We start from the raw sequence: 57671 nt of genomic DNA on the forward strand, positions 1-57671 counted from the left end.
CCAGCAGCTGGGCAAACAGCGGCAGCACGAAGCGCTGGAAGCAGGCGATCAGCGCCCTGTGCTGCTCCTGACGGGCCGACAACTCCCCCCGGGGCAGCAAGTCCAGATCGGCGCTCTGCTGGCGGCTCAGCCCCTGATGCAGGCAGCGCTGCCAGGAACGCTGGATCGGACCGGGACCGGGTTGAAGTGACTCACTCATCACGCCTCCTGTTCACAAACAGCACGACTGTCTCGGCCACTGTCCAGAAACGGTACAGTTTTATCGCAATAGCCGTGGTCATTGGTTAACCAAGATACGCTGCCACACCCCATTTTATAACGTTTTTGTAACCTTCTATCTGCTGGTCAGACCCTTTGGCACGCCCCTTGCGATATCAGCTGGCAACCGGTCTGTCAGCCAGCCCGGTCAGGATCACACACTTAAAGGATGATGAGATGATTTATACCGCTCCCGGTCAGGCAGGTGCCCTGGTCAGCTTCAAGTCCCGTTACGACAACTTCATCGGTGGTGAGTGGGTGGCACCTCGCGCCGGCCGCTACTTTGAAAACATCTCGCCAGTGGATGGCAAAGTATTCTGCGAGGTCGCCCGCTCCGACGCCGCCGATATCGAGCTGGCGCTGGATGCCGCCCACAAGGCGTTCTCCAGCTGGAGCAAGACCAGCGTCACCGAGCGCAGCAATCTGCTGCTGCGCATCGCCAATCGCATCGAGCAGAACATCGAGCGACTCGCCATCGCCGAAACCTGGGAGAACGGCAAGGCGGTGCGCGAAACTCTAGCCGCCGACCTGCCGCTGGTGGTGGATCACTTCCGCTACTTCGCTGGCTGCATTCGTGCTCAGGAGGGCTCGGCCGCCGAGCTGGATCAGAACACCGTCAGCTACCACTTCAAGGAGCCCATCGGCGTGGTCGGCCAGATCATCCCGTGGAACTTCCCGCTGCTGATGGCTGCCTGGAAGCTTGCCCCGGTGCTGGCGGCGGGTTGCTGCAGCGTGCTCAAGCCCGCCGAGCAGACCCCGGTCACCATCATGCTGATGATGGATCTCATCAAGGACATCCTGCCCCCCGGCGTAGTCAACGTGGTCAACGGCTTCGGCGCCGAGGCAGGTCAGGCGCTGGCCACCAGCAACCGGATCCAGAAACTGGCCTTTACCGGTTCGACCGAAGTGGGCGCCCATATCCTTCGCTGCGCAGCCGACAAGCTGATCCCCTCCACCGTGGAGCTGGGGGGCAAGTCCCCCAATATCTACTTCGCCGACGTTATGCAGCACGAGAGCAGCTACATCGACAAGGCGGTAGAAGGGATGCTGATGACCTTCTTCAACCAGGGGGAAGTGTGTACCTGCCCCTCCCGCGCGCTGGTGCAGGCCAGCATCTATGACGACTTCATGGACAGGGTGCTGGCCCGTGCCCGCACCATAGTGCAGGGCAACCCCCTCGATACCGCCACTCAGGTGGGAGCGCAGGCGTCTCGCGAGCAGTTCGACAAGATCCTGGGCTACATGGAGATCGGCCGCGGCGAAGGGGCCAAGATGCTGATCGGCAGCGGCCCGGCCAAGGTGAGCGGACTGGAGGGGGGATTCTACATCCAGCCCACCATCTTCTCCGGTCAGAACAAGATGCGGGTGTTCCAGGAGGAGATCTTCGGGCCGGCTCTCGGGGTCACCACCTTCAAGGACGAGGCGGATGCTCTGGCGATTGCCAACGACACCCAGTACGGGTTGGGGGCAGGCCTGTGGACCCGCGACAGCAATCTGGCCTGGCGCATGGGGCGTGGCATTCAGTCTGGCCGGGTCTGGGTCAACTGCTACCACGCCTACCCGGCACACGCCGCCTTTGGCGGTTACAAAAAGTCGGGGATCGGCCGCGAGACCCACAAGATGATGCTGGACCACTACCAGAACACCAAGAACCTGTTGGTGAGTCACGACATCAACCCGCTCGGCTTCTTCTAGCGCAAGCAGATGTCATCAGAAAGGGCGCCTGCGGGCGCCCTTCTTGTTTTGCTTCATCAGATGACATGTCCGGCGATTTGTTATCGGCCTGACTGTAGGCGATAACGCTGGGGGGAGCAGCCCAGCTCCCGGTTGAACATGGCGATAAAGGCCGAGGTGGAGCCGTAACCGAGCCGCCAGCTGATCTCCTGAATGGGCATGTCGCCCTTGAGCCAGGCCAGCGCCTTGAGCAGCCGCAGCCGCGCCCGCCACTGACCGAAACTCATCCCCAGCTCCCGCAGGCAGCGCCGCGCCAGGGTGCGCTCTGTGGTGTGCAGTTGTCCGGCCCACTGAGCCAGAGTACGGGGATCGGCAGGATCGCTGTGTAACGCCGCCAGCATGGGAGCCAACAGCTTGTCCTGACTCATCGGCAGGTAGCTCTCCTGACAGCGGGTGCGCGCCAGTCGCTCCACCAGCAACTCGGCCTGACGCTGATCCCACTCATCCGCCATATGGCTCACCCGCCGTTCGCAAAAGTCGCTCAGCAGGGCGCGGATCAGCGGGGTGAGCAGCAGCAATCTGGGCTCTGGCGGCAGCTTGGCCGCCAGCTCGTGGCTGACGTAGATGGAGGTGTAGTCGAGGGTCTGCTCGTTGTAGGAGGTGTGCTCGAGATCCGCCGGCACCCAGATAAGATAGTCGGCAGGGGCCACCAGTCGCTGATCCCCCAGCTCTATCTCCATGATCCCCAGACTGATCATGTTGAGCTGGCCCCAGGGGTGGGAGTGCAGCACGGTCGCGCTGTCGGCCAGCATCTGCTGGTAACTGAAAAAGAGCGGATTGGGAGCGGGCAGAACGACATCTACCGGCTGAAACTGGTGAGTGGCCATTAGCGCCCCTTGTCAGCGAGAGATAGGAGCAGGCGTGATGCAACGCCCTGTTGGCTCGGTCTCCGGCACAGGCCAAAAGCAGCCATCAGTTGCGAGCAAACGCAGCCCGTGTGGGCCGGAATAAGGTACATCAGAAAGAGTTGTCTTTTCTGCTGGGTCATCTGTCTGTTTTACGCTACTTAATAATATAAAGACAAGGGTAGACTTGGCCCCCTGTTAATAAGGAGCCTCTGATGCGAATCTTTTCCCCTCTTCTCTTTCCGCTGATGGCGGTGCTGATCTGGGCTACCAATATCGTGGTTTCCAAGGCGGCTGCCAGCGTGCTCGACCCCGCGGCTATCTCCTTCTATCGCTGGGTGATTGCCGCCCTGGCGCTGACCCCTTTCTGCCTGCCCGCCCTTTGGCGGCGACGCAGTGAGGTTCGCCCCTGGCTCGGCAAGCTGCTGGTGCTGGCGGCGCTCGGTATGGTGCTCTACCAGTGTCTGGCCTATTACGCCGCCCACAGCACCTCGGCTACCAATATGGGGGTGATCGGCTCCCTCATTCCGCTGCTTACTCTGCTGCAAGGGGCGCTCTTCTTCGGCCAGCGTCCCGGCAAACAGGCACTGCTCGGCATGAGTCTCTCCCTGTTCGGGGTGCTCTGGCTGCTTGGCAAAGGCGAACCGCTTGCCCTGCTCCACAACGGCATCAACCCGGGGGATGCCATGATGCTGCTGGGCTCCGCCAGCTACGCCCTTTACGGCCTCTTGATCCGCCGCTGGCACCTGCCGTTTGGCCCCTGGCTCAACCTCTACATGCAGATCCTGCTGGCGGTACTGCTGCTGGTGCCACTCGCCCTCAGCGCCGACTCGATGGCGGTGCCAGCCGAAGGGTGGGGACTGGTGCTCTTCGCCGGGCTTGCCTCCTCCCTGCTAGCGGCTTACTGCTGGATGCGCGGCCTCGCCTGCATGGGCGCCGAGCGCACGTCGGTCTTTATGAACCTGATGCCACTCTGTACGGCGCTTATCGCCGTCGTCGGTCTGGGCGAGCCGATCCACGGCTACCACCTGCTGGGCGGCGGCCTCATTCTGGGGGGCGTGATGATCTCCCAGCTGAAGGGGCGTGCGCCGGTAGCCGAACGGGAAGCTGCCTGAGTACCAACATCGTCCGGAAACAACAAGGGAGCCCATGGCTCCCTTGTTGTTTCTGCAATGCACACCAGTGCGCATCTCAACCGGCCCGGCGCCAGCGGTAACGCCGCTCCGGTCGCCCCCGCTGACCGTAGTTGAGATCCACATCCACCCTGTCTTCCGACTCCAGATACTCCAGATAGCGGCGCGCCGTGGTGCGGCTGAGGGAGAGTCGCAGCGCCACGGTGTCGGTGGAGAAGACGTTCTCCGGCTCGCCCGCCAGCAGATCCAGCACCTGACGCAGGGTGATGCTGTCGATCCCCTTGGGGGTGACGCGCATCTCCTTGATCTGGGAGCGCCCTCCCTTGCCCAGCAGCTTGTCGAGATCTTCCTGCTCCAGCCGACCTCGCTCGCACAGACGGCTGTGCAGTTGCAGGATCTCGTCCAGGCTTTGCTGAATGCGAAACAGCCGCAGCGGTTTGATGACGTAGTCATGAACCCCCAGATTGAGGGCCTGCTGGATGGTCTCCACATCCCGCGAGGCAGTCACCATGATGACGTAGGCTTCGCGGTTGTGGCTGCGCAGGCGGCTCACCCACTCAAGGCCGGAGCCATCGGGCAGGGAGACATCCACCAGCAGCAGTTGGGGCACCACACCGGCCATCATGGCATCGGCCTGGGCCAGGGTGCCAGCCCGCCCCAGCAGGGAGAAACCAGGTGTCGCCGCCACCAGTTCTGACAAGATGGCACCGATCCGATCGTCATCTTCAATAACAAGCGTGATTATTGGGTCCATGGCTCACATTAATTGGTTTTTATTCAAGTAGATACCAAACAGGGTGGTCTGCTCGGCGGTTCGCCGCCATTCTATCACACCCTCGTGTCGACCCACGGTCTCCTTGACCAGGAACAGACCCACCCCGTGATCGCCACTCTGGCGACTCACCCCGTAATCGAACAGGTGATCGGCCAGTTCCTCGTCGACCCCCTCGCCACTATCCTCCACCTCGATCACCAGCCGCCGCCCCACATCGCACAGGGAGAGCAGCACCCGCGGCGGCCGCTGCTGGCGGTTGCGCCAGGCCGCCTGCAGGCCGTTATCCAGCAGGTTGCCAATGAGGGTAATGAGATCGGCCGAGACCGAGGCCGGATACTCCGCCAGCGCCGAATCGGGATCGAGCTCCAGGGTCACCCCCAGCTCGCGAGCCCGGCTGAACTTGCCGAGAATAAGCCCCGCCACCGGCTTGTTGTCGATCAGCCGCAGCAGCTCCTGCAGCATGGTCTGGCACGCTTCGTTCTCCTGCTGGATCAGCTCCACCGCCTGATCCACATGGCCCAGCTGCAATAGGCCGGAGAGGCTGCTGAGCTTGTTGGCGAACTCGTGGCTCTGCATCCGCAGCATCTCGGCATACTGGCGCAGGTGGGTCACCTGTACCCCCAGACTGGCAGCCACCTCCGGACGGCTGAAGATCAGCAGCCGCCCCGGTGCCTTGCCCTGCACCGCCTGCCAGCGGCCGACGAAGGACTCCCCCTGAATGGTGAAGCTCACTTCCCCACCCTCCTGCTCCAGACAGGGGGCAAGGGGTGGCACCAGCTCCGCCAGCGACTGCCCCTGCAGGGCATGGCGCCCGGTAACCGGCAGCCGCAGCTGATAGCTGGCGGTGCTGTTGATCATGTTGATGTTGCCGCGGCCATCGAGGGCAATCACCCCTTCGGTGATGTGCTCCAGCACCAGATCCTGCAGGGTGAAGCGGCGCACGATCGCCTCCGGCTCCAGATCGAGCAGGGTCTTGCGCAGCAGGTATTGCACCCAGAGTGCCAACAGCAGGCCGCACCCCAGCACCGCAACGATGGCGCAGATGAGCAGGGCCACCCGCTCCATATAGATACCCTCCACCTGCTGCATCAGGTAGCCCACCACCACGGCCCCCATGACGCGCCCGTCACCACCCACCACCGGGGAGAAGCAGCGGATCGCCGGCCCCATGGTGCCCCGATCCTTGGAGCAGTAGCTGCGCCGCTCCTGCAGTGCGGGCCAGATATCCTCGCCGCGAAACTTCTGTCCCACCAGCTCGGGGTTGGGGTGGCTGAGGCGGCGACCATGCTCATCGGTCACCACCATATAGGTGGCGTCGGTGCGGTTGCAGACGGCCTCCACATAGTCGCGCAGAGTCAGATCACTGCCCTGGCGCAGAGCTTCGACCACCCGGGTGTCCGCCGCCATCACCCGTGCCAGATCGCTCCCCTTATCCTGCAGGTTGCTCTCCAGCAGATGGCGGATAAAGAGAGCCAGCAGGCTGCCCAGAATGAGGATCAGCAGCAGGGAGAGCCCAAGAGAGAGGGTGACCAACTGGTGGCGAAGTTTCATGCACATACCTTAAAACGTCAGGACGCTGCCCAATAGTGCGGATGCCACCAGGTCTGGTCAATCAAAGGAGCCGGATCGCCGACAAAATCGGCCAATCCTTCCTCGCGGGCACAGAGTGCCACCGCTCTGGCCACGGCGCGGGCCACCTCTCCCACCTGCTCGATGGGGGGCAACAGCCGACCCGCCACCAGCGGATAGGCGCCAACTGCCCGCACCGCGGCCAGCAACATGCCATCGCTGATGCGGCGCGCCTTGACGGCGCAGGCTCCGAGACCAATGCCCGGAAAGACATAGACGTTATTGCACTGGGAGACTACCCGCCGCTCCCCCGCCACCGTCACCGGCGCAAAGGGGCTGCCGGTGGCCAGCAGGGCGCGGCCATCTGTGGCAGCCCAAACCTGCTCGGGGGTAGCCTCGGCGCTGCGGGTCGGGTTGGAGAGTGGCAGGATCACCGGCTGCTCGCACACCTCCCCCATCGCCTGCAACACCTCGTCAGTAAAGAGGCCGCCCTGACCGCTCACGCCAATCAAGACCGCCGGGCGCATCTGGCGGATGGTCTCCAGCAGCGAACTGCTCCCCTCCTCCACGGCACGGGCAAATGGCTGTTGGGCACGAGTCAAATTGGGACGATCGCTGCAGACCACCCCATCCTGATCAAACAGCCAGACGCCGTCGTGACTCCCCGCCAGCTGGGCCAGCATGGCGGCGATGCCGCAACCGGCAGAGCCCGCTCCGACGATCAGCACCGGGGCATCACTGAGGGTGGTCCCCGCCTGTTGCAACCCGGCCAGCACGCAAGCGGAGGCGACCGCCGCCGTGCCCTGAATATCGTCGTTGAACATGCAGAGCTCGTCCCGATAACGGGTCAGCAGGTTGGCGGCATGCTTGCCGGCAAAGTCTTCAAACTGCAGCACCACCTGGGGCCAGCGCTTGCGAATGGCGGCCACCACCTTGTCCATGAAGTGGTAATAGCTCTCGCCGTCAATGCGCGGGGATTGCCAGCCGAGGTAGGAGCCATCCTCCAGCAGCTCGGGGTTGTTGGTGCCTACATCGACACAGAGCGGCAGGGTGCGCGCCGGATTGATGCCGCCAGCAGCGGAGTAGAGCGCTAGCTTGCCGATGCAGATCCCCATGCCGCCGATACCGAGATCGCCGAGCCCCAGCACCCGCTCACCGTCGGAGATGACTATCACGTCGACCTCCTGCTCCACCGACTCGAGGATGTCGTCGAGATCGTCCCTGTCATGCCAGGAGAGATAGAGGCCGTGGCTGCGCAGATAGAGGTCGCTGTGGCGCTGGCACGCCTCCCCCACCACCGGGGTGTAGATGATCGGCAGCAGCTCCGGCAGATGGTGGCGCACCAGATCGTAGAAGAGCACCGGGTTGTCCTCCTGCAGCTGGCGCAGCAGCAGATGCTGGTCAAACGGACTCTGCATGGCGCTGACCAATCGGTAGATCCGGCGCCGCTGCTGGGAGAGGGACTCCTCCTTATGCGGCATGCGGCCGCGTACACCCTGACGCTTGCGTTCTGCATAGGGCAGGCTGGTACCCATCATGATGTCGTTCATCTTGTTTGTTCCTCAATCCGGTATCAGGCAAGCAGGGAGATAAGAGCGGTCGCCAAAATCAGCATCACAGCGCCACCGAGACGGGAGGAGATCTGGGCAAAAGGCATCAGCTTCATGCGCTGGGCCGCCGAGAGCACGGCCACATCGCCGGTCCCGCCCATGTTGGCCATGCAGAGCCCGCCGGTGATGGCCGCCTCAATGGGATAGAAGCCGATCATCCGGCCCACCAGCGCCGCGCCGAGGGCGCCACCGATTACGGTGACCATGACCAGCACGAAGTAGCTGATGGAGAAGGCGCTGATCAGTTCCGGAATACTGGTGTAGGCGACACCGATCCCCACCAGCAGGGAGGGGGTGAGGTTGCTCACCACAAACTGATACCAGTCGGCCGCCGCCTGCTCATAACGGCGCGGCAGCAGGCCGCTCACCTTGATAAAGGCGACCGCCAAAATCATCAGGGCGAAGGGGTGCATGGGGATAAAGTTGCCAAGCAGAGAACCCAGCACAAACATGCTGGAGCTGATAAAAAGCCCCATACCCAGACTCTGCAGGGTCGGCGCTTCGGCCTGCTCATCGGCAATGCTCTGGCTACTCTCTTTAACCATCAGCTTGCCGTTGCCAGTCAGGGAGGGGTAACGGCGACCGAGCCGCGCCAGCAGGGAGCCCACCAGAATGGCCAGGGTATTGGCGATGACCACCGCCGGTACCATGCGCGACAAGAGATCCGCACTGGACATCTGCATCGGGCCGGAGAGGATCTCCACCAGGGGCACGGCACCGGCGCCCATGCCACCGCCCATGATGGGCAGGCCGATCAGCAGCACCGCATTCTTGAAGCCATACCCCATCAGGGAGCCGACCAGCCCCACGCTCAGCAGCGCCAGTGCGACGCCACCAAGAATGACCGGCAGGTAGCGCATGGCGGCATTTTTCAGCAAAGCGCCGCTCATGCCGAACACGGAGCCAGTCACCAGACTGGCGATAAAGAAGTTGAGAAAGCCTCCCTCCTTCATGAAGTTGGTGATGACCTGCCCCGCCTGCACCGGCAGCAGCTGATATTCAAACAGGGCGGCGCCGCCAAAGATGGCGAGGATGGTGCCGCCACCCAGATATTCACGGATCGGCATGATCCGCTCACCCAGCTCGGTCAGCAGGGTGCCCAGCACGAACATCAGCGCCAGCGCACCGACCATGCCCAGCGGCAACGAGCCATTCCAGCCGGAAAAGAGAACACAGGTCGCCAACCACAGAAATATAAAGAGCGGCATACCGGCAATTTGTTGGCCGCCCATAAAGGCGGCCTTTTCTTGTGTGGTTTGTAGGGGTGAGAGGTTTTTCATTGTTATGTACTCTGCGTGTGATTGTGGCCACTACTTTATTGATCCCCCTCTCCCCTGTCGGTTAGCCAGACTGCAAAGCCATATAAAAACATTAAAAACTTAAACATCATGGTGCCTCCAACGTGCGCTGCACAATAGAACACCAGACATACGATACCCGACCAAGTCAGGAAATAGGGCGATAAAACGAGCGAGCCCAATGGCGGATATTTTGGTGATCAGCAGTAATAACGATGCGATGATCTCTCCCCCTTAGGGGAAATAACAGAGCCAGATGACAAGCTCTGCGACCATTTATCGCCACAGATCCTGTGAGTGATAATCAGCGGGCAGTGTCATCGCCATGACGCGAGTGCTACGGCATGCCACATCAGGGTTTGAGTCGGCGTGCAGGAAGCACCCACGATGAAAAATGGTGAGAAGAAAGATGCAAAAAGGGGAGATTGAAATAGTGATGAGTCAAGCCAGCGAATACCAGAGCACTGGCTTGAACTCACAAGGATCACACACGGTCAGGTCTATTCTGCCAACAGCAATGGAATATTGGCGGGGTCAAAATCATGACTGATATCGGTACTTCTGATAGCGCCTTCCCGATTCACGCCATGGTGTGACTCTGCACCATATTCCCCATCACTCAACAGCACTTCAATTGCCAGATACACACATCCACTGTCATATCCATCCACAACCCGTTTCCCCCTTGTTTTATAACCCCATCAATATTAGCGGATAAAAAAAGAGCTGCTCGCTGAAGCTGAAAATTTCATGAAAATAACCACCGGATATCCTCCATTCACGGCGCAATATCCGAAGCGGCAAAAGAGTCTCGAGTGGATTAGCCCCGAAAATAATATCAGGGGCTCGAATGCTGCCAACTCGCACCAGCGAAAGATCCGACCAGAAACATGATCCGCATCACACTATTTACTTAGCCTGCTAAACAAGTATGATACTTAGCAGGCTAAGTACATTGAGGATGAGAAGATGACGGATCTGGAAAGGTTGCGCGAGCTGTCGCTCGCCGAGCAGATAGCGCGGATGCACCGGCTATGGCGTACTGCCGCCGACCTGGAGCTGGCTCCCCTTGGCCTCACCCATCCCCGCTGGACCGCGCTGTGGAAACTCTCCCGCATGGGGAACCATGTCAGCCAGAAGACCCTGGCCGAAGCCCTCGAAATAGAACTGCCATCCCTGATGCGCACCCTGGGCCAGTTGGAAGAGCAGGGACTGATTGAGCGCCACTGCTGCAGTCAGGACAAGCGAGCCCGCATCGTCTGTGTGACCCCGGCTGGCCAGACCCTGCTCGATCAGATCGCCGACCGCATCATGAATATCCGCCGGGAGCTGCTGGGGGGCATCGAAGAGCAGACCCTGCAACTGTTTGAAGCCACGGTGCAGCGGATCTCGGCCAACGCCCTCAGCAAGATTGAACAACACCACGACCGACAAGCCGGAGGCGATACAAGCCCTCCCGAGACCGACACAGAGAGAGAATAAGATGACCCCGGATCAACAATTTACCCGCTGGATCAAATGGTCCATGGCTGGCTTTGCCACCCTGTTTGCCTATTTTCTGATAGCCGACCTGCTGATGCCCCTCACACCACAGGCGATGGCGACCCGGGTGGTCACCAAGCTGGCACCCCAGGTGAGCGGCAAGGTGATCGAGGTTGCCGTTCACAACAACCAGCAGGTCAAGAAGGGGGATCTGCTGTTCAGGCTGGATCCGGCCCCTTTTGAGCTGGCAGTGGAGCAGGCCCGCCTTGCGCTGGCGCAGGCAGAGCAGCAGAACAGTGAACTGGATGCCGCCCTGACCGCCGCCGTTGCCGAGATCAACGCCAAGGAGACCCTAGCCAGCCAGAAGTGGCGCGAGGCTGAGCGGATCGATGCGCTCTACCAACGTCACATGGTTTCGCTGCAACAAAAAGATGAGGCTGACAGCGCCCTGCGCAGCGCCCAGGCCAACCTGCGCGCCAGTCAGGCCAAACTGGCCCAGATCAAGGCCAGTCGTGGCGTGACCGGTGAGGACAATCTGTTGCTGCGCCAGGCCCGCAACAAGCTGGCGCAAGCGCAGCTGGCCCTCTCTTACAGCCGGGTCCACGCGGATCAGGATGGCACCATCACCAACCTGCAGCTCAAGCCGGGCAGTATCGCCAGCGCGGGCAGCCCGCTGCTGGCGCTGGTGTCGGAACAGGTCGATGTCATAGCCGATTTTCGGGAGAAGAGCCTGCGCCATGTCGGCGAGCAAACCCGCGCACTGGTCGCCTTCGATGGCGAGCCGGGTCAGCTCTATCCTGCTCGAGTAAGCAGTCTGGATGCCGGAGTGAGCGCCGGTCAGTTTGATGCCAATGGCCGACTGGCCGCGCCGGTGGAGTCTGATCGCTGGGTACGGGATGCCCAGCGGATGCGGCTGCACCTCGAGCTGGAGCAGCTCCCCGACCATCTGCCAGCCGGGGTGCGGGCCACGGTGCAACTGCTGCCGGACAATGCCCTGACTGCCATGCTGGCACGGGGCCAGATCCACCTGCTCAGCCTGCTCCATTATGTCTACTAACCACGCCACTCACCCGTTGGCCAATACTACCCCAGCCCACCCCGTCGGTGGTGCTGCCACTCACCTCTGGTATCGGCCCCTCACCGGCAACGAGCTGCGCCAGTGCCTGCGCATCGCCTTTGGCTGCACCACGGGCTTTTTGCTCTGCAAGCTGTTTGGCTGGAATTACGGGGTCTTCTATACGGTCACACCAGTGCTGCTGCTGGGGATGGTGCCGGTGATGAATGGCCATGCCGCACGCCAGCTGATCGCGGCTGCGGTGGTCTGTGGGGTGGAGGTCGGGCTGCTGGGGGGACTGTTTGGCAGCCATCCGGCGCTGATGACCCCTATCGCCTTCATGCTGTTTCTCTACCGCTTCGCCGCCATGTCGCGGGGCAGCCTGTTTCTGTTCGGGGCCAACGGGGTGCTGAGCCTCAGCATCATGCTGCACTTTGCCAGCTATCCGCAGACCGACCTCAACGACCTGATCCTCAACAATATCTGGGCGAGCATGCTGTCGGTGCTGATCGCTTACCTGATGACCATGCTGATCCCGGATGTGGAGGCCAGACCCAAGCCAGCCTCGGCCCCCAAGGCGCCGCACCGGATGCGCCATGAAGCTCTGCTGGGGGCCACAGTGGCCACCCTGTCGTTTCTGGTCTTTCAGGTGTTTGACCTGCGCGACTCCATGTCTGCCCAGGCCACAACCCTGCTGGTGCTGTTCCCCATGCACTGGAACGGTGCGCTGAGTTATGCCCGCAAACGGGCGATGGGCACCTTGCTGGGGGTCACCTTCGGCCTGCTCGGCCAGTTGCTGCTCTATGACTGGTCAGGACAACTGCTGCTGGTCGCTCCACTATTGTGGCTCGGCGCCATGCTGTTCAGCCATGCCCATGTCAAGGAGGCAGGCGGCTCGGGGGTCGGCTTTGGCGCCCTCACTACCCTCGGCATCCTGTTTGGCCAGTACCTCACCCCGGGCAACGATCTGGTGTTCAGCGCCCTCTACCGGGTGAGCAGCATCCTGTTTGCCATCGTGGTCACCCTGCTGGCCTGCTACCTCGTCCACCGGTTGCTCAACCGCTTCGAGGCGACCCGCTTCGGTTATTGATCTCCTGTTGTAAGCACTGTTGTCAGCCCATGGATGAGCTCTCTTTCGCCCCGTCGCCTGCCGGGGCGTTTTTTTGTCTTCCGCGTTTACTCCTACCTCGCCATCCCTGTCGCAAATTAGAAGTACCTCCGAGGCAGGCAGGCCGGACAGCCAGCGACGCACCGAATGGCCGTGCGGATTGCACAATAACGGCAACCTGTTAGGCTCACGCCCGTATGACACCAATGGAGCTGTAATCATGAATAAGGTACATATGATGGCCGCTGGTGCGCTGGCCCTCGGCCTGCTCGCTGGCTGCAATCAGGGCAATACCCTCTCAGTCACCGGTGGCGAACCGGTCAGTTACCAGTGCGAGCAGGGCAAGAAGGTGCAGGTGCGCTACTTCTCTCTCTCCGACGAGAGCCTCAACTTTATCAAGCTGTCACTGCCGGACGGCAAGGATTACACCCTGCCCCAGGCCATTTCGGCCTCCGGCGCCCGCTATACGGACGAACATGAGGCCGTTTGGTGGAACAAGGGGGATGAGGGCTTTGTCGAGCTTCGGGATCAGGATGGCGAGTGGCAGACCGCCTACAACGACTGCAAACAGCAATAAACGTGACCCCGGCCTGGCCGGGGTCTCTCTTTCTCTGCCATCAGAGTGGTGGGGGATCAGTTGATCTCGATCTCGAAGCGGTTGGTTACCTCGACCGGTATGGCATCCGGGTTGCCCTCTGCCGGGCTATAGCGGATCCGCGAGAGGGTCGCCAGCGCACTCTGCTCCAGCTCGCCGGGGGGCTCGGCCGCCACCACTTCCGGCTTGACCGGCGTGCCGCTGGCGTCGATTTGATAGCGTACTTCCACATACCCCTTGACCGGTTTGGCCGGCAGGGCGGGCTCGTCATTGCCAAGCCATGACCACTGCTTCTCCTGAACCCAGTAGCTGGACAACTGCTCGAGTGGGATAGCGATCGGAGCGCGCTCGTGCGCCACCTCCTGACGGGATGAGCACCCCAGCAACAGTGTCACTGCCAGACCTGACCATACTGCGACTTTCCACTTCATGTAACGCTCCTTGTTCTCTGCCGGTGCTTGTTGCCGGACTGCGGGACGCTCAACGCGCCCCGCTTGGTCAGTCACCCATCCTAACGAAAAAGTATTCGTATGAACATGAACAAAAGGGCCAACCCCGAGAGGTTGGCCCTTTTATCGTCAATGAGCTCACTAACCAGCCGCTGGCATCAGCCGCGCTTGTCACTCACCACCAGCCAGAGCGCATGGACCATGCCCGGCAGACCGCCCATCAGGGTCAGCACTATGTTGATTAAAAAGTGCAGGCTAAAGCCCACCTGGATAAAAGCGCACACAGGGGGCAGGAAAATGGCCAGCAGGATCTTGAGCAGATTGTTCATCTCGGCTCTCCTTTTCAAAAATGTCGTCAGGATTGGAATGGGCTAACCATAAACATCCCGGACTTCAACTGCAAACCAGACAGGGAATTCGCTCACCCGCATCACGCCAGGCGTTGAGGTCGTGGATCTGCTGATTGCTGCTGCCACGCCAGAGCAGGCCCGGGTCTGCCAACTCCTTTTCAAACTTGCCATCCACCAGCACATCCAGCAAGGCCACCAGCTCACGCTGGGCCTCTGACAGTTCGCCGAGCAGATAACCGGTCCAGCACCAGATATCCTTGCCCGGACACTCGGCGCGCACCCGTTTCACCAGCGCCAGCACGTGGGGCACGTTGGCAGGGTGGAGCGGATCGCCGCCGGAAAGCGACAGACCTCGCCGTTTGATGCGGCTGTCGTTGAGGTCGCTAATGATGCGATCGCTCATCGCCTCATCGAACGGCTTGCCGCCATCGAGCCGCCAGGTGCTCTGGTTGTAGCAACCCGGGCACTGATGCTCGCAGCCCGAGACAAACAGGGTGGCACGGGTGCCGGGGCCGTTGATCACATCGACCGGGTAGTATTGGTGGTAGTGCATCGCTTGTTTCCTGCCTCGTTCACGGGACAGCGGCATAACTGCCGCCCTCCAATGAAAATGGCCCCTTGAGTCAGGGGCCAGCTCTTCATCGCCTGTGCGCTTACATATGTTTGACTCGGCGCTTCACCTCTTCCTGCTTGCCCGCATTGAAGGGGCGCGCATCGGGGCTGCCGAGGTAGCCGCAGACACGGCGGGTCACCGACACCTTGGCGGGGTCATGGTTGCCGCAGCGCGGGCAGGTAAAGCCCTTGGAGGTGCACTCGAATTCGCCGGTAAAGCCGCAGTCGTAGCACTCGTCGATGGGGGTGTTGGTACCGTAGTAAGGCACCTTGTCATAGCTGTAATCCCAGACGTTTTCGAGCGCTTCCAGGTTGTGCTGGATGTTGGGGTACTCGCCGTAGCAGATGAAGCCACCGCTGGCGATGGGCGGATAGGGCGCCTCAAAGTCCAGCTTGTCGTACGGGTTGACCTGTTTCTCCACATCGAGGTGGAAGCTGTTGGTGTAGTAACCCTTGTCGGTCACACCGGATACCACGCCAAACTCCTTGGCATCGATGCGGCAGAAACGGGTGCAAAGGTTCTCGCTCGGGGTGGAGTAGAGGCTGAAGCCGTAGCCAGTCTCCTCTTTCCACTCGTCAATGGCCGCCCTGAGACGGGCGATGATGGCGATGGCCTTCTGTTGCAGCTCGGCGCTGTCAAACAGGTGAACCTTGTCACCAAACAGGGCGTTGATGGTCTCGTGAACCCCGATATAACCGAGGGAAATGGAGGCACGACCGTTCTTGAAGATCTCGCTGACGTTGTCGTCCGCCTTGAGGCGCACGCCGCAAGCCCCTTCCATATAGAGGATCGGTGCGACCCGCGCCTTGACGCCATCCAGACGGGTGATGCGGTACATCAGCGCCTTCTTGGCGACCCGCAGGGAGGCATCGAGACGATCCCAGAAGTCCGCTTCATCACGGGATTTCAGGGCAATGCGCGGCAGGTTGAGGCTCACGACACCCAGGTTGTTGCGACCTTCGTGGATCAGCTCGCCATTCTCCTCGTAGGCACCGAGGAAGGAGCGGCAACCCATGGGGGTCTTGAAGGAGCCGGTCACTTTCACGACCTGGTCGTAGTTGAGGATGTCCGGATACATCCGCTTGGAGGCACACTCCAGCGCCAGCTGCTTGATGTCGTAGTTGGGATCGCCCTGCTTGTGGTTGAGGCCATCCTTGATGGCGAACACCAGTTTCGGGAACACGGCGGTCTTCTTGTTCTTGCCAAGGCCAGCGATACGGTTGCTGAGGATGGCGCGCTGGATCATCCGCGACTCCCAGCTGTCCCCCAAGCCAAAGCCGAAGGTAACGAACGGGGTCTGACCGTTGGCGGTGTGCAGGGTGTTGACCTCGTACTCCAGCGACTGGAAGGCGTCGTAGCACTCTTTCTCGGTGCGGGCCATGGCGTAGGCTTCCACATCGGCAATGCCCCACTCTTCGGCCACTTCACGGTGCTTCTGCCAGCTGATGGTCACATAGGGGGCCAGCACTTCGTCGATGCGGTTGATGGTGGTGCCGCCATAGATGTGGCTCGCCACCTGGGCGATGATCTGGGCGGTCACGGCCGTGGCGGTGCTGATGGATTTCGGGGTATCGATCTCCGCATTGCCCATCTTGAAGCCGTGGGTCAGCATCCCTTTCAGATCGATCAACATGCAGTTGAACATCGGGAAGAAAGGTGAGTAATCGAGATCGTGGAAGTGCAGATCACCGCTCTCATGAGCCTGAACCACATCACGGGGCAGCATGTGGCTGGTGGCATAGTGCTTGGCGACGATACCGGCCAGCAAGTCGCGCTGGGTCGGGATCACCTTGGAGTCTTTGTTGGCATTCTCGTTGAGCAGGGCGGCGTTGGTCTGCTCGACCAGACCGCGGATCTCCTGCGCCAGACGGCCGCGCGCCTCGCGAGCCTGATCCCTGTCGTGGCGATATTCGATATAGGCACGGGCGATGGCCTTGTCGTCGGAAGCCATCAGGTGGTTTTCGACCCGGTTCTGGATCTCGTGGATATCAACTTCACCACGCCCTTCCAGCTCCTGACTCACCGCATTGGCAATGCGGGAGGCGAGTGCCGGATTGGCCTGATTGACCGCTTCCGCCGCTCGGCTGACCGCCTCTGCAATCAGCTGGGCATTGAATGGTGCGCGACATCCGTCACGTTTGATCACAACCGGTTTCATGGATTTTCCCCGTTAAAAGGCCAGGCATTTGCCTCTGGCTCACCCTTGTTGGGCCCCCCTCCCGGCATCTCGTCCTGGACGCAAATAAATTCAGCCGAGGCTTGACAAGCCTGGGCTGAAGATAGGAAGGGAACAGCTTATACACAGCTTAATAACACAACATATAGGTATTAAAAACGAATGCGTCCCTATATGTGGTGTCTATTAGGCACCAAAGCGAAGCCTCATTTCTTGATCCAGAACAGGTTTTTCAGCGAGCGGGACAGTTCACGACCAACCCAAAATAGCCCCATTCAAATCCAACCTCAGGCAGGGTGCGGGCTGGCGTCCGATCCACCCACCCGAAAAAAAATCGCCCCCCCCACCGCACCGGTTTCGAGATGACAGCGCCAACCAAAACCGCCCATACTGAACAAGAACTCTCTCCCCCTCGACAAGGGACAACCCATGCGCACCTCCCTGCTATTGCTACTGCTATCCACCCTCTCTCTGCCGCTCTGGGCCGCCAACATTCTGGTGATCAGCAGCTACCATCCCGAATACCTGTGGGACCAAAGCTACAACAAAGGGCTGCTAGATGGCTTGCAGGGGGAGCACAAGATCACTCACTTCTATATGGACACCAAACGCCATCCACGGGAGAAGTTCGACGAGATCGCCCAGCAAGCCATCGCCTTTTATCTGAAGAGCAAACCGGCTCTGGTGGTACTGGGGGATGACAACGCCATCAACTATCTGGCCAACGAGATCGCCTCGCTGGGCACCCCGGTGGTATTTCTCGGCATGAACGAGAATCCGCGCCTCAAAGGCTTTGTCGGCCACCCCAAGATCACCGGCGTGCTGGAGCGCCCCCTGCTCAAGCGCAACATCAGCGAAATAAGCCAGATGATGAGGGGGCTCGACAAGGCACTGGTGCTGTTTGATTCCAGCAATGTGGCCCTCACTGCCATTGAGGATGAATTCAAGACCCAGACCGAGCTGCGGGTCGGTCAGACCAGGGTCAACAGCCAGCTGATGGGCGACTACAGCCTCTGGCAGGAGGCGGTGCTCAACGCCAAGAAGAATGGCTATCAGGCAATCTTCCTAGGCCTCTACCACACGCTGGTCGATGACAATGGCAAGCATGTGAGCGAAAAGACGGTGCTGGAGTGGACCAGCGCCAACACGCCGGTGCAGCTCTTCTGTTTCTGGGAGTTTACCGTCGGCAAGGGGATGGCCATCGGCGGGCTGGTGCTGGACGGCCACGATCAGGGGATACAGGCAGCCAGCCTCATCAACACCATACTGGCGGGCACCCTGCCCCGTACCATCTCCCCCCGCGCTGCCCTGCGCGGCGAATATGTCTTCAGCAAGAGCGAGCTGGCCCGCTGGCAGCTCACCGTGCCCGACAAATGGCGCCACAAGATCCTCTGGCGTGAGTGAGAACCTAAACATCCAAAAAAAAGAACCCGGCACTAAGGCCGGGTTCATAGACATGGATAATTTTTATCCAGCCATGACTCTTTCAAAACGAGCGGTCTTACGTTTAACGTCTTTCTTCATCTGCTCCAACTCTGCTTCACTCTCTTTCAAAGAAAGATAATGAGAACACAACTCGGAACCTAAAAAATCAGACCTGAAAACATCATTAATTTGGCCGTTCAATATACCTTCAATTATTCCTGATTTATGCTTACACTTCTTTCCATAAGAACCAGCAGCACAATCACAATATAAATTGAATACGCCATTACTTTCTTTAACAGTAACGGTGTACACATTACCTTCACTTCCATCAACAGAATACTTAAATTCCATTTTCAGACTCCAGAAGAGTACGCAATTCATCTTCATTGATGATTTTTATACCTAGCTCGGTCGCTTTTTTCAATTTGCTACCAGCCTTATCACCCATAATCAACATATCTGTATTTTTTGACACTGAAGTTTTAGATTCACCACCAAGCTCCTTTAGTTTTGAATTCAATTTATCCCTCGACATGAACGTAAAACTGCCAGTGATTACAAATGACTTACCCGCGATAAAGCTATCTGATTTTTCCGCTGGCTCAGAATCCAATAAATCGTCAACATCCAATAGTGCATGTTTATCAACATAGATCTTGACCGCATCAAGCAAGGGCTTCTTCTCTTTAATACCTTTGACAACTGCATCAATTTTTTGCTTGCTGATACTTGTGCCGGCTGTGGTTGTGATACCAACCAAATCACCATGCTGTAAACCATTGCACAACTGATCCAAAGTTATTTCTTTAGATATAGCTTCAGAGAAAGTCTTAGCAACGCCATCAATATTTAAACCTTCAATGATTTTTGCCATTGAAAATTTTCTTTTATACATTCTGGATATTGATATTCCAGTTCTTTCCACACCCATTACATCGGCTAGTTCCATAACCGAATCGCTTACTGAAACAGCACTAAAATAGTCTGATATTTCCGCATCAATATCTAAACCGATACCATTTATCTGACTAATAATTCCTCTCGGTGCTGACATTATATTATCCAAGCATCCAAGCTCAACAATCAGTCTTTCTGCAACAACTTGACCAACAGATGGAATTCCCAATCCAAATAGAAAGTCGATAGAGGATGTTGTACCAATTTTAGCCTGAATAGCATCAAATGCATTTTTTGCTGAAACTTCAGCAAAACCATCTAATTTTAAAAAATCATCAACACTCAATCTAAATAGATCTGCTGGATGTTTAACTAATCCACCATCTACTAACTGTTCAATGACTTTATCACCAACACCTTCTATATCAACCGCATTACGGCTAACGAAATGTTTGAGAGATTCTTTGACTTGAGCTAGACAATTTAACCCTCCCGTACATTTACGAGTCGCAAGTATTTTTTCGAGTGTTTTGGTTTTTTGTTGGACGATTTTTTTCTCTTGAACAATATCCGAACCACAGACTGGACACTCGGCCGGAAATAAGATCGCGCGGGCGTCGTTTGGGCGCTGCGCCTCCACCACGGCGACGATCTGCGGGATCACATCCCCCGCCCGGCGCACGATCACGGTATCGCCAATCATCACGCCGAGGCGCTCGATCTCGTCGGCGTTGTGCAAGGTGGCGTTGGAGACAGTCACGCCGCCGACAAACACCGGTTTGAGCTTGGCGACCGGGGTCACGGCGCCGGTGCGGCCGACCTGAAACTCGACGTTCTCAAGCAGAGTCATCTCCTCCTGCGCCGGGAACTTGTGGGCGGTCGCCCAGCGCGGGGCGCGGGCCACAAAGCCCAGCTCCTCTTGCAGGGCGATGGCATCCACCTTGTAGACCACGCCGTCGATCTCGTAAGGAAGCTCGCCACGGCGGGCCAGAATGTCGTCATGGAACGCCTGACAACCGGAAGCCCCCTCTTTGAGCTTCACCTCGGGACTAAGCGGCAGCCCCCACTCCTTGAGCTGATTGAGGCGACCAAAGTGAGAGTCACCGAGCAGCTCGCCACCAACACCGACACCGTAAGCGTAAAAGCTCAGGGGACGGCTGGCGGTGATGCGTGAATCAAGCTGACGCAGACTGCCGGCGGCGGCGTTACGCGGGTTGACGAACACCTTCTCGCCTGCGGCCAGCGCCTTGGCATTCATCGCCTCGAAACCAGCCTTGGGCATAAACACTTCGCCACGCACCTCAAGCCGCTCGGGCCAACCAGAGCCCCGCAATGCGAGCGGAATGGCCTTGATAGTGCGCACGTTCTCGGTGATCTCCTCACCGGTAGCGCCATCGCCCCGGGTGGCCGCCTGCACCAGCTGACCATCCACATAAAGCAGGCTCACCGCCAGGCCATCTAGCTTGGGCTCACAGCAGAAGGTGAAACGCACGTCACGCTTGAGGCGATCGCTCATACGCTGTTCGAACGCCTGCAACTCTTCGCTGCTAAAGACGTTATCCAGACTGAGCATGGGGATCTCGTGACGCACCTGACTGAACGCCGTCAGCGGCTGACCGCCGACCCGCACGCTGGGGGACGCCGGGGTTTTCAGCTCGGGGTGGTCAGCCTCCAGCGCGATCAGTTCGCGCATCAGACGGTCGTATTCGGCATCCGGCACTGTGGGGTTATCCAGCACATAGTACTGGTGACCATATTCGGTAAGCAGTTCACACAATTGACGGTGGCGGGAGAGGGTGTCGCTCATGAAAAAGTCTCGAAGTGTGATTGAACATCCGGCCGGGGTAGAAACAAAAGTGCGGTACCAGGGTACCGCACTTTTTCTTCACTCGACCCGCATGGCGTATTAGTCGCGACTGGCCTCGTAGGCAGCCAGCTCGTGACGGTAACGAGCAATGGTCTCGTCGCTCAGCGGGCTGCGATCCATATCGGTCAGCATGGCATCGAGATCGCTGGCCAGCTGATCGGCAGCCTGCAGCATATCCTCGAAGGCAAACGCGGCATTGCTGCGCAGCGGCAACTGCATGAACAGGGAGACACCCGGTGTGGTGAACTGTTCCATCCGGTACGGGTTAAAGGTGCCTGGCTTGACCATGTTGATCATGGAGAAGAGCACTTCACCCTTGCCGTTGGGATCTTCGTGACGGTGGAAAATATCCATCTCGCCAAACTTGAAGCCCAGCGCCATCAGGGATGAGAGCAGGGTTGCACCTTGCAAGTCGTGACCCGGACGGCCCATCAGGTTGATGACATAGACATCCTGCCAGATCTTCTCGACCGGCTGGGGCGCCATGCGCGGCTCTTCAACCACAGGTACAGGTGCCACATAGGCCGGCTCTTCATAAACAGGCTCGGGAGCCACATGACGGGGCTGCGGCTGATATTCCGGCTCGGGAGCACGCACCGGTTCGGCACGAACGGTGTCGGCGGTACGGACTGTCTCTGCACGGGCACCAAAAGTCGGGGCGGTCGCGTAAGCGGGCTCGACCAGCGGCTCGTCATCCAGCGACTGCATCATGGGCTCGCGCTGGGGACGGGAACGGTAGACCGGGGTACGACGATTGACCTGAGCAGGTTTGCGCACCGGCGCGGCGGGCGCTTCGTCGATCTCCTCGGGCAGCGGTTCGTCGAACGCTTCCTCCTCTTCATAGACAGGAGGCGGCGGAACCGGGCGGGCAGCAGGCTTGCGCACTACGGGCGGCGGCAAATCGTCCTCGTCATCTTCATCATCAAAGGCGGGGACGGCAGGGCGGCGACCGAGTTCCGGCTGGCGGCTCTCTTCACTGCGCAGCTTGGGCTCGGCACGACGGCCACCACTGACCACACGTACCTGGCCGATGCCATCGCTGTCGAAGGCGTCGTTATCACGATCCCGCGACTTGGAGTCCATCCGTCCAATCGGTTTCTCTTTGATCGGTGCCTGACGATTCTTTTTGTTGCTCCACAACCCGTGAATGAGCAATGCCGCAATAGCAATACCGCCCAGGGCAACCAAGATGTAACGCAATTCCTGCATTAGCTGCTTCTCTTTCTAGTTTTGCTCAGCCAAAGCGACGGCTTCACCGATATCGACCGACACAATGCGAGAAACCCCGGGCTCTTGCATCGTGACGCCAACCAGCTGCTCAGCCATCTCCATGGAGACCTTATTATGACTGATGTAAACGAACTGTACTGTGCTCGACATCTCTTTGACAAGAGAACAGAAGCGACCGACGTTCACTTCATCGAGCGGTGCATCCACCTCATCCAGCAGACAAAAAGGTGCTGGGTTGAGTCTGAAGATGGCAAAAACCAGCGCAAGCGCGGTTAACGCCTTCTCCCCCCGGAAAGCAGGGCAATGGTAGCATTCTTCTTACCCGGAGGTCTCGCCATGATGCTCACTCCGGCCTCCAAAAGATCATCGGAGGTGAGCTCAAGCCAGGCACTGCCCCCACAGAACACTTTTGGAAACAGGGATTTTAAATCTTCGTTGACCTTATCGAAAGTGTCCCGGAACCGTATTTGTGTCTCTTTATCAATTCTTTTAATGGCTTGGCTCAAGGTTTCCAGCGCTTGCTCGAGATCCTGACACTGATTTTCAAGATAGGTTGCCCGGGTTTTCGCCTCTTCGTACTCCTCCAACGCCGCCAGGTTGATGGCGCCGAGTGCCTCCACTTGCGCCTCCAGGGTCTGGATCTCCTGCCGCAGCTTGCCGCGATCAGCGGCGATCAGCACCGCCTGATCGAGATCTACCAGTCGAACACCCAGCTCTTCGAACTGCTCGTGCAACCCCTGTCGACGGGTGAGGTTGCGTTCGCGCTCAAGACGCAGGGTTGCCAGTTTCTCTTGCAGAGTCACCAACTGCTTGTGATCGGCACTTCTGGCCTGCTCCAGCTCACCGAGCTGGCGCTCCAGCTCCGCAAGCCGTTGATGGCAGGCGAGCTGCTGCGCCTCAAGATTGCGCTGCTCAGCCAGCAGGGGCGCCAGATCCGGCACGGCCTCGCTATCCGGCCCTTTCAGCCCGGCCAGCTCCAGGCCGAGCCTCGCCAACTCCTCTTCGCCCAGGGTAATGAGTTGGCGCAGATTGCCCAGCTCCAGTTGCAAACGCTGGCAGGTCGCTTGTTGCTGTTCGCGGCGCGCACGGGCCTCGTCGACCGCCCGCTCGCAGCGGGTCAGCTGCTCCTGCGCGACCTGCAACCCTTGTGTCAGCGGCTCCCCCTGCTCCTGCAACTCGGCAAGGCGCGCCTCATCGAGTTCCAGTTGTTCACGGGCGCTGGCCAGTCGCTCTGCCTCTTCGGCCTGCTCCTGATCGAGCCGGATCAGCTCTTCGCCGAGCTGACCGAGCCGCTGCAACCGCTCCTGCCGCTGACCCTGTTGCAGGCTCCAGGCTTCGCGCAGTTGTTGCCATTTCTGCTCTTGCTCGCGCAAGGTTCGCTGCGACAACTCCTGCGCACTGGCAAGCTGGGCACGCCAGGCATCGGCAGCCACAAGTTGCTCGCTCAACTGTGCCAGCCCCGCGGCAACCCTCTCCTGCTCGGTATGCAACCGCTCACGCTCACCGAGCAGTGCCATGGTGCCAAGCGCCGCGCCCTGCCCCAGATCTGCCCAGTTTGGCCCCAGCCAGTCGCCAGCAGGAGTCAGTACCGACTCACCGGCCGCAAGGCTTGGCTGGCGGGCCAATGCGGCCTCCCGGCTCTCCACCAACCAGATGGCATTGAGGAAGGCGGGAATATGCTCGCCGCCCAGTTGCGCCGCCAGCGTACCGGCAACCGCCGGTTGCGCCGGGCCAATCCAGAGCCCCTCTTGCGCCAGATTGCACTCGTCCGCCGGCGTTGCGGTGAGCCAGCGACCCAGCACCTTGTCGAGTGCCTGTGCCCACTCGGGGGCCACCTGCAACCGGTCGGCCAGAGTCGCCCCCTCCATCTGTTCGCCGAGGATCTGATCCAGGGTCGCCAGCCGCGCCTCCAACTCCCGCTGCAGGCTCAACTGCTGGCCATGCTGCTGCTTGAGTTGTTCATGGGCGTCGACCGCCTGCGCCAGCTGCTCGATCAGCTCGCCATTGGCAGCCCGCGTCAGCTCCAGCTCACCACTCAGGGCATCGAGGGCCGATTGCAGGTCATCGTTCTCAGCGCCGAGGGGGCCAGCGCGTTCATCTTCCAGCTTGAGGCGGGCCAACCGGGTCTTGGCTTGCAACTCCTGCAAGCCACCCAACCGGGTACGAGTCTGGTTGAGCTGGCCCTGCAACCCGGCCAACTGTTGCTGCCACTGCTGCTGGCGCAAGCGGGCCTGTTCCAGCTGCTCGCTGGCGTGCTGGCGGGCCTCCTGCTGCTCGGTGAGCAACTGCTCACACTGCTCCAGCCGGGCGCTCTCCTGCTCTGCGCACAATACCCCTTCGGTCAGTTGATCCTGCTGGCTGGCAAGCTGCGCCTTGCGGGTAGCGATCCGCTCGCCCAGCGCCTCTGCACGGGCTTGCCAATCGCGCCCCAGTTCACTCTGGTGCAGTTGCTGTTGCTCGAGACGGGCGATAGCCTGCCCGCCGAGAAAAATCTGTTGTTGACGGCTCGCCTGCTCGGCTTGCGCCTCTTGTCTGGCGACCGACAGGGTGACGTGGCGCCCCTCATCGGCGGTGCGCTTGGCATCGAGCGCCGCCAGCGCCTGCTCGGCCTGCGCCAGTTCGGTTTTGGCCTCGCCAAGGCGCGTCTCCAGCGCCCACAACTCGGAGCCAATCAACTCGGCACGAGCAGCGCGCGAACGACTCTTGAGCTGTTTGTAGCGCTCGGCTGTCTCAGCCTGGGCTTTGAGGTGCTCAAGGCGCGAACCCAGCTCGCCGCGAATATCGCCGAGGCGCTCCAGGTTCTCCTGAGTGTGGCGAATGCGCTGCTCGGTCTCGCGGCGCCGCTCCTTGTAGCGGGAAACCCCGGCGGCCTCTTCCATAAAGAGCTTGAGATCGGCCGGACGTGACTCCACCAGTCGGCTGACAGTGCCCTGCTCGATGATGGCGTAGCTGCGAGGGCCAAGACCGGTGCCGAGGAAGAGGTCGGTCACATCCTTGCGGCGGCACTTCTGGCCGTTGATCTGATAGTGGTTGGAGCCGTCGCGCAGCACTTCGCGGCGCACCGAGATCTCGGTAAAGCGGCCGAACTCGCCGGGCACCCGGTTATGGGGATTGTCGAACACCAGCTCGACCGAGGCGCGCCCGTGCGCACTGCGGTTGATTGAGCCGTTGAAGATGACATCGGTCATGTTCTCGCCGCGCAGATGGCGGGCGGAACTCTCCCCCAGCACCCAGCGCACCGCGTCGATGACGTTGGATTTGCCACAGCCATTGGGGCCCACCACGGCGGTCATGTCTGCCGACAGTTCGATGCGGGTCGGCTCGACGAACGACTTGAAGCCGGCGAGTTTGATCAGTTTCAGACGCATGGCGACCTGTATCAGTGGCTAAATAAAGAGGATGCGGGCAGGTGACTTTACCAAATCCAGACCCGACTTTGTTTGTAATATGCAGGCATCATCCCCATTCAATGCCCGATTTTCAGTCGCCACGGCACGAAATAAGGAATAGTCGGCGACTTTACCAAATCAAAGGCTTGTTTGTAATATGCTGGCAGTTCTCCCATGCATAGATGGAGCTCACATGAGCCAATCACCCCATATGGTCAAAGATTCAATCAGCGGTGCAGACTATTTCCTGCGCGGGTTTTCCCTCATTCGCCAGCCGGGCATCCGCACCTTTGTGCTGATCCCCCTGCTGGTCAACTTCGTGCTGTTTGCCGGGGCCTTCTATGCCCTGCTGCTGCAACTGGACGGCTTGTTCGCCTGGCTCCATCAGCAGATCCCCGCATGGCTCGACTGGCTGGACTACCTGCTGTGGCCCATCGCCCTCATCACCATACTGGTGGTCTTCTCCTTTATCTTCAGCTCGGTTGCCAACTGGGTAGCCGCCCCCTTCAACGGCCTGCTGGCGGAGAAGGTGGAGCAGATCCTCACCGGCCAGCCCGCCAATGACAGCGGCATGCTGGATATTGTCAAGGATGTGCCACGCACCTTCGGCCGCGAATGGACCAAGCTGAAGTATTACCTGCCCAAGGCCATCGGCTGCCTGATCCTGTTCCTGATCCCGGTGGTTGGCCAGACCCTGGCGCCGGTAATCTGGTTCCTGTTCAGCGCCTGGATGATGGCGATCCAGTATGTGGATTATCCGTTCGACAACCACAAGATCGACTTCATCACCATGCGCGACGCCTTGAAGCAGCGCCGCGGCAAGTGTCTGAGCTTCGGCGCTTTGGTGACCCTCTTCTCCGCCATTCCGGTGGTGAACCTCTTCGTGATGCCAGTCGCCATCTGTGGTGCCACCGCCATGTGGGTCGATCACTACCGGCAGGAGCAGTTGGGGCGCTAACCCTTGAACATTGATTAGAAAAAGGCACCCGAAACGGTGCCTTTTTCGTATTTAGCATGAATTAAATTAATGCATGCATTCGATAGCTTGTCCCATATGACACGAGTTGGTAGGATTCTGGCCTTTCTCATTCCCTGGGATATCTCATGTTACATGCACTCTTCTTGGTGGGCCTGGTGGCCGAAGGGATGACCGGCGCGCTGGCCGCGGGTCGGCGACGGATGGATCTGTTTGGTGTGGTGATCATCGCCTCGGCGACGGCCATCGGTGGTGGCACCATCCGCGATGTGCTGCTCGGCCACTATCCGCTGCTCTGGATTGAGCATCCGGAATACGTGCTACTGGTTGCGGCAGCCGCGATGGCGGGTGTGGTCTCCGCCCCCCTGATGCGCTATCTCGGCAAGCTGTTCATGGCCCTTGATGCCCTGGGACTGGTGGTCTTCTCCATCTTCGGTGCGGCCCGAGCGCTGGATATGGGCCACGGCGCCGGTATTGCCTGCATCATGGCGGTAGTGACCGGGGTCTTTGGCGGGGTGCTGCGGGATCTGCTCTGCCAGCGGATTCCACTGGTATTTCGTCGCGAGCTCTATGCAGCCATTTCGCTGATCACCGCAGCCCTCTACTGTCTGGCGCTGGATCAGGGCTTGCCGACCAACTGGGCCGCGTTCGGTTCCATCGGGATCGGCTTTGTGCTGCGGCTGCTGGCGGTACGGTTCAAGTGGGGTCTGCCTACTTTCAACTACCAGTACGCGACCCATTGAGTACGCCAGCTTCTGGCGAAGCAGGTTGGATTGCGAGCAACAAAAAAGCGCCCGAGTGGCGCTTTTTTCATGGACGTTCTGCGACTCAGTTAATCCCTTCCGAGCTGAAGAAGGTCGCCTTGTCGGCGATAAAGCGGATCTTGATGTTCTTCCCTTCCCCGCCCCAGAGGCAGCTGGTAGTGCCCAAGGCATCATCACAGCGCTCCGCCTTGCCCAGAATGGTGCTGGCCTCGGCGTAACTCATCCCCATCTTCAACTGGTCGTAATTTTCACGGTTGAGCTTGCTGCAACCGGTCAACAACAGGGCGATCAGGCCGCCAATCACTATCTTTTTCATCGCTATCTCCTCTCTGGTGGGAAGAGCTTGGCAGCTTGCCAACCCCTTTACCAGCTGCGCACCGGGCCGGTATCGAGGTGAACGAAGTTATCACGGGGATAGTAACCAACCCCACCCACCTTGAGCTGGAGCGCCGCCTTGCGCAGATGGGCCAGCTGTACGCCGGGGATCCGCACATCCACCGCCTGCCCCAGGGTGTGGTAGCTGTGCTTGGCCACGCCGCGGCTCTTGTGGCGCTTCTGACGATTGGTTGCCGGGGCGCGATAGCCGGAGATCAGCTGAATTTCACTGCGCCGACCCAGCTTGTGCTGCAACAGAAACAGTTGATCAAAAAGCTTCTTGTCGATGTTGAACACTTCATTGCGCCGGTAATCGCGGAAGATGTGGTTGAGCTCGGCCAACCCGTCGCTCAGATAGTGGCCATTTTCCCAATAGCTGGCGCGCACCCGCTCGCCGGTATTGAGATTGAAAAAACTGAGTTCACGCCCGGTGGTACTGCGGCTGGCCAGTGCAGGGAAGGAGATCAGCGAGCTGCCCAACAGGCAACCGGCTCCCAGCAACAGGCGACGTCGACTTATCTCTTGTTCCAGCATAAGGGGTTCGTCCATCGCAGATTCAAGCGAAAATAGTTGAATAAGATCACTGATTGAATGTGATACAGGCGCTTGAAACTACCCTCCGGCGGGGGGCCCTGTCAAACCTCAATCGCCCATAGAAAAGCCCGGCACAGGCCGGGCTTTTCACTCTGTGGCAGGGATCACAGCAGGCGGCTCTGGAAGCTGACCCGATCAAATCCGTAGATGTCGTTACGCAGTTGCTGGCGACCATTTTCGTCGATCCAGCTGCTCCAGTAGACGGTAAAGACCGGGATAGGCGTGGTGAGCGGCAACCATTTGGTCTGGCTCTCCTTGAGGATATTGGCCACCTTGTCCGGCTGATAGCGCGAGTCCGCCAACAACAGCTCGGCCAGATCGTCCGCATGTTCCACCCGGATGCAGCCCGAACTGAAGGCGCGCGCCCCCTGTTCGAATAACGCCTTGCGCGGGGTGGAGTGCAGATAGATGGCGTCATTGTTGGGCAGGTAGAACTTGTAGCGCCCCAGCGCATTATGATCCCCCGGCTTTTGCCGCAGGCGATAGGGGAAACCGGCGGCCAGCGCCTGATGCCACCCCTCTTCGGTGAACTGGACCGGGTTGCCCTCGCTGTCGATCACCTCGAACTGCTCGCGACTCAGGTACGCGGGATCCCGACCCAGCTTGGGCAGGATGTCCTTGCTCAGGATGGAGCGCGGCACATGCCAGGAGGGATTGAGCACGATGGAGCGAATTTCGCTGGCGAGGATGGGCGTGGCTCGCTGCTCCTTGCCGACGATGACCCGGCTGGTGAATACCTCGTTGCCGGACTCCACCACGCTCAGACGGTAGTCGGGAATATTGACCAGCACGTAGCGGCCACCGGCGAGCTGATCCACCAGATCACGACGCCACAGGTTGCGCAGCAGCAGGCTGGCGCGCACTTGCGGGCCGGTATTGAGCCAGGAGCGGGTCTGACGACCGATAATGCCGTCCGCGGTGAGACCGTGACGACGCTGGAACTGCTTGATGGCCTGCTCGGTATCACCATCGTAAATCTGATCACCATGGCTCGGGGCGCTGTCGCCCAGCTCGTTGAGCATGGCGCGGATTTGGCCAAGCTCGGCTGAGCTCTCTCCGGCACGCAGGGTCGGCATATCGAGGGTTGGCCACTTGCTGGCCATCGGCATTGCCAGCAGTTTGTGCACTTTGGCCCGCACCGCCTCGTATTCCGCCACCTGAGGGCGCAGGGATTTCACCTGGGTGAGCAGGTCATCATCGCTGGGTTGGGTCACTACAGGGCGGTTCAAATCGAGCTTGAGGGTCTTCATCTGCTCGCGCGAGACCAGATCCATCCCCCGCCAGGCGTGCTGGAAACGGCTCAGCTTGGTAAAAATGTCGTCATAGATGGCACCACGCTTGTCTGCAGGGGTGGCCTGCAGGCGCTTCCACAGCGTGAAAAAATCGGGGTGCAGCTGGGCAAGCACAGCCTCTTGCAACTGCTGCTCCAGCTCGACACGGGCCTGTTCGGCCTGACTGCCCTGATACCAGTCGTGTCCGGTTTCACTGGCCGCCACCACGACTTGTGCTTCGGTTGCATGTACCGCGCCAGCGGGCAAACATCCCAGCCACACCAGATTGGCAAGGGCCAGCCAATACTTCATCCCCATGGGTACCTCAAAACGGTTTGTTCACTCTGTCGGGCCTGACAAGCAGACCCGATGCTCAGGCCGCTCATGATGCGTGAACGGCCAATACTTTGCTAGCGCCCGGGGGCATAACGCTGCCAGATAATGTCATACGCATCTGTCTCCTTGAACCGCGCCAACGCCTGATTGAATTGTTGCAAGAATTGCGGCGAAAAGCTGCGCTTGCCCAACATAAAGAAGCTTGGCGATTCAGATACCACCATGGGGTGACTGGTGAACAGACCGCCCATCCCCTCCTTGTTAAGGGCGCTGGGGGTAGCCAGCATGTCACCAAGGAAACCGTCGATCCGCCCGCGGGCCAGCTTCTCAAAATTTTGCTGGTCGCTCACCGCACTCACCTGTTTGGCATAGCGAGCGAGCAGCGACATCACTTCCTCACCATAGAAGTACTCTTTGGTAACGCCGAGGGAGTAACCACTGGCCAGCCAGCTCGTCAGATCCTGTTCGGGATAGTGGCTGCCCTTGCGGATCCACAGCAAGGTGCGCCCCGGGTTGTAGGAGTCGGAAAACCAGGCATAACGGGCGCGCTCATCATTGATATTCGCCTCCATCGCCATGTCTATCTCGCCATGCTCCATTTCGTGCAGTACCCGCTTCCAGGGCAGCTCCACATAGTTGACCTTGCAGTGCATGGAAGTGAGCACAGCCGTCAGCACCTCGGCGGCATAACCGCGCACCTCTTGCGGTGAGTCGGCTTCGTAATAATGGTAGGGGGGCCAGTTATCGTAACCGACCTGAATGGGCTCGGGACACTGGGCCTTGGCCAATGCCATTGGCGCCCATAATCCAAGCAGCAGACAGCAAGAGAGCCACTTCATATGTCATCCTTGACGAATAGGTGAGTCATCATAAATCGCCCCCTGCAAAATGGCGATAGAGGCCAGATGACTATCGCATCCGCTAGAAAATGACGCAGCAAAGCGCGTCTATTTGCCAATTGCCCTGCCGGAGCGCCACTGGCAACCGGCGCCCCGCCAGACCTGTTTAACCGGGAAACAGCAACGTTTGGAACAGGGGTAAAAAGGGGTTAATATGTGACCAAATATTTTTTTGTGATCCACTATGCTTTTTTTGCAATTGGATTAGCATATGCGCGACATCGGCCTACCCATTCTGTCAGGCATAGAGAGTGATATGACGTACAAAAAGTTCGGTTTTTTGACTGCCATTCTGGCGTTAAGCGGTTTTTATCTTTACACCCTCTATCTGGCTGCTCACCCCAACGTGAGCCTGGCCTACAAACTCTATTATCTGGAAGGCAAGACACGCTTCTGGGAACACAACTCCAGCATGACCTATCAGCCTGGTAACGAGCTCAATCTGACCAAGCCGAGCCGCTTCCTCTCCAGCGAAGGCTGGGCCAAGAAGCCGAGCGACGAAGGTACCCTGCTCAGCGGTCAGGGCGGTCTCTACTTTGTGCTACCCAAGCAGGCGGCCAATCCGGATCAGCTTACCGTACAAGCCCGCATCAACAGCCCGGAAGCCGGTGCCCTGTTGAAAGTGGCGCTGGGTCACGACTTCACCACCACGGTGAAACTGGCCAAAGCGGGCATCAACGAAATCCGCCTCAGTCTGCCCGGTGACTCGCTCACGGCAGATCCCAAGCGCCCCAATTTTCTGGCGCTCTCGGCACCTACTCCCATCAATGTGCAGTCGGTACGTTTGACCGTAGCCCAGTGATCCTTGCCCCGAATACCATTTTATAAAAACAACTATCCCAAATAAGGACGTTCTTATGTCGCATCCAGATTTTCGACTCTCTCTGGTCGTTCCCGTTTACAACGAGGAAGAGAGCATCGATGCCTTCATCAACGCGATAGACAACGAACTGGCCCCGCTGAAAGACCAGCTTGAAATTGTATTCGTCAACGATGGCAGCCGTGACCGCACCCGTGAAGTGGTCGAGCAGGCCATCGCCCGCGATCCGCGCGTAACCCTTGTCAACCTGGCACGCAACTTCGGTAAAGAAGCGGCCCTGACCGCAGGTCTGCATCAGGCCAAAGGGGATGCCATCGTGCCAATGGACGTGGATCTGCAAGACCCGCCCGCCCTGATCCTGGAATTCGTCAAACTGTGGCAGACCGGTGACTATGACACCGTCTACGGCATCCGCGTCGATCGCAGTGCCGATACCCCGATGAAGCGCCTGACTGCCGGTGGCTTCTACCGCTTCTTCAACGCCCTCTCCACCAGCACCAAGCTGCCGGAGAACGCCGGTGACTTCCGCCTGATCGACCGTCGAGTGGTCGAGGCGATCAAGCTGCTGCCGGAGCGCAACCGTTTCATGAAGGGTCTGTTTGCCTGGGCCGGTTTCCGTGCCGTTGGCGTCCCCTACGAGCGCCCGGCCCGTCACGCCGGTGAAACCAAATTCAACTACTGGAAACTGTGGAACTTCGCGCTCGACGGTCTGCTCAGCTTCTCCAGCTGGCCGCTGCGGGTCTGGAGCTATGTGGGTGTCGGCGTCTCCTTCGTCGCCTTCCTCTACATCCTCAAGATCGTGACCCAGGTGGTCTTCTTCGGCATCGACGTGCCCGGTTACGCCTCCCTGATGTCTGTAGTGCTGTTCCTCGGCGGTATCCAGCTGCTGTCGCTCGGCATCATCGGCGAGTACATCGGCCGCATGTTCGTGGAAGTGAAACAGCGCCCGGTCTACCTCATTGAAGGGGTCTATGGCCAGTATGCCAAGCAGGATGCGGCCAAACCGCAGAGCGCTGACAGCAACCCGCAAGAGCAGCAGGAGCAGGCGCCTCAATGATCTCCCGCGAGGAATTCTGGCGGCTGGTACGTTTCGGTTTTGTCGGCGGGGGGGCTACCCTCGTCGACCTTGGCACCTCCATCGCACTGTTTCATACCTGGCCCACCATCTCGGAGCACCTGGTTACCACGCTGGCTTTTGCCATCGCGTTCTGGTTCTCCTTCTTTGGTCACCGCTACATCACCTTCCAGAAGCAGGGAGCCGCCAGCAAGTTTCTGCTGGTCGCCCTCTTCTCGCTGGCGGTGCGTAACCTGATCCTGAGCGGCCTGCTGTTTGCGGGGCTCTCCGGTCTGCTGCCGGTGGTCATCGCCACCCTGACCGTTACCGTCCTCACTTACGTTCTCTCTCGCGTCTGGGTTTTTGCCTGATGAATGATATGACCAATACTGCCCCGCTAACCGGGGCTGCACTCCCCTATCGCCCGTCACTGCGCATCAGCGGTCGTGACTGGCTGATGATCATCGCCGCCTTCATGCTGAGCCGGGTGGCGCTGTATGGCATGGGCTACTTCGGTGTCCAGCTCTATGGCTCCCACGACATCGGCCCGCTGCAGGCCTATTGTCAGTTCGACTGCGTCTGGTTCCAGCGCATCATCGAAAATGGATACGACCTCTACCCGCGCTGGCTGAGCAAGGGCAATGCGGCCAACTGGGCCTTTATGCCGCTCTATCCGATGGTCTCCGGTGCCATCTCCAACCTGTTCAATGTGGAGAGCCTGATCGGCCTCATTATTGTTACCAATATCTCCTTCTTCGCCAGCCTGCCGCTGATGCTGCTGGTGTTGCGCCAGCTCAAGCTGGGGGACGATACCGCCCGCTTCGGCGTCTGGCTGCTCGCCTTCTCCCCCTTCTCCGCCTACTTCGTCTCCGGTTATACCGAGTCGACCTTTATGGCGCTGATGCTGGGGATGTTCCTGTTCGCCTATCGGGAACAGTGGCTGATGGTGGCCGTGCTGGGGGTCTGTATCTCCGCCACCCGCAACCTGGGGGTGATGATGGTGTTCCCGGTGCTGATCCTGGCGCTGCAGGCTTACGGCTGGCGGGAATTTTTCCGCTTTACCGAGCGCGCCTTCAAGGTGGTGTTCACCCTCTGGATGATCCCCTTTGGCCTGTTTGCCTACATGGTCTACCTCTATCACCTGACCGGCGATGCCTTCGCCTTCAAACACATTCAGGTGGCCTGGGGTCGCTATATGGACAGCCCGCTGGACTGGTGGCTGAGCGGTTTCGAGCTGGGCGGCCGCAAGGCTTACCTCTCCATCATGGTGATCTTCGGCTGGTGCCTGAACGGTTACCTGTTCAGCCAGAAGCGCTGGGCGGAAGCGACCCTGATGTTCATCTGCTGCACCATCCCGCTGATGACCGGCCTCAACGCCATGCCACGCTACATGTTCGGCCTCTACCCGACCCTGCTGGCCATCATTCTGCTGACCCATCGCTGGCCAGCCATCCGCCCGGCGGTGCTCTGCATCAGCGGCATGGTGGCTTCCTTCATCGCGGTGGCCTTCGTCAACTTCAAGTTCTTCACCGTCTGATGTGACGACGATGCCTTACACACCAAATGCCGGTCACCTGACCGGCATTTTTTATGGCCGCTATTTTTATCGACAGAGCGTCCCATCTCCTCTCCGTCACACTTTCCTCGGCTTGAAAACGTAACCATTTGAACTGAAGTCACAAATCGGCATTTTGCCGATCCAAGGCGCGCTTTGCTGCTCCTAGAATGGGCCCTTGTCCGAACTGCCCTGCTCAAGGAATGGCTTATGCGTCGTGCTCATCACTTATCCCCTATCTGGCTCGCCCTGCTGGCCGCCCCTCTGTTCACCCAACAGGCGATGGCTGCCCCCGAGGTTCACCTCTATGTGGATGGTCAGCCGGTCACGACCCCGATCGCGCTGGACAAGGGCACTGTGGAGCTGACTCACCCTCTTGCCAAGGGGAGCCACCAGATCCGCATCAGCGACGCAGACAACAGTTGCGGTACCAGCTTTGGCCCGAGCGAGAGCAAGCCGCTCCCCTTCGGCACCGCCCAGCCCATGGACAAATGCAGCAAGGATCAGAGCTTTACCCTGCGGGTGATGCTGGCCGGGGAGTATCAGTTCACCTTCAACCCGGATACCCCCAGCCTCAAGGTGCTGCGGGCGACCAAGAAGGGCGAATTCAAACGCCAGCCACCACAAGAGCCCTGCATCAGCTGGGATGGCGGCCCGGTCACTGTATCCCTGAAAGGGGTCTGGCCAGACGGTACCCGACTGAGGGATGCCTACTCAAAACAAGAGGCGGTGGTCAAACAGGGCAAAATGACCCTGACCCCGACCAAAGAGAGCGGAGGCCTGCTGCTGCTCGAGCCGGTCAAGGCAGCCAAGCCAGCACCGTTCAGCTGGGATCAGGCGAGCGTCTATTTTCTGCTGACCGATCGCTTCCACAATGGTGACCCCGCCAACGACCACAGCTTCGGCCGCCAGAAGGATGGTCAGGATGAGGTAGCCACCTGGCATGGCGGTGACTTCAAGGGGCTGACCGAGAAGCTCGACTACATCAAGAGCCTCGGCATGAACGCCATCTGGATCACCCCTATGGTGGAGCAGGTGCACGGCTTTATCGGCGGTGGCGAGCAGGGCAATTTCCCCTTCTACGCCTACCACGGCTACTGGGCGCTCGACTTCACCAAGATTGACCCCAACTACGGCGATGAAGAGAGCCTGAAAACCCTGGTGGACGAGGCCCACAAGCGCGGCATGCGGATCATCCTCGACGTGGTGATGAACCACGCCGGTTATGCCACCCTCGCCGACTTGCAGGATTTGGGGCTCACCGAACTGACCCAGAACAGTGGCAAACTGCCGACCGTCTGGAACCAGTGGCGCCCGAGCGGCGGCCTTAACTGGCATGGCTACAACCAGTTCATCGACTATCAATCACCCGAGTGGAACAAGTGGTGGAGTGGTGACTGGGTGCGCGCCGGTCTGCCCGGCTACCCGCAGCCCGGCACCGACGATGTCACCGGCTCGGTGGCGGGGCTGCCGGACTTTCTGACCGAATCGGCCAAACCGGTAGGGCTGCCGCCATTGCTGGCCGCGAAAAAGGATACCCTCGCCAAGGCGCTACCCAACGCTACCGTGAGCGACTACCTGATCGCCTGGCACACCGACTGGGTGCGCCGCTTTGGCATCGACGGCTTCCGCGCCGACACCGTCAAGCATCTGGAGCCCGAGGTGTGGGCCAAGCTCAAGCAGGCGGGCACCGCTGCGCTCAAGGAGTGGAAAGCTGCCAACCCGGACAAGGCCCTCGACGATCTGCCCTTCTACATGGTGGGTGAGGTATGGGATCACGGGGTCGCCAAGGATTTCTGGTATCAGAACGGTTTCGATTCCCTGATCAACTTCGACTATCAGCGCGAATTCGCCCTGTCACAGGCTCAGTGCATGGCCAGCGCCGAGCCCACCTATGCTAGCTACGCCAGCCGCATCAATCAGGATCCCGAGTTCAACGTGCTGAGCTACATCAGCTCCCACGACACCAAGCTGTTCTTTGGCGACTATCAGGATGTGCCGCTACAGCGCCGGGTCGCCAACAGCTTTATGCTGCTGCCAGGCGGCATCCAGCTCTACTATGGCGACGAGTCAGGGCGCGGGCTGGCCAAGGATGGCGGGGTGTTCGATCAGGCACTGCGCTCGGACATGAACTGGCAGGAGCTGGCTAGCGGAGACAAGGCCGAGCTGGTCAAGCACTGGCAGCAACTGGGCCAGTTCCGCGCCGCACATCCGGCCATTGCGGCAGGCAGCCACCAGAAACTCTCGGATGCCCCCTACGCCTTCGTGCGGGAGAAGGGGGATGACAAGGTGGTGGTGGTCTTTGCCGGTCGGCAGAAGTAACTCTTGGGCCATATATACCAGCAACAGAGAGGGGAGCCACTGGCGCCCCTCTCTCGTTTATCTATCTGCCAAGGCTCACTGTGACTGGCCCGCCGCCACCGGCCACTGCAACCGCGCCTTGAGCAGGGTCTCCTGCCACAGAGGCCAAGAGAGCAGCGCCTGCTGATAGGCTCCGGCCTGACCGGGCAACAGGATGCCGTAGCTGGCCAGCCGATAGGCCATCACCGCATAGAAGGCATCGACAATGCCCGCCTCGCCAAAGTAGAAAGGGCCCCGCGCCTGCGACCAGATCTCCTGCAAACGGGCCAGCTCACCGACCGCCGCCACCGGGGGATCGATACGGGTTGGCGCCCCAAGAAAGAAAGGGAGCAGAGAACGGATCTGCCGAAATCTCGCGTGTAGCTCGGCGCAGAGGCTGCGAGCCTGTGCCCGCTCGGCCAGCGAAACAGGATAGAGCTGGCGGTCGGGGCAGAGCTCGTGAACATATTCGGCGATGGCTAGCGAGTCGTGAACCCGCACGCCATCGTGTTCGAGCCAGGGCACCAGACCGGCCGGTGCCAGCCGCTTGAGCCGCGCCAGCGACTTGGCATCCTCCAGATCGAACACCTGCTCCTGCCACGTCAACCCGCTCATGGCGAGCACCAGTGCCGCCCGCATCGCCCAGGTGGAGCCGGTGCCCACCGCCAATACCAAGGATCCCATCTGTTGCCTCCTGCATGAGTTGCCTGCGACCAGCCGATCTGCCCTGATGGCAAAACATCCGATGGTCGCTTCACATTTGCGCACCGGCGGGTTTGACCCTCTTGGTGAGCGATGCTAGTTTGATTTTTCAAAACAATCAGTTAGCAACAATGTGAGCCATTAACCGAAATATGGACAGCCAATTTACCATCGTCATCGCAGATGACCACCCCCTGTTTCGGGGCGCCCTATACCAAGCGGTTCACATGGCCATCAACGACGCTCAATTGCTGGAAGCGGACTCCATCGACAGCCTGACCAGCCTGCTCGGCGAGCACCCCGAAGTTGACCTGTTGTTGCTCGATCTCAAGATGCCGGGGGCCAATGGCTTCGAGGGGCTGGCCCACCTGCGCGGCCAGTATCCCGACCTGCCCATCGTGGTGGTCTCCGCCTCGGAAGATGCGGCCATCATCCAGCAGGTGTTGCGGCTCGGGGCGCTCGGCTTCATTCCCAAATCGGTACCGATGAAGGAGCTGGTCAACGCCCTCAATACGGTGATCGGGGGGATAACTGGGTGCCGGAAGGCATCTCGCTCCATCCTGAATCGGAAGACGGCCCCGATTTCGCCAGCAAGCTGGCCAGCCTCACTCCCCAGCAATACAAGGTGCTGATCATGCTGCGCGATGGCAGCCTCAACAAGCAGATCGCCTGGGAGCTCAACGTCTCCGAGGCCACCATCAAGGCCCATATCACCGCAATCTTCAGAAAACTGGGCGTAAAGAACCGCACTCAGGCAGTCATCGCCCTGCAACAGCTCGATATCAAGGAGAGCTGACCCCTGCGCGCAGTGACACGCGCGAGACGACATAGCCAGCCATGCTGGCTATTTGTTGCTCGACAATTAGCACGATCGTACTTTATGCTGCCAGCGCCAACGAGGAGAGAGTGATGAGCAAGGGGCGCCTGACCCGGGAAACCATTTTGCAGACTGCCTTCGAGCAGGCGAGCCAGCAAGGACTGGAGAGCCTGACCATCGGCTCGCTGGCCAGCGCCTGCGAGATGTCCAAAAGCGGCCTGTTTGCCCACTTTCAATCCCGAGACAATCTGCAGATCGCCGTGCTGGAGTACGCCGCCGAGGTGTTCCGGCTGCGGGTGATCCAGCCGGTACGTCAGCAGGAGCACCAGAGCCAGCACGACAAGCTGATCGCCCTGCTGCGCGCCTGGCAGGCGTGGAACCACTGCTTTGCCGGACGCTGCATGTTCCTCGACGCCTGGACCTCGGCGCAGGATGGCCATGAGCATAAGAGCCTGGTGCAGCAAGCTGCCCGGCAACTGGTGCGCTTCTGGCTCGACTATCTGGCCCGTCAGGTGATGCAGGGGCAGGCCGCTGGTGAGTGGCGACAGGAGATGGATCCCTGGCGCGCCGTTTATCGCCTCTATGGCCTCTATCTGGCGGATCAGGTGTTCACCGATCTCGAACTGTGTCAGGATCCGGCCCGCCACTTCTGGCCCGAAGTGGACGCTCTGCTGAGCAGCTGGCGCTGATGTTTTGGCATCCGTTCAACACGAATTTTTAAAAACCGACAAAAAAGCACGACCGTTCGCACATAAAAACCACAGGATGACCATGAGCAGCAAGATCTACTTCAACACCCGCCGCTTCAGCCCGAGCAAATGGCTGCTGGGGATCGGCACCCGGTTGCACCACAGACTCGCCCCCAGCCATGCCAAGCGCACCGCCAGCAAGTTGCTGCTCACCCCCCAGCGCAACCAGCGGAATGGCCAAGAGCCAGCGGGCCTGGTGAAGCAGGCCGTCCATACCAGCGAAGGGGTATTGATGAGCTATCGGCTCGGTCAGGGGCCGCTGTGGCTGCTGATGCACGGCTGGTCCGGCAGCGCCAGCCAGTTCTATCCGCTGATGAGCCATATCGCCGCGCAGGGTTTCACCGCCATTGCCTACGATCATCCGGCCCACGGCCAGAGCGCAGGCAACACTGGCCACCTGCCCCGCTTCGTACGCGCCTTCGACGAGCTGGCGACAAAGCTGGCCAGCGAAGTAGGCCCGCTGCACGGGGTCATCGCCCACAGCATGGGGGGCGCCGTCACTCTCTCCAGCCGTCAGCCGGGTATCGATACCCTGCCGCTGCTGTTGATTTCACCGGTGCTCGACTATGTGCCCCAGCTCTACGGCATGGTGGCGCGCTCCGGCTACTCCATCCGGTTGTTTGATGCGGTGGTCAAGGAGATTGAGCAGGAGTACCAGCACCCCTTGAGCACGGTCGATCCACTGGGTCGTCTCGCCAGTCGCAGCGGCGCGGCGATGATAGTGCACGACGAGGAGGACAGGTTTGCCCCGCACGGCGATTCCTTGCGGGCCAGTCAGGATGGTCATACCCGGCTGGTGAGCACCCGGGGACTGGGCCACGGTCGCATCCTCGCCAGCGCCCCGGTATTCGCCGCCTTCGATCAGCTGGCTCGGCCGGAAAATCCTCACCGCGCCCTTTGACATGGGGCCATGAAAAAAACGGGCGAGCGCCCGTTTTTATATTTGATACAGCGCCTTATAGTTAACTTGTCAGTGGGAACATTCTTGTCAGAACACGATAAGGCGCCAGCATATGGCCAGACCCAATACAGCGTTGTTGCTCACCGGTGGCGGTGCTCGCGCCGCCTATCAGGTCGGTGCCCTCAAGGCGATTGCGGAGCTCTACCCGCGCAATCTCGGCATCCCTTTTCCCATCCTGTGTGGCACCTCGGCGGGGGCCATCAATGTCACCGCGCTCGCCTGCTATGCCTCCTGCTTCCATCTGGGGGTGCGCAAGCTGGAGTGGGTCTGGCGCCGCTTCGAGACCCACCACATCTTCGATTTTCACCCGGGGCGACTGCTGTGGCGGTTGATGTACGAAGGGTCGGCGGGGCTGATCAATCCCCACACCAACCACGCCTTTCACCTCTTTGACAACGCGCCGCTGCACCGCCTGCTGGATCAGCTCATCGACTATCACCGCATCGATGACAACATCCTCTACGGCAGTCTGGAGGCGCTGGCTATCACGGCATCGGATTACGATGACGGCCTCTCCACCACCTTCTTTCAAGGGCGAGCCGACCACCATCCTTGGGAGCGAGCCAGACGGCGCGGGGTACGCACCGTGCTTACATCGGAGCACCTGCTCGCCTCCTCGGCGTTGCCCTTCGTCTTTCCGGCCACCCGGATCGGCGAGAAGTTCTACGGCGACGGATCCATCCACCAGCTGAGCCCGCTCAGCCCCGCCATCCATCTGGGTGCGGAGCGGATCCTGTTGATTACCCTGGATCCGCCGGCGCACTCGGCGCCGACCCATCACCACGGCCATCTCACCAGCTCCAATATCGCCAGCCATCTGCTCGATACGGTCTTTACCGACACCCTCAACTCCGATCTGGAGCGGCTGTGGCGCATCAATCAGACCTTGGATCTGATCCCTGAGCGGGAGCGCAATCGCCTCAAGCTGAAACGGGTGGAGACCTGCGTGCTGAAACCGAGTCAGGATCTCGACACCATCGCACTGGCCTACCTGCGCAAACTGCCGCTAAAGTTGCGCCGCCTGTTGCGGGTGCTGGGCGTGAAGGGGGATGAGACCAGCAGTCTGGCCAGCTTTTTGATGTTCTATCCGGGTTATTGCCAGCAGCTGATCAAGCTGGGCTATCAGGACACCCTGAGGGAGCGGGAGCGGGTCGTCGCCTTCCTCGATATCGAAGGGCTACCAAAAGAGCGTGAGTAAAGGGGGCTGCCGATGAGTGCGAGGGGACTCAGCGCCCCTCCAGCAAACGCTGCTCCGCCTGCTCCATCGCCACCACGGTACCAAACAGGATCAGCCGATCCCCAGCCGCCAGCACCAGCTCGGGTCTGGGCTCCAGGCTCTGATCCCCGCGCTGCACCTCCTTGATCCGCACCTCATCGAGCGGCAACTCGCGCACTTCACGGCCTACCGCCCACGCCTGATCATGCAGCAGCAGCGGGTGGAGACGTTCAAGCAACTGATCTGCCTCCAGATTGCTGGCGCTCTGATCCCCCCAGTAGAAGCCGTGCAGGAAGCGGTACTGGCTGCTGCGCTCGTGCTCCATGCGCCGGATCACCCGGCCGAGGGGGATATCGCAATTGACCAGCAGGTGGGAGACCAGCATCAGGGCCCCCTCCTGGGATTCGGGGATCACCTCGAAGGCCCCCGCCCGCTTGTACTGCTCCAGAAAGCTGTCATCCCGGGTGCGCACCAACACCTTGAGATCCCCCGCCAGTTCGCGGATCAGCGCCAGCATCGCCGCCACCCGCTTGCGATCATCGAAGGTGATGATCACCAGCCGTGCCCGCAACAGCCCGGCGGCCAGCAGAATATCGCGCCGACTTGCATCGCCGAAGGCCACCTGCTCTCCCGCCAGCTTGGCCTCACTCACCCGCTCGGGGTCGAGATCGAGCGCCAAAAAGGGGATCTCCTCGAGTTTGAGGAAGCGGGCGCAGGTCTGCCCGGCCCGGCCAAACCCGGCGATGATGACGTGCTGGCTCTTGCTCAGGCCCGACTGTGCCACCTCGGAGCGAGTCAGCAGCGCCGGATCGGTCAGGCTGCGGGCCAGCGAATGGGCCTGGGTCACCAGCCAGGGGGTCATGGCGATGGAGATGATGCCGATGCCGATCAGCAGGGAGACCAGCTGCTGATCCAGCAGGCCGTGGTGCAGTGCCAGTGCCAGCAGCACGAAGCCAAACTCTCCCACCTGACTGAGCATGATACCGGCGGCCATGCTGTCGCGCTTGCGCTCCCCCATCAGCCGCCCGGCAAGCAGCACCAGCAGGGATTTGCACAGCACCAGCAACACCACGCAGATCAGTACCTGCCACCAAGCCCGCGCCACCAGTTCCCACTCCATGGCCATGCCGATGGTGATAAAGAAGAGCCCCATCAGCACGTCGCGAAAGGGCTTGATGTCTACCTCAAGCTGATGACGGTAGTGGGACTCCCCCAGCATCATCCCCGCCAGAAACGCCCCCAGCGCCATCGACAACCCGAGCGAATGGGTCATGTAGGCAGCCAGCAGCGCCACCAGCAGGGCACTCAGCACGAACAACTCGTCGGAGCGGGCTCGCGCCACCTCGTGAAACAGCAGCGGCAGCAACCACTTGCCCACCGCCAGCAGGGTGAATAGAGCAAACAGCCCCTTGAGGGTGGCCCAGGCGATCTCGGCGGCCAGCGCACTCCCCTGCACTTCCGGCTGGGCGAGGATAGGGATCATCACCAGCAGGGGCACCACCGCCAGATCCTGAAACAGCAGCACGCTCACCCCCAGCTGGGCGCGGCGGGTATGGAGCTGCTTCTGCTCGCCGAGCTGCTTGATCACCACCGCCGTCGACGACAGAGCAAGCGTCCCCGCCACCACCAGCGACTGGGCCAGACCCAACCCCCACCACCAGCCGATGGCGAAAAAGAGCAGTGACGTGAGCAGCACCTGCAACATCCCGACCCCCAACACCAATCGCCGCATCGCCAGCAATTTCGGCAGGGAGAACTCCAGCCCCAGCGAGAACATCAGAAAGACGATCCCGAGCTCGGCAATGGTCTGCATGATCGACTGGCCGGTGATCACCGCCAGCCCGTGGGGGCCGAGCAAGACGCCGGCAATCAGGTAGGCAAGGATGACCGGCAAGCCGAGGCGCCGGAAAATTGCCACCAGCAGGACGGCGGCGAACAGCAGGATCAACAGGTCGGTGTACAAATTTTCCTCTCCTTTTATCGACTTAAGCTTAGTCAGTCGATCTGGCGGGCAGGAAAGATATATTGGGCATGCCAATTGCAAGGAGGAGACAGTAGTCAGGTGTTACAGGTGGAAGACCATGGAAAATACGTCGTCACTTAATGGCTTTAGCCATGGCATCGAGCAGTGGGTTCGCCAGATGGAGCGGCTCACGCCGTTGCCCAGCGTTGAACGCAACCAGTTGCTCGAGCAGTTGTTGGGGCAGAGCGATCTCGGCGGTCTGCTGACAACTTTTGCCGATCGTGCGGCAAGAATTGTCAGGATCCACGGTCTCTACCTCGATTGTGGCCAGCCCCATGTGCTGATCCAGCACCCGCCACTGGCCACCCTCAACCTGCACAACTATCCGTTCGAGCTACGAGGTCAGCACGGCCAACTGCTCGGCCAGCTCCACTACGAGCTGGAACATCCGCTGAGCGGCAGCCAGCAACGGGTACTGATGCAATACCATCAGCTGCTCTGCCTACTGCTGCCCCTCTATCTGCGGCTGGAAAAACTGGATCAGCTGGTCCGGCTCGATCACCTGACCGGCCTTGGCAACCGCTCCTACTTTGACGAGGCTATCGGTCGCGCCATCGAGCAGCACAGCCGCGAGCCTCACGGTCTGGTGCTGGTGCTGCTGGATCTCGATCGCTTCAAGCAGATCAACGACACCTGGGGCCATCCGGTGGGGGATCTGGTGCTGAGTCGCTTCGCCCAGCTGCTCAAGGGGTGCATCCGCAGTACGGATCAAGCCTTCCGGCTCGGGGGAGATGAATTTGCCCTGCTGCTGCAACCGGCCGAACCCGAGGCGTGGCGCCCGGTCTGGCTGCGACTGCAGCATATGTTGATGACCAACAAGGAGCTCAGCACCTTCTCGGTCGGATGCAGCCTTGGCGCCGCCAGCTGGCAATCCGGGGTCGATGTGCCGAGCCTCTACGAGGCAGCCGACAGTCACCTCTACGCCCGCAAAAAAGCCGGCAAGGCCAGCCCTAACGAATAATCCCGAACTCTTCTTTGCTCCGGCACATGCGCGCCATGTGACCGGAGCTTCTTTTTTGGGGCTAATCCTCCCTCACACCGAGATCACCTCAGGCAAGATCCTGCTCGGGCAGAACCGGGGCGGCACCGTTTCCCTGCCAGTGGCAGACCAGCCCGGCACTCTGTGCCATAAAACCGTCGCAGACAAAGAGCCCCACCACCGCCGCCACCTGCTCGCCATAGTAGAGGATGGGGATGCGCCCCCGCTGCCACGAAGGCACGCCATACTCCTGCAGCAGCTTCTTCATCCGCCGACTACCGCTTCGCCCCACCGGTTTGAGGGGGATCCCGGGCGCTACCTGAAAACGCACCGAGAGCGGCTCGTCCGGCCGGGGGGAACGCAGCAGATCCTCGCCGTGCTCCGCCATGCGCACCACCAGCTCGCCCAACCCGTCTGGCAGGGTCAGCGGCTCACCCACGGTCAGCGGCAATACCTGATGGCAGGGCTGCAGGTCAGGGCTCACCAGATAGAGCCGCTCCTGAAAACGGCGGCAGCTCTGGCGCCCCCAGTTGAGCCGGGGATTGGCATCGCCGCGCGCCAGCGCGACCTCCTGCCACAACCGGGCAAGCTGCTCGCGGGATGGCATCTCCCCCCCCTGACGGCGGATCCAGTAGCGCAGCAGGTTGTTGCGCCGGGTGGATGAAAGGACGTGCAGCGGGCCGATATGGAGCGCCTCCCCTTCGCCCGCAAGCTGCCAGTCACTCTCGGCCAGCTCCTCCAGCAGCGCCTCCTGCTCGGCGCACAGTGCCATGCTGCGTGCCGCGGTCTGGGCCATGGCGGGCCAGCGCGCCTTGAGCTGGGGGATAAACGTCTGGCGCAAAAAGTTGCGGTCATAGCTCACATCCTGATTGCTCTCATCCTCCACCCAGCCAAAGGGGAGGCTCGCTGCCGCCTCGGCCAGCTCGGCGCGACTCATATCGAGCAGCGGCCGCAGCAACAGGCCGCCGGCAAAGGGCTGGCTTGGCAGGATCCCCGCCAGGCCACGCAGACCGGCGCCGCGCTTGAGGGCCAGCAGCAGGGTCTCCAGCTGATCGTCCTGATGGTGGGCGGTGAGCAGCCACTCCCCCTCCCGCATCCGGGCGGTCAGCCGCTGGTAACGGGCGGTGCGGGCCTGCGCCTCCAGACTCTCGCCATTGCCGCGGATCAGAGTCACCCGCTCGACCAGCAGCTCCACCGCCAATTGCTGACACACGGCTTCACAATGAGCGACCCACTCATCGGCATGGGGACTGAGGCCGTGGTGCACGTGCAGGGCGCGAAGTAGCAGGCCATGCTCGCGGGCATACTGGGCCGCCAGCACCAGCAGCAGGGTGGAGTCGAGGCCGCCACTGAAGGCCACCAGCAGACCGGTGGAACCTTCCGGCGCTGGCATAGTCAGACAAAAGCGAGAATAAAGATGAGAAATCATAGGCTTCCCCAAAACGGACCGGCCGATCTTAGCAGAGTCGGGCTTATCAAGCTGCAACCCTGCTGCTAGAGTGAGGCTCGCCCGCCCTCTCCACCAGGCAGACCGCAAGACGGTCGCACAACCGGTTGGAGCAAGGAAGATGGGCAGGGAAGCAAACAACCCGAATTGGAATCAAACAAGATGAACAATAAGAAAAGCTTACTGGCCGGCCTGATTGGACTGGCCCTGCTGGCTGGCTGCAGTCAGGCACCGCAAGAATCCGCCAAACACTCCGGGCTGGCGCTGGCCAATATGGATACCCGGGTCAAACCCGGCGATGACTTCTTCCGCTACGTCAATGGCAAGTGGCTCGCCACCGCCAAGATCCCCGACGATCGCCCCGCCGATGGCGCCTTCTACATGCTGCGGGACAAATCCCTCGCCGATGTGCGGGTGCTGGTCGAGGGGTTGGTCCATCAACAGGCCGCCACCGGCACGCCGACCCAGCAGATCCGCGATCTCTACGCCAGCTATCTGGATCAGGCTGGCCGTGACGCCAAGGGGCTCACTCCGCTGGCACCGGCGCTGGCCGACATCGACCGGATCGGTGATCAGGCCGCGCTGGCCCGCGCCTTTGCCCAAAGTGGCCGCATGGGCGGCGGCGCACCGTTCGGCATCTGGATCGACGCCGATGCCAAGTCCCCCGACCGCTATGCGGTCTACCTCTATCAAGGGGGATTGGGGCTGCCGGATCGGGACTACTACCTCAAGCAGGATCCCGACAGTCAGGCCCTGCGCCAGAAGTACCAGCAGCATATCGCCGCCATGCTGAGCCGCCTCGGTGAGTCTGACCCGAGCGGAAAGGCCAAGCGGATTCTGGCCCTCGAAACCCGGCTCGCCACCATCCAGTGGGACAATGTCGCCCTGCGGGATCGGGAGAAGAACTACAACAAGCGCCCCGCCAGCGAACTGGCACGGCTCACCCCCCATCTCGACTGGCAGGCTTATCTCAATGCCGCGGGCATTGCTGGCCAGCCGGAGCTCATTATCGGTCAGCCGACCTATCTGAGCGCGCTGGATCAGGTGATGGCCCAGACCCCCATCGCCGACTGGCAGGCCTACCTCAAGTGGCAACTCCTGACCGACTACGCCCCCTATCTCGACAGCGAGACCGACCGCGCCAACTTCGCCTTCTACGGCACCACATTGAGCGGCACACCCAAGCAGCGCGCCAGCTGGGAGCGGGCGCTCGGGGTACTGAACGATCATCTGGGTGAAGCGGTCGGCCAGCTCTATGTGGCCCGCTACTTCCCGCCAGCGGCCAAGGAGCGGATGGAGCAGCTGGTGGAGAACCTGCGCACCGCCTACGGCCAGAGCATCAAGGAGCTCGACTGGATGTCGCCCGAGACCAAGGCGCAGGCACTCGAGAAGCTGGCCAAGTTCCGCCCCAAGATCGGCTACCCCGACAAGTGGAAGGATTACAGCGCCATCGCCATCAAACCGGATGATCTGGTGGGCAACCTGCAACGCTCGCAAGCCTTTGAATACACAGACAGTCTGGCTCGCCTCGGCAAGCCGGTCGACCGGGACGAGTGGCACATGTCGCCCCAGACGGTGAACGCCTACTACAACCCGAGCAACAACGAGATCGTCTTCCCTGCGGCCATCTTGCAGCCCCCCTTCTTCGACATGACGGCGGATGATGCGGTCAACTACGGCGCCATCGGCGGGGTGATCGGCCACGAGATGGGCCACGGTTTTGATGATCAGGGGGCCAAATCCGACGGCGACGGCATGATGCGCGACTGGTGGACGCCGCAAGATCTCAAGGAGTTCCGCTTCCGCACCAGCCGCCTAGTGGCCCAGTACAACCGCTTCGAGCCCATCAACGGCCAGTTCGTCAACGGCCAGTTTACCCTGGGGGAGAACATCGGCGATCTGGGCGGCCTCACCATCGCCCACAAAGCCTACGAGCTGTCGCTGGATGGCAAGGAGGCGCCGGTGCTGGATGGCTTCACCGGCGAACAGCGCTTCTTCCTCGGCTGGGCGCAGGTGTGGAAAGGGATGTATCGTCCCGAGCTGATGCAGATGCTGCTGCGCTCCGACCCCCACTCGCCCCCCGAGTACCGGGTCAACGGCGTAGTGCCGAACATTCCCGCCTTCTACGAGGCATTCAACATCCAGCCGGGGGACAAGCTCTATCTGCCGCCCCAGAAGCGGGTGAAGATCTGGTAGCAACATCACGGCGGGCTCCCCGGGAGCCTGCACTCAAGAGACAGCAAGAGGTTGCAAGATGAACAGAGCATTGATGATGGCAGGACTGCTGGCCCTGCCGCTGGCGGCGCAAGCACAAGCCGAAGAGGGATTTAGCAAGCAACTGACCCTCCCCTCCGGGCAGGTGATCCGGGTGGCGCAGGGGGTGGGTGAGCCCGCCTCCATCGGCAGCTATGACGTGCGACTCTATTCGGGTCAGAACGCCCAGTTTCCACTGGATGAGTTTCAGGATGGCAAGGTGATGGCTCGTAACGGCTTTATCCGGGAGCTGAAACTGGTCGATTTGAATGGCGACAAACAGCCCGAGCTGGTGGTCATCATCGAGAGCGCCGGCAGCGGCAGCTATCAGGATGCCGATGCCTACACCGTCAGTCCGCAAGGGGAGCTGGAGATCTTCAATCAGGTCAAGGAGCTGGAGCCCAAAGAGGATGTGGTCAAGGCGCTCAAAAGCCCGCAAGACTAAGCCCTCTCCCCGAATCTGAAATATAAAAAGCCCTGATGATCAGGGCTTTGTTGTTTCTGCTGTTGGCGTAACCAGCTCAGAGGCGGGTCGCCCGAATGGAGACCTGCGGCAGCGCCATCTCGTGCTGGGCCGCCACCAGTTGCAGCTCGTAGGCTCCCGCCAGCCAGGTGCGAGCCAGCACGGCATCCACGCTGGCGTTGGTAAGCTCGAACGCAGCTACCGGGGTACAACCGGCCAGCAGATTGGCCAGCATGGTGGCGCTCAGCAGATCCCCCACCCCGATGGGGTGGCGGGCAAAAGGGTAGAGTGGGCGAGAGAGATGAAAGGTTCCCTCCTCGCACACCAGCAGCATCTCGAAGCGGTCCATGGCAAAGCCGGCCTTGCCCAGATGCTTGACCATCACCAGCTTGACCCCTTGCGCGCGCAGCTGCTGGCACGCCTCGATGGCCTCCGGCACATTGCGGATATCGCGGCCGGTGAGCTGTTCCAGCTCCAGCAGATTGGGGGCCAGCATATCGGCGCAGGCCAGTGCCCGATGTTTCAAGAAATCGGCAACGCCGGGTGCCACTATGCACCCCTTGTCGGGGTGACCCATCACGGGGTCACAAAAATAGAGGGCGGCCGGATTGATCGCCTTGAGCCGGGCCACCGCCGCCAGGATCTCCTCCCCCTGTTCGGCCGAGCCGAGGTAGCCGCTCAAGATCGCATCGCACTCGGCCAGCACGCCGATCTCCGCCAGGCCGTTTACCAGCTGACGGATATGGCCGCCGGGCATCACCATCCCCTGCCAGCCTTCGCGGTATTGGGTGTGGTTGGAGAACTGCACCGTGTTCATCGGCCACACCTCGATCCCGAGGCGACGCATGGGAAAAACGGCGGCGCTGTTGCCGGCACAGCCAAAGACTACGTGGGATTGAATGGAGAGCACTCGCTTCATGGTTGGCGACTCACGCAATAAGAACAGGAATTCCGGAGGGAAAAACGGGCCTTGCGGCCCGTTGTTGTCACTTTCGACTGTTGTCACTGTCGATTAACGCAGCACCTTGACGGTGTAGCTGCCATCGGCCTGACGATAGAGGCCGTGGATGTCGGTCTCGAAGCCCGGGTAGTGGGCACCGATCTCGCACAGCATCTCGAGGAACTCGAGCACCGGCAGAGAATCCTGGGTCACCATCTCGCCCGGCAGAACCAGCGGTACTCCCGGCGGGTACGGCAGGATCATGTTGGCGCTGATGCGGTCAACCATGTCACGCAGCGGCACTTCCACCACGTTGCCGGCCAGCTCTTGCTGCCATGCAGCGTGCGGAGTCATCTTCATCTCCGGCAGTACGTCGAACGCCTTGAACATCAGCTCCGGCAGACGGTACTTGCTGGTCAGCTCGTGAATGCGCTGCGCCAGCTCCTGGATACGCATACCTTCGTAGAAGCTCGGGTCTTCACGATAGAGGCTCGGCAGTATGCTCTTGATGGTCAGGTTCAGGTCGTAACCACGCTTGAACTCGGTCAGGGCACGCAGCAGCTGCATCGCCTTGGACTGATCGATACCGATGGAGAAGAGGAACAGCATGTTGTAGGGGCCGGTCTTCTCGACCACGATGCCGCGCTCGTCCAGGAACTTGGAGACCAGTGAAGCAGGAATGCCCTTCTCCAGCAGTTGGCCGTCACGACCCATACCCGGGGTCAGCAGGGTGACCTTGATCGGATCCAGGTACATGTGGTTGTCATCGATGTCCTTGAAGCCGTGCCAGTCATCTTTCGGATCCAGCTTCCAGCACTCGACGGTGTCGATGTTGTCCGGCTGCCATACGTCGAAGAACCAGCCTTCGCTCTGATCACGCAGACGCTTGATCTCTTTGCGGAAGGAGATGGCGCGATCGATGGAGTCCTTGATCAGACGCTTGCCGGTGTTGCCACGCATCATGGCGGCAGAGATCTCGGTAGATGCCACGATGCCGTACTGCGGCGAGGTGGAGGTGTGCATCATGAAGGCTTCGTTGAAGGTCTCTTCCTCCACGTCACCCTTGATGTGGATCATCGAGGCCTGGGAGAAGGCCGCCAGCAGCTTGTGGGTGGACTGGGTTTCGTAGAACACCTTGCCCGGCATCGCTGCACCGCTCATGCCGCACTTGCCTTCATAGATCGGGCTGAAGTTGGTGTAAGGCACCCAGGCACTGTCGAAGTGGATGTAAGGAGTATCCAGCGCTTCCTTGATGAAGCCGGTGTTGTAGAGCAGGCCATCATAGGTGGAATTGGTGACCACGGCGTAACGGGGAGCCTGGGCACCCGGTGTCGCGGCAACCTTGGCAGCGATGGTGTCGCGGCTAAATTCGCTCTGCGGGATACCACCCAGAATGCCGTAGGCGTTGCGGGTCGGACGGAAGTAGATCGGGGTCACGTCGTTCATCATCATCAGGTGAGTGAGCGACTTGTGGCAGTTGCGGTCAACCAGCACTGTGCTGCCGGCCGGCGCGGAGTACATGCCGACGATCTTGTTGGCAGTGGAGGTGCCGTTGGTAACGATATAGGAGCGATCGGCGTTGAAAGTACGGGCGATGTACTCTTCGGCTTCCTTGTGCGGACCTGAGTGATCCAGCAGGGAGCCCAGCTCCGGCATGGAGATGGAGACGTCGGCCTTGAACGCGTTCGGGCCATAGAAGTCATAGAAGATGCTGCCGGCCGGGCTCATCTGGAAGGCGGTACCGCCCATGTGACCCGGAGTACAGAAGGTGTATTTACCCTCTTCCACGTACTTGAACAGTGCCTTGGTGAACGGCGGCAGGATGGCGTCCTGATACTCCTGAGTGGCCTGACCCATCTTGAGGGCGATGTCGTCAGCCATGCCGAGACGGTACTCGAAGAAGTGGACGTTCAGACGCAGGTCGGTCAGGTGAATATCCAGGGTGGACTGGTCGTTGGCGAAGGCGAAGATCGGCAGCTTCTCGTTGCGATCGTGGATCTCCTTGCACAGGCCCAGCGAGTATTTGTCCCAGTCGAAGATGGCGCCGCAAACGCGGGGGTTCTTCTCAATCAGTTTCAGCAGGTCAGCGACGTCGACCGGATAAACAACCTCGAAACCCTTGCGCTCGAGGGAGGCTTGCAGCTGGCGAATGGGTTCTTCTTTAAAGAAAACGCCCAGGTGGTTGAGGATGGCAATGATATTCATCTTGATGCTCCACACGTAATGGGGCGCTCTCCATCAGGGATGGTGAGTGAAGAGCGCTCGGAAGATAAAAGGGGGAATTAGTTGCTGGGTTGTTCGCTCAGCAGGGCGTCGTGCTGACGCAGACCCTGTTTTTTGGCGTAGAACATCAGGATGATGAGCGACACCACGAAGGTAGCGGTAAGGTTGGAACCCTTGGCACCCATCAGGGCCACCAGACAGAAGACACAGGCCACACCGGAGAAGATCATCGCGCCGATGCTGCGGGAGGTCATGCCCTCGAAGCGGATGAGGTTAATGCTGGAGTAGAAGTAGGGCAGCATGGTCAGCAGCACCGCATCTGTGGTCAGCACGTTGAAGAGATCGGCAGCGTGAGCGGACTGGGAGGTGAAGGCGGTCAGGCCAATCATCAGGGCAGTCATCTTGAGGGAGCCCAGGATCAGACCCTTCTTGGCCACGCCGTTCTTGTCCACTTCACCGTAGATTTTCGGGAAGTTGCCGTCGTTGGCGGCACGCTTGCCCGCCTCGCCTACCAGCATCATCCAGGAACCGAGCGAGGTGAAGCAGGCCAGAGCGGTGAAGGCAGAAACAAACGGCGCAGACCAGCTACCGAAGATGGCGGAAGAGGCCATGGCAAACGGGGCGCCGGAAGCAGCCACTTCACCGGCCGGGAACATGCCGCTGATCACCTGGGTAGAGAGGATGTAGATAACACCCGCGATACCAGTACCCAGCATGGTGGCAAGCGGTACGGTGCGCTTGGGGTTCTTCACCATGCCGGAAGAGACGGCGGCAGATTCAACACCGACGAAGGACCAGAGGCAGATCAGCACGGCGCTGATGACCGCATGCAGGTCGCTGCCGCTGGTGGTGTTCCAGTTCTGGCTGTAGACGGTGGCATCAAAATGACCCCAACCCATCACCGCAGTACCGACAACCGGCAGCAGGATCAGCACCAGACCCAGAGTACAGAGTCGGCTCACCCAACTACCGCCAAGCAGGTTGACGAAGGTGAAGATCCAGACGGCAGCGATGGTGGCTGCGGCGGCCGGGATCGGGCTGTTAAGAATGGGGAAGAAGACCGAGAGGTAGGAGACGCCGGTAATGGCGATGGCCAGGTTACCGATCCAGTTGGCGTGGTAATAGAGCACACCGGTCTGGAAACCGAACACCGGAGAGATCTCGCCAGCGTAAGCAATGGGGCCACCCTCTTGCGGGTTCTTGGTAGCAAGGCGGGCGAAGACAAAGGCGAGGCCCATGGCGCCTACCAGACAGATTGCCCAGCTAAAGACAGAGATGGAGCCGATGGTGGCCAGTGCCGAAGGCAGCAGCGCAATACCACTCCCCATCATGTTGCCGGCCACCACACCTGTACAGGCGATAAGGCCAATCTTCTTGCTCGTATCTAGGGACATAAGATCTCCGGTTCTATAAAAGGTCGGGTCGTCACATACACATTTGGCGGAACGCCCCGCCAAAGAATGGGCACAGACTAGGCCTCTCATCCCCGGAAAACATAAAGACCAGCTAACGGATAAAAATATGAGGAAACTTTTTTCGCCGCCTCATTATTTTTGACAAAAACACTTTAAAAACAGCACCTTGACATCATGACACACCACCATCTTGATAAAACCTTGATATCCTTCCGCCCCATTTCTGCCCCTTGATAACCCCCTTATCTCGCCGTCTTGATATTTTTGACCAGATAAACCCGGGATAAAGCAGCTCCCATTACGCCCCCCTGCCCTTGCGGCCATTTGGAAGCCCTGCTGATCATCACCCTGAGTGGCCGCTCACCTCCTGCTTTCCCCTTCGCTCGGCTCATCACAATCCAAACTCAGAGGTAAAGCGCAACGGCGATAACCGGTAAGCAATGAGAAATGGGTCGAGACAGACAGCTTATCCCGCCGCCAACCATGAGCAGATGTCACAAGCTGCACACGGCGTGAAGCCGAACAAACGCGAGTGCAGCGAATGCCGCGTGCAAGGCAAAGGCAAGTGGGGATAGTGGGGATAGTGGGGATAGTGGGGATAGTGGGGAGCTGCGGGGGATAAATCGGGCCGCACCAGAGCGACTATCCCCGGTGGCAAACAAGCAGGATTGAGACAAGCAGAAACCGCACAGGCCGCCCGAAGGCAGCCTGTGGATGAGGTCGGCAACCGCACCGACCCAGGGAGAACCAAAACTGCGATGTTAGAAGAGCTTCACCTTGCTCTGGCCCAGCGCATTGAACAGGGCTGGGGTGAGGCTCTCCATATTGCTGTAGAAACCGAGCTGCTGGCAGAGCAGATAGGTCTGCTCGGTCGCCTCCATCAGAAAGGCCTGACTGTAGGCATCCCCCGCCGCCTCGGGGCGGCCATCCAGCTCCGCCAGCTTGCCCTGCAGTATGTAATAGAGCACCGAGCGGCCGCGACTCGCCGCCTTCTCCAGCAGATAGTTGGCCTGCTGTTGCTGCCCGTTGAGGATCGCCTGCAGGGTCAACGCCTCCCACACCCGAGCAGGGAGAGCGCCGCTGTTTTGCACCACGCTGGCGAGATGAGTGCCAATCCCCTGCAGCCGCTCGCTCTCGGATTTACCCGCCAGGGTGGCCAGCGCCTCGCCCGCCAGATAGCGCTCCGCCAGCAGCAGCGGCTGATCCGGATGGGCAATCAGCGCCTGCTCCAGCAGATCGATGCCGCGCTTGAGGGCGACCGGATCCCGGCTGTTGATGTAGTACTGCGCCTCCATCATCGCCATCAGGGAGGCATCATCGGTCGGCCAGCCCATCCCCGGCTCGGCATCGGGCTGGTCGAGGGCGCGCAGCAGATCCTGGCTGCTCGCCTGCAACACGCCGTGCACACTGTGGCGACTGAGCTGGTACTGATGGCTGAACAGCACCCGGTTGGTGTTGATATTGCGATACTCCAGATCGAGATAGGTGCCGCGCGGCTGGCGGGTGACCCGCACACTCAGCTCCTTGCCGGGCATGATGCCCCCCATCAGAGTGGTGGCACCGTACTGCACCCGCAGCGGCGTAGCCACGGCCACCTCCCCCATCAGGGCGCGGGTAATGCCGTCGGCGAGGCGCACGTTCTCGTTGTTGTCATCCATGCCGGAGTGAAAGCGGAACACCAGCAGATTGGGATCCAGCATGGCATGCACCTGGGGGCTGGTGTGCTGGTAGCTGAGCATGCTGACAATGGCGATCAGCACGATGGCAACGAAGATATCGAAACTCACCATCTTCCAGCGGCTGCGAGCATCCTTGGCATGGGTGGAGATGGCGCGGGTCAGGGGCCCGGCGGGAAAAGGGGCGACATTGGGCTGTGCATCATCATCATCCTGCTCAGCCGCGGGCGGGCTCAGATCGGAGAGCGTCGGGTTGCCTGAGAGAGCGGTATTGACCGCGGGCGCGGGCTGCTCGTCCGCCATCACCACGGAAACCACCTGTAGTGGCCGCACCGGTGCCACCAACTTGTAGCCGCGCTTGGGCACGGTAACGATATAGTCGGTCGCATCGGTGCGACCATCTTTGAGGATCTTGCGCAGTTCGAAGATGGACTGAGTCACCACCTGATCGGTCACCTCGGCGCCATCCCACACCTCGTTGATCAGGGCATCGCGGCCAAACACGGTGCCGGCATTGTGGGCCAGAAACCGCAACAGATTGACCAGTCTGGGTTCGAGGTAGACCTCGCGGTCGGGGCGACACAACATGTTGTCGTCAACGCTCAGGGTCCAGTCGTGGATCTCAAAAACCGATTCGCTCATGATTCACTCGCTGCAGATGGTGACAATGCACGATGAGAGAGACGCAAAACCCGGGCTGACTGAACGGAACAAGGCGCTATCACCACAGGTGACAGATAAAAAGAGAACCGAAGCAATCACATCTCTGAGAGTCAGTCTGGCCAGGCCATCCTGTTTACGTCTGAAGGGCATCCTTGCGGGCATTCCGACCACCGGGATCGGAAGGGATCACTTTAAGCAAAACGGGAGCTGGATCCCACTTTTTTTGGCTATAAATCGCCGTTGAGTTGATCCGACACCGCACTTTTCGGCAAATAGCGTGCCAACTAGTATTCATATGAACATCCCATATGCCGTAATCAAAAAGCCCTGAACATCAGGGCTTTCTCATTTCTTCGACCATCGGGGAGACGTTACTTCGCTACCGGGAGCGCATCCTGCTGACGACTGCGGCGCAGATGACGCCGCCACAACGAGAAGCCGCCGTAGCCAAGACTCAGCACCACCGCATAGAACACCTGAGTGGCGAGCGCCGCCAGCACCAGGGCGCAGAGCAGCACGCTTATCCCCGCCAGCCCCTTGCCCACCCCGCCGAGCAGGCGCCAGCCCGCCGCCATGCAGAGCAGGTAGACCAGCACGAAGTTGCCGTTGGCGTAGCGGATCAGCTCATCGAGCGGCAGTCGCAGCCAGATGATAAGGGTGATGCAGAGCAGACAGATAGCGAGCACCAGACCGAGCGCCCGCAGCGGCGCGCCGCGCGCGGTGAGCACGGCCAGCGAGGGGGGCAACTTGCCTTCCCGCGCCATGCTCCAGATCAGCCGGGCAAAGCCCTGAATGTAGATATTGATGCTGGCAAAGCAGGAGAGGTAGCCGAGCACCGCCACCAGCCACTTGGCGGTGGGGCCAAACAGCAGCGCCAGCAGGGAGGGGATGGCGGTGGCGTTTTTCGCCTCATCGCCGTAGAGGCCATATTTGAGCACCACCAGCGAGTGTACCCAGTAGATGAGCCCCGCCAGCAGTACACCGCCGAGCAGGGCGATGGGGTAGTCCCGCTCCGGCCGCTTGAACTCCTCCCCCATATGAGCAAAGGCTTCCAGCCCGACGAAACACCAGAACATCACCGCCAGCGCAGTGGCCATAGGGGGCCACTCATCCGCGCTCGGCAGCGGCCGGGCCGCATCGCGCCAGCTCACCTCCCCCTTGAACCAGATAAGCAGGGTGAGCCCCAAAATGGCCAGCGCGATCAGCAACTGCAGGTTGCAGGAGGAGCGCGCCCCGCGCAGCCCCAGCAGAAAGACCCCGAGCAGGGTCAGCAGCTGGATGGCCCAGAGGGTCCACTCCCCCATCTCGAACATGGCGTGCCAGAAGCCGGCGGCAATCATCAGGGCGGCAGGCAGGCCCACCGGCAGCACAGCCAGAAACAGGAAGGCGGAGAAGCGCTCGGCGCCGTTGCCAAAGGCGAGGCCAATCAGGTGCGGCGCACCGCCCGCATGGGGATAGCGACGGCCGAGGCGAGCGAAGGTAAAGGCGATGGGCAGCACCAGCGCAATCAGCAGCAACCATGCCCAGAGCGAGGCCCCACCCGCCAGCGAGGCGGCAGTCGCCGGTACCACGAAGATCCCGGTGCCGAGCAGCGAGGTGGCGAGCAGCCCCATCCCCTGCCAGAGCCCGAGATCCTTTTTCAACCCAGACATATCCTTTTGTCCCGACTAGAAAAACATCCCGCCATGTTAGGCCTGCTCCGCCCCTTTGTTAAGCACGATGGTTAAGCGCGGCAGCGAGAATATGCAGCCTTTTATTCGGGCTCGGGCCCAGCTTGCAGGGACTCGGCCAGAAAATCCCCCAGCAGGGTGATTTTGAGCACCTGCCGCCGCGCCGCCGGATAGATGAAGTAGAGGGTCTTGGCCGGGCTCTGATAGCGACCAAGCAGCGGCAGCAGACGCCCCGCAGCGATATGCTCACGCACCTGTTCGGCGGGCTGCAAGGTGATGCCAGCCCCCGAGAGCGCAGCCGTCAACAAGGCTGGCCAGTGATTGATGCGCAGGCGCGAGGCTACCCGCACCTCCTCGCTCTGACCATCGCCCCCGACAAACTGCCAGCGCTCGTGCTCCCCCCAGTTGCCGTGCAGGCACTGGTGGCGAGCGAGATCGGCCGGATGACGGGGTACTCCGTGGCGATTGAGGTAGTCGGGGGCCGCGCAGAGACGGTAGTGCTGGGTCAGCAGCGGACGGGCAATGAATGCCTCATCCTGCGGGCGCAGGGTGCGAATGGCGGCATCGAATCCCTCCTCCACCAGATCGACCCAGCGCGGAGTGAGCTGCAGATCCAGATCCAGCTTGGGG

47 protein-coding genes and 2 pseudogenes (2 of these 49 running past the window's edge) are annotated in these 57671 nt (G+C 60.3%); 21 read left to right on the top strand and 28 right to left on the bottom strand.

Going from position 1 to position 57671, the window contains the following annotated elements:
- Positions 1 to 199, bottom strand: the 5' end (the start) of a protein-coding gene (locus ACTG19_RS06915; RefSeq protein WP_257687137.1) for a sigma-54-dependent Fis family transcriptional regulator. 1481 nt of this gene lie to the left of the window's left edge; the window shows 199 of its 1680 coding nt (coding positions 1-199); its start codon is at positions 197 to 199; the stop codon falls past the left edge of the window.
- Between the two features lie 236 nt (positions 200 to 435).
- Here ACTG19_RS06915 and exaC point away from each other — a divergent pair, with 236 nt between their 5' ends.
- Complete coding sequence (exaC, locus tag ACTG19_RS06920) at positions 436 to 1953, top strand: acetaldehyde dehydrogenase ExaC (RefSeq protein ID WP_439988911.1); 1518 nt, start codon at positions 436 to 438, stop codon at positions 1951 to 1953.
- Positions 1954 to 2033: 80 nt separating this feature from the next.
- On the opposite strand, the gene ACTG19_RS06925 is transcribed toward exaC, so the two are convergent.
- Positions 2034 to 2819, bottom strand: coding sequence for a helix-turn-helix transcriptional regulator (locus ACTG19_RS06925; protein WP_101529838.1), 786 nt, complete (start codon positions 2817 to 2819; stop codon positions 2034 to 2036).
- A 233-nt stretch (positions 2820 to 3052) separates the two neighbouring features.
- Here ACTG19_RS06925 and ACTG19_RS06930 point away from each other — a divergent pair, with 233 nt between their 5' ends.
- Positions 3053 to 3952, top strand: coding sequence for a DMT family transporter (locus ACTG19_RS06930; RefSeq protein WP_439988912.1), 900 nt, complete (start codon positions 3053 to 3055; stop codon positions 3950 to 3952).
- Positions 3953 to 4028: 76 nt separating this feature from the next.
- On the opposite strand, the gene ACTG19_RS06935 is transcribed toward ACTG19_RS06930, so the two are convergent.
- From ACTG19_RS06935 to ACTG19_RS06955, 5 genes are all read right to left on the bottom strand, one after another.
- A complete protein-coding gene (locus tag ACTG19_RS06935; protein WP_005338420.1) occupies positions 4029 to 4724 on the bottom strand; it encodes a response regulator in 696 nt (231 codons plus the stop codon).
- 3 nt (positions 4725 to 4727) lie between these two features.
- Positions 4728 to 6296, bottom strand: a complete 1569-nt coding sequence (locus tag ACTG19_RS06940; protein ID WP_439988913.1) for an ATP-binding protein — start codon at positions 6294 to 6296, stop codon at positions 4728 to 4730.
- A gap of 17 nt (positions 6297 to 6313) precedes the next feature.
- Positions 6314 to 7864: an NAD-dependent malic enzyme gene (locus tag ACTG19_RS06945; protein ID WP_439988914.1), complete on the bottom strand. Its 1551-nt coding sequence runs from the start codon at positions 7862 to 7864 to the stop codon at positions 6314 to 6316.
- 23 nt (positions 7865 to 7887) lie between these two features.
- Positions 7888 to 9204 (bottom strand): 2-hydroxycarboxylate transporter family protein, encoded by a 1317-nt coding sequence (locus ACTG19_RS06950; RefSeq protein ID WP_113738937.1) that lies wholly within the window; start codon positions 9202 to 9204, stop codon positions 7888 to 7890.
- Between the two features lie 518 nt (positions 9205 to 9722).
- Entirely contained in the window at positions 9723 to 9893 is a 171-nt protein-coding gene (locus ACTG19_RS06955; protein ID WP_085942059.1) for a hypothetical protein, read from the bottom strand.
- 298 nt (positions 9894 to 10191) lie between these two features.
- Here ACTG19_RS06955 and ACTG19_RS06960 point away from each other — a divergent pair, with 298 nt between their 5' ends.
- The 4 genes from ACTG19_RS06960 (at position 10192) to ACTG19_RS06975 (ending at position 13443) form a co-directional block, all read left to right on the top strand.
- Complete coding sequence (locus tag ACTG19_RS06960) at positions 10192 to 10704, top strand: MarR family transcriptional regulator (protein ID WP_439988915.1); 513 nt, start codon at positions 10192 to 10194, stop codon at positions 10702 to 10704.
- 1 nt (position 10705) lies between these two features.
- Positions 10706 to 11761 carry an HlyD family secretion protein gene (locus ACTG19_RS06965; RefSeq protein WP_439988916.1) on the top strand — a complete coding sequence of 352 codons (1056 nt, stop codon included), beginning with the start codon at positions 10706 to 10708 and terminating at the stop codon, positions 11759 to 11761.
- Positions 11751 to 12848 (top strand): DUF2955 domain-containing protein, encoded by a 1098-nt coding sequence (locus ACTG19_RS06970; RefSeq protein WP_279491225.1) that lies wholly within the window; start codon positions 11751 to 11753, stop codon positions 12846 to 12848. The genes ACTG19_RS06965 and ACTG19_RS06970 overlap by 11 nt, the downstream gene beginning before the upstream one ends.
- A 238-nt stretch (positions 12849 to 13086) precedes the next feature.
- A complete protein-coding gene (locus tag ACTG19_RS06975) occupies positions 13087 to 13443 on the top strand; it encodes an MliC family protein (RefSeq protein ID WP_005338437.1) in 357 nt (118 codons plus the stop codon).
- 56 nt (positions 13444 to 13499) lie between these two features.
- Here ACTG19_RS06975 and ACTG19_RS06980 read toward each other — a convergent pair whose 3' ends face one another.
- From ACTG19_RS06980 to nrdD, 4 genes are all read right to left on the bottom strand, one after another.
- Positions 13500 to 13892, bottom strand: a complete 393-nt coding sequence (locus ACTG19_RS06980; RefSeq protein WP_005358848.1) for a TonB family protein — start codon at positions 13890 to 13892, stop codon at positions 13500 to 13502.
- A gap of 176 nt (positions 13893 to 14068) precedes the next feature.
- Positions 14069 to 14239 (bottom strand): YqaE/Pmp3 family membrane protein, encoded by a 171-nt coding sequence (locus ACTG19_RS06985; RefSeq protein WP_005338440.1) that lies wholly within the window; start codon positions 14237 to 14239, stop codon positions 14069 to 14071.
- A gap of 64 nt (positions 14240 to 14303) precedes the next feature.
- Entirely contained in the window at positions 14304 to 14813 is a 510-nt protein-coding gene (nrdG, locus tag ACTG19_RS06990; protein WP_103251521.1) for an anaerobic ribonucleoside-triphosphate reductase-activating protein, read from the bottom strand.
- 100 nt (positions 14814 to 14913) lie between these two features.
- Positions 14914 to 17031 carry an anaerobic ribonucleoside-triphosphate reductase gene (nrdD, locus tag ACTG19_RS06995; RefSeq protein ID WP_042079841.1) on the bottom strand — a complete coding sequence of 706 codons (2118 nt, stop codon included), beginning with the start codon at positions 17029 to 17031 and terminating at the stop codon, positions 14914 to 14916.
- Between the two features lie 447 nt (positions 17032 to 17478).
- Here nrdD and ACTG19_RS07000 point away from each other — a divergent pair, with 447 nt between their 5' ends.
- Positions 17479 to 18453 carry an ABC transporter substrate-binding protein gene (locus ACTG19_RS07000; protein ID WP_439988917.1) on the top strand — a complete coding sequence of 325 codons (975 nt, stop codon included), beginning with the start codon at positions 17479 to 17481 and terminating at the stop codon, positions 18451 to 18453.
- A 63-nt stretch (positions 18454 to 18516) separates the two neighbouring features.
- On the opposite strand, the gene ACTG19_RS07005 is transcribed toward ACTG19_RS07000, so the two are convergent.
- The 4 genes and pseudogenes from ACTG19_RS07005 to ACTG19_RS07020 all read right to left on the bottom strand — a co-directional run bounded on the left by ACTG19_RS07005 (position 18517) and on the right by ACTG19_RS07020 (position 25839).
- The gene (locus ACTG19_RS07005; RefSeq protein ID WP_139441809.1) at positions 18517 to 18828 is read right to left on the bottom strand and encodes an SWIM zinc finger family protein; all 312 of its coding nucleotides are present in this window, start codon (positions 18826 to 18828) and stop codon (positions 18517 to 18519) included.
- The gene (ligA, locus tag ACTG19_RS07010) at positions 18818 to 21181 is read right to left on the bottom strand and encodes an NAD-dependent DNA ligase LigA (protein ID WP_439988918.1); all 2364 of its coding nucleotides are present in this window, start codon (positions 21179 to 21181) and stop codon (positions 18818 to 18820) included. The genes ACTG19_RS07005 and ligA overlap by 11 nt, the downstream gene beginning before the upstream one ends.
- Before the next feature lie 99 nt (positions 21182 to 21280).
- Positions 21281 to 22450 (bottom strand): cell division protein ZipA, encoded by a 1170-nt coding sequence (zipA, locus tag ACTG19_RS07015; RefSeq protein ID WP_335875414.1) that lies wholly within the window; start codon positions 22448 to 22450, stop codon positions 21281 to 21283.
- 15 nt (positions 22451 to 22465) lie between these two features.
- Positions 22466 to 25839, bottom strand: a pseudogene (locus ACTG19_RS07020) (AAA family ATPase).
- 214 nt (positions 25840 to 26053) lie between these two features.
- Between ACTG19_RS07020 and cysZ the strand changes: the two are divergent.
- A complete protein-coding gene (gene cysZ, locus ACTG19_RS07025; protein WP_103251523.1) occupies positions 26054 to 26818 on the top strand; it encodes a sulfate transporter CysZ in 765 nt (254 codons plus the stop codon).
- A 146-nt stretch (positions 26819 to 26964) separates the two neighbouring features.
- A complete protein-coding gene (locus ACTG19_RS07030; protein ID WP_005338456.1) occupies positions 26965 to 27579 on the top strand; it encodes a trimeric intracellular cation channel family protein in 615 nt (204 codons plus the stop codon).
- An 85-nt stretch (positions 27580 to 27664) separates the two neighbouring features.
- Here the strand turns inward: ACTG19_RS07030 and ACTG19_RS07035 are convergent, their stop codons facing one another.
- The 4 genes from ACTG19_RS07035 to ACTG19_RS07050 form a co-directional block, all read right to left on the bottom strand.
- Positions 27665 to 27916: a lipoprotein gene (locus tag ACTG19_RS07035; RefSeq protein WP_005338457.1), complete on the bottom strand. Its 252-nt coding sequence runs from the start codon at positions 27914 to 27916 to the stop codon at positions 27665 to 27667.
- A gap of 47 nt (positions 27917 to 27963) precedes the next feature.
- On the bottom strand, positions 27964 to 28509 hold the full coding sequence (locus tag ACTG19_RS07040; protein ID WP_005338458.1) for a DUF882 domain-containing protein: 546 nt from the start codon (positions 28507 to 28509) through the stop codon (positions 27964 to 27966).
- Positions 28510 to 28673: 164 nt separating this feature from the next.
- Positions 28674 to 30158 (bottom strand): L,D-transpeptidase family protein, encoded by a 1485-nt coding sequence (locus ACTG19_RS07045; RefSeq protein WP_005358830.1) that lies wholly within the window; start codon positions 30156 to 30158, stop codon positions 28674 to 28676.
- Positions 30159 to 30250: 92 nt separating this feature from the next.
- Entirely contained in the window at positions 30251 to 31015 is a 765-nt protein-coding gene (locus ACTG19_RS07050) for a substrate-binding periplasmic protein (protein WP_429213435.1), read from the bottom strand.
- A 316-nt stretch (positions 31016 to 31331) separates the two neighbouring features.
- Here ACTG19_RS07050 and ACTG19_RS07055 point away from each other — a divergent pair, with 316 nt between their 5' ends.
- The 5 genes from ACTG19_RS07055 (at position 31332) to ACTG19_RS07075 (ending at position 36826) form a co-directional block, all read left to right on the top strand.
- Positions 31332 to 31877: a hypothetical protein gene (locus tag ACTG19_RS07055; RefSeq protein WP_041202288.1), complete on the top strand. Its 546-nt coding sequence runs from the start codon at positions 31332 to 31334 to the stop codon at positions 31875 to 31877.
- Between the two features lie 55 nt (positions 31878 to 31932).
- Positions 31933 to 32952 carry a glycosyltransferase family 2 protein gene (locus ACTG19_RS07060; protein WP_005338462.1) on the top strand — a complete coding sequence of 340 codons (1020 nt, stop codon included), beginning with the start codon at positions 31933 to 31935 and terminating at the stop codon, positions 32950 to 32952.
- Positions 32949 to 33320, top strand: coding sequence for a GtrA family protein (locus ACTG19_RS07065; RefSeq protein ID WP_005338463.1), 372 nt, complete (start codon positions 32949 to 32951; stop codon positions 33318 to 33320). The genes ACTG19_RS07060 and ACTG19_RS07065 overlap by 4 nt, the downstream gene beginning before the upstream one ends.
- Complete coding sequence (locus ACTG19_RS07070) at positions 33320 to 34486, top strand: hypothetical protein (RefSeq protein WP_429213439.1); 1167 nt, start codon at positions 33320 to 33322, stop codon at positions 34484 to 34486. Before ACTG19_RS07065 ends, ACTG19_RS07070 begins: the two co-directional genes overlap by 1 nt.
- A 228-nt stretch (positions 34487 to 34714) precedes the next feature.
- Entirely contained in the window at positions 34715 to 36826 is a 2112-nt protein-coding gene (locus tag ACTG19_RS07075; RefSeq protein ID WP_429213441.1) for an alpha-amylase, read from the top strand.
- Between the two features lie 75 nt (positions 36827 to 36901).
- Here the strand turns inward: ACTG19_RS07075 and ACTG19_RS07080 are convergent, their stop codons facing one another.
- Entirely contained in the window at positions 36902 to 37528 is a 627-nt protein-coding gene (locus ACTG19_RS07080) for a glutathione S-transferase N-terminal domain-containing protein (protein ID WP_429213443.1), read from the bottom strand.
- A gap of 170 nt (positions 37529 to 37698) precedes the next feature.
- Here ACTG19_RS07080 and ACTG19_RS07085 point away from each other — a divergent pair.
- The 4 genes and pseudogenes from ACTG19_RS07085 to ACTG19_RS07100 all read left to right on the top strand — a co-directional run bounded on the left by ACTG19_RS07085 (position 37699) and on the right by ACTG19_RS07100 (position 41271).
- Positions 37699 to 38342 (top strand): annotated as a pseudogene (locus ACTG19_RS07085) (response regulator).
- Positions 38343 to 38455: 113 nt separating this feature from the next.
- On the top strand, positions 38456 to 39052 hold the full coding sequence (locus tag ACTG19_RS07090) for a TetR/AcrR family transcriptional regulator (protein WP_139735675.1): 597 nt from the start codon (positions 38456 to 38458) through the stop codon (positions 39050 to 39052).
- Positions 39053 to 39134: 82 nt separating this feature from the next.
- On the top strand, positions 39135 to 40013 hold the full coding sequence (locus ACTG19_RS07095; RefSeq protein WP_201989767.1) for an alpha/beta hydrolase: 879 nt from the start codon (positions 39135 to 39137) through the stop codon (positions 40011 to 40013).
- Between the two features lie 112 nt (positions 40014 to 40125).
- Positions 40126 to 41271: a patatin-like phospholipase family protein gene (locus ACTG19_RS07100; protein WP_005347843.1), complete on the top strand. Its 1146-nt coding sequence runs from the start codon at positions 40126 to 40128 to the stop codon at positions 41269 to 41271.
- Positions 41272 to 41299: 28 nt separating this feature from the next.
- Here the strand turns inward: ACTG19_RS07100 and ACTG19_RS07105 are convergent, their stop codons facing one another.
- Complete coding sequence (locus ACTG19_RS07105; RefSeq protein WP_439988919.1) at positions 41300 to 43252, bottom strand: cation:proton antiporter domain-containing protein; 1953 nt, start codon at positions 43250 to 43252, stop codon at positions 41300 to 41302.
- Between the two features lie 118 nt (positions 43253 to 43370).
- Here ACTG19_RS07105 and ACTG19_RS07110 point away from each other — a divergent pair, with 118 nt between their 5' ends.
- The gene (locus ACTG19_RS07110; protein WP_005347848.1) at positions 43371 to 44273 is read left to right on the top strand and encodes a GGDEF domain-containing protein; all 903 of its coding nucleotides are present in this window, start codon (positions 43371 to 43373) and stop codon (positions 44271 to 44273) included.
- 88 nt (positions 44274 to 44361) lie between these two features.
- On the opposite strand, the gene tilS is transcribed toward ACTG19_RS07110, so the two are convergent.
- Positions 44362 to 45720 carry a tRNA lysidine(34) synthetase TilS gene (gene tilS, locus ACTG19_RS07115; RefSeq protein ID WP_439988921.1) on the bottom strand — a complete coding sequence of 453 codons (1359 nt, stop codon included), beginning with the start codon at positions 45718 to 45720 and terminating at the stop codon, positions 44362 to 44364.
- 180 nt (positions 45721 to 45900) lie between these two features.
- Between tilS and ACTG19_RS07120 the strand changes: the two genes are divergently transcribed.
- Both ACTG19_RS07120 and ACTG19_RS07125 read left to right on the top strand, forming a co-directional pair.
- Entirely contained in the window at positions 45901 to 47934 is a 2034-nt protein-coding gene (locus ACTG19_RS07120) for a M13 family metallopeptidase (RefSeq protein ID WP_439988922.1), read from the top strand.
- 58 nt (positions 47935 to 47992) lie between these two features.
- The gene (locus ACTG19_RS07125; RefSeq protein WP_201943266.1) at positions 47993 to 48436 is read left to right on the top strand and encodes a PliI family lysozyme inhibitor of I-type lysozyme; all 444 of its coding nucleotides are present in this window, start codon (positions 47993 to 47995) and stop codon (positions 48434 to 48436) included.
- A gap of 76 nt (positions 48437 to 48512) precedes the next feature.
- Here the strand turns inward: ACTG19_RS07125 and pdxY are convergent, their stop codons facing one another.
- The 6 genes from pdxY to ACTG19_RS07155 form a co-directional block, all read right to left on the bottom strand.
- The gene (pdxY, locus tag ACTG19_RS07130) at positions 48513 to 49373 is read right to left on the bottom strand and encodes a pyridoxal kinase PdxY (RefSeq protein ID WP_201989760.1); all 861 of its coding nucleotides are present in this window, start codon (positions 49371 to 49373) and stop codon (positions 48513 to 48515) included.
- Positions 49374 to 49466: 93 nt separating this feature from the next.
- Positions 49467 to 51599, bottom strand: a complete 2133-nt coding sequence (locus ACTG19_RS07135) for a lysine decarboxylase CadA (protein WP_201983905.1) — start codon at positions 51597 to 51599, stop codon at positions 49467 to 49469.
- A gap of 77 nt (positions 51600 to 51676) precedes the next feature.
- Positions 51677 to 53011 carry a cadaverine/lysine antiporter gene (cadB, locus tag ACTG19_RS07140; RefSeq protein ID WP_042079861.1) on the bottom strand — a complete coding sequence of 445 codons (1335 nt, stop codon included), beginning with the start codon at positions 53009 to 53011 and terminating at the stop codon, positions 51677 to 51679.
- A gap of 782 nt (positions 53012 to 53793) precedes the next feature.
- Complete coding sequence (gene cadC, locus ACTG19_RS07145; protein ID WP_201989758.1) at positions 53794 to 55350, bottom strand: lysine decarboxylation/transport transcriptional activator CadC; 1557 nt, start codon at positions 55348 to 55350, stop codon at positions 53794 to 53796.
- A gap of 392 nt (positions 55351 to 55742) precedes the next feature.
- A complete protein-coding gene (gene yjeH, locus ACTG19_RS07150; protein ID WP_439988923.1) occupies positions 55743 to 57023 on the bottom strand; it encodes an L-methionine/branched-chain amino acid transporter in 1281 nt (426 codons plus the stop codon).
- 101 nt (positions 57024 to 57124) lie between these two features.
- Positions 57125 to 57671, bottom strand: partial view of a LysR family transcriptional regulator gene (locus ACTG19_RS07155; protein ID WP_439988924.1) — the 3' portion only. Its footprint extends 353 nt past the window's final position; the window shows 547 of its 900 coding nt (coding positions 354-900); its start codon lies beyond the right edge, outside the window; the stop codon is at positions 57125 to 57127.

The organism is Aeromonas sp. 3P (genome assembly GCF_051919745.1).
GTDB lineage: Bacteria > Pseudomonadota > Gammaproteobacteria > Enterobacterales > Aeromonadaceae > Aeromonas > Aeromonas veronii.

Coding starts and splice junctions, on each gene's coding strand:
- ACTG19_RS06945 (WP_439988914.1), bottom strand. CDS start 7,864: ATGAACGACATCATGATGGGTACCAGCCTGCCCTATGCAGAACGCAAG.
- nrdD (WP_042079841.1), bottom strand. CDS start 17,031: ATGAAACCGGTTGTGATCAAACGTGACGGATGTCGCGCACCATTCAAT.
- cysZ (WP_103251523.1), top strand. CDS start 26,054: ATGAGCCAATCACCCCATATGGTCAAAGATTCAATCAGCGGTGCAGAC.
- ACTG19_RS07065 (WP_005338463.1), top strand. CDS start 32,949: ATGATCTCCCGCGAGGAATTCTGGCGGCTGGTACGTTTCGGTTTTGTC.
- ACTG19_RS06930 (WP_439988912.1), top strand. CDS start 3,053: ATGCGAATCTTTTCCCCTCTTCTCTTTCCGCTGATGGCGGTGCTGATC.
- ACTG19_RS06970 (WP_279491225.1), top strand. CDS start 11,751: ATGTCTACTAACCACGCCACTCACCCGTTGGCCAATACTACCCCAGCC.
- ACTG19_RS07050 (WP_429213435.1), bottom strand. CDS start 31,015: ATGAAGTGGCTCTCTTGCTGTCTGCTGCTTGGATTATGGGCGCCAATG.
- ACTG19_RS06985 (WP_005338440.1), bottom strand. CDS start 14,239: ATGAACAATCTGCTCAAGATCCTGCTGGCCATTTTCCTGCCCCCTGTG.
- exaC (WP_439988911.1), top strand. CDS start 436: ATGATTTATACCGCTCCCGGTCAGGCAGGTGCCCTGGTCAGCTTCAAG.
- ACTG19_RS06925 (WP_101529838.1), bottom strand. CDS start 2,819: ATGGCCACTCACCAGTTTCAGCCGGTAGATGTCGTTCTGCCCGCTCCC.
- ACTG19_RS07075 (WP_429213441.1), top strand. CDS start 34,715: ATGCGTCGTGCTCATCACTTATCCCCTATCTGGCTCGCCCTGCTGGCC.
- ACTG19_RS07040 (WP_005338458.1), bottom strand. CDS start 28,509: ATGCTGGAACAAGAGATAAGTCGACGTCGCCTGTTGCTGGGAGCCGGT.
- ACTG19_RS07005 (WP_139441809.1), bottom strand. CDS start 18,828: ATGGAATTTAAGTATTCTGTTGATGGAAGTGAAGGTAATGTGTACACC.
- cadC (WP_201989758.1), bottom strand. CDS start 55,350: ATGAGCGAATCGGTTTTTGAGATCCACGACTGGACCCTGAGCGTTGAC.
- yjeH (WP_439988923.1), bottom strand. CDS start 57,023: ATGTCTGGGTTGAAAAAGGATCTCGGGCTCTGGCAGGGGATGGGGCTG.
- ACTG19_RS06950 (WP_113738937.1), bottom strand. CDS start 9,204: ATGAAAAACCTCTCACCCCTACAAACCACACAAGAAAAGGCCGCCTTT.
- nrdG (WP_103251521.1), bottom strand. CDS start 14,813: ATGCACTACCACCAATACTACCCGGTCGATGTGATCAACGGCCCCGGC.
- pdxY (WP_201989760.1), bottom strand. CDS start 49,373: ATGAAGCGAGTGCTCTCCATTCAATCCCACGTAGTCTTTGGCTGTGCC.
- ACTG19_RS06965 (WP_439988916.1), top strand. CDS start 10,706: ATGACCCCGGATCAACAATTTACCCGCTGGATCAAATGGTCCATGGCT.
- ACTG19_RS07135 (WP_201983905.1), bottom strand. CDS start 51,599: ATGAATATCATTGCCATCCTCAACCACCTGGGCGTTTTCTTTAAAGAA.
- ACTG19_RS06935 (WP_005338420.1), bottom strand. CDS start 4,724: ATGGACCCAATAATCACGCTTGTTATTGAAGATGACGATCGGATCGGT.
- ligA (WP_439988918.1), bottom strand. CDS start 21,181: ATGAGCGACACCCTCTCCCGCCACCGTCAATTGTGTGAACTGCTTACC.
- ACTG19_RS07060 (WP_005338462.1), top strand. CDS start 31,933: ATGTCGCATCCAGATTTTCGACTCTCTCTGGTCGTTCCCGTTTACAAC.
- ACTG19_RS07000 (WP_439988917.1), top strand. CDS start 17,479: ATGCGCACCTCCCTGCTATTGCTACTGCTATCCACCCTCTCTCTGCCG.
- ACTG19_RS07055 (WP_041202288.1), top strand. CDS start 31,332: ATGACGTACAAAAAGTTCGGTTTTTTGACTGCCATTCTGGCGTTAAGC.
- ACTG19_RS06940 (WP_439988913.1), bottom strand. CDS start 6,296: ATGAAACTTCGCCACCAGTTGGTCACCCTCTCTCTTGGGCTCTCCCTG.
- ACTG19_RS06980 (WP_005358848.1), bottom strand. CDS start 13,892: ATGAAGTGGAAAGTCGCAGTATGGTCAGGTCTGGCAGTGACACTGTTG.
- cadB (WP_042079861.1), bottom strand. CDS start 53,011: ATGTCCCTAGATACGAGCAAGAAGATTGGCCTTATCGCCTGTACAGGT.
- ACTG19_RS07120 (WP_439988922.1), top strand. CDS start 45,901: ATGAACAATAAGAAAAGCTTACTGGCCGGCCTGATTGGACTGGCCCTG.
- ACTG19_RS07110 (WP_005347848.1), top strand. CDS start 43,371: ATGGAAAATACGTCGTCACTTAATGGCTTTAGCCATGGCATCGAGCAG.
- ACTG19_RS06975 (WP_005338437.1), top strand. CDS start 13,087: ATGAATAAGGTACATATGATGGCCGCTGGTGCGCTGGCCCTCGGCCTG.
- ACTG19_RS07080 (WP_429213443.1), bottom strand. CDS start 37,528: ATGGGATCCTTGGTATTGGCGGTGGGCACCGGCTCCACCTGGGCGATG.
- tilS (WP_439988921.1), bottom strand. CDS start 45,720: ATGATTTCTCATCTTTATTCTCGCTTTTGTCTGACTATGCCAGCGCCG.
- ACTG19_RS07100 (WP_005347843.1), top strand. CDS start 40,126: ATGGCCAGACCCAATACAGCGTTGTTGCTCACCGGTGGCGGTGCTCGC.
- ACTG19_RS06960 (WP_439988915.1), top strand. CDS start 10,192: ATGACGGATCTGGAAAGGTTGCGCGAGCTGTCGCTCGCCGAGCAGATA.
- ACTG19_RS07095 (WP_201989767.1), top strand. CDS start 39,135: ATGAGCAGCAAGATCTACTTCAACACCCGCCGCTTCAGCCCGAGCAAA.
- zipA (WP_335875414.1), bottom strand. CDS start 22,450: ATGCAGGAATTGCGTTACATCTTGGTTGCCCTGGGCGGTATTGCTATT.
- ACTG19_RS07035 (WP_005338457.1), bottom strand. CDS start 27,916: ATGAAAAAGATAGTGATTGGCGGCCTGATCGCCCTGTTGTTGACCGGT.
- ACTG19_RS07090 (WP_139735675.1), top strand. CDS start 38,456: ATGAGCAAGGGGCGCCTGACCCGGGAAACCATTTTGCAGACTGCCTTC.
- ACTG19_RS07070 (WP_429213439.1), top strand. CDS start 33,320: ATGAATGATATGACCAATACTGCCCCGCTAACCGGGGCTGCACTCCCC.
- ACTG19_RS07030 (WP_005338456.1), top strand. CDS start 26,965: ATGTTACATGCACTCTTCTTGGTGGGCCTGGTGGCCGAAGGGATGACC.
- ACTG19_RS07045 (WP_005358830.1), bottom strand. CDS start 30,158: ATGGGGATGAAGTATTGGCTGGCCCTTGCCAATCTGGTGTGGCTGGGA.
- ACTG19_RS07125 (WP_201943266.1), top strand. CDS start 47,993: ATGAACAGAGCATTGATGATGGCAGGACTGCTGGCCCTGCCGCTGGCG.